The organism is Intrasporangium oryzae NRRL B-24470 (assembly GCF_000576595.1).
Lineage (GTDB): Bacteria > Actinomycetota > Actinomycetes > Actinomycetales > Dermatophilaceae > Intrasporangium_C > Intrasporangium_C oryzae.
The window spans coordinates 113,189-165,123 of the sequence record NZ_AWSA01000002.1 but is presented as its reverse complement, the minus strand read 5'-3'; the positions used below and the strand labels follow the sequence as shown (position 1 = coordinate 165,123).

Below are 51,935 nucleotides of genomic sequence, written 5' to 3'. Positions count from 1 at the left end.
AGGTGTTGCGAGGACCGCTAGAACCTGCCCCGAGGAACCCGGCCCAGCGGCATACCGCTCGGTCGTTCGTCGACCGCTGATGGATGGTCCCGTCAGGCGGAGGGGGTCAGCTCGTGCGGGCCGACGTCGATCTTCGCGACCCGGGGGTCGCCCGCGTCGGCGAAGTAGTCCGCGGGGATCGTCTCGTCGGGCCCGTCGCCGACCTTGGCGGCCCGGAGGATCACCGTGAGCACGACGGTGACGAGCAGGTTGATCACGAACGCCGTCAGCGCGATGTAGCCCATCTCGCCGATGCCCGGGATCTCGGCGACCGACCCGCCGAAGTGCGCCTTCGTGACCGGGTTGATCACGTTGTACGCGGCGACGCTGCCGTAGATCATGCCCACGGCCCAGCCGACGAGCAGGGCGCGCCGGTGGAACCACTTCGTGTAGAGGTAGAACACGACCGACGGGAACGTCTGCATGATCCAGATGCCGCCGAGCAGCTGGAAGTTGAGAGCGTTCGTCTTGTCGAGGGTGAGGACGAAGATGAGGGCGAACGCCTTGACGACGAGCGAGGTGATCTTCGAGACCTGGGCCTCCTGCTTGACCGTCGCGTCCGGACGCAGCCACGCCTTGTAGATGTTGCGGGTGAACGTGTTGGCAGCCGCGATCGACATGATCGCCGCCGGGACCAGCGCGCCGATGGCGATGGCCGCGAAGCCGACACCGGCGAACCACGACGGGAAGTAGTCCTCGAAGAGCTGCGGGACGACGAGCTGCGGGTTGGGCTTGCCGTCGAGGCCGATCGGCTTCGTCCCCGCTGCGATCGCGACCCACCCGAGAAGGGCGAGCAGGCCCAGCAGGAAGGAGTAGGCCGGCAGGATCGAGGCGTTCTTGCGGATCGTGTTGCGCTTCTGCGCCGAGAGGGTCGCCGTGACCGAGTGCGGGTACATGAACAGCGCCATGGCCGAACCGAGTGCGAGCGTCGCGTAGGCCCAGTACTGGTTGCTCGCGGGGATGAAGACGCCGACGTGCTTGCCGGTGGCCGGGTTGGTCGACTCCATCTTGTGCTGGGCGGCGTCGAAGATGTGGGCCCAGCCGCCGACCTTCGAGGGCAGGTAGATCACCGCGACGATGATGACGAGGTAGATGAGGATGTCCTTGACGAACGCGATGATCGCCGGCGCGCGCAGACCCGAGGTGTAGGTGTAGAGCGCGAGGACGAGGAACGCGATGAAGATCGGCAGGTCCTTGGCGATCCAGCTCCCGCCGCTGCCGACGCCCGCGACCTCGAGGACCGCCTGGATGCCGACGAGTTGGAGGGCGATGTAGGGCATCGTCGCGAGGAAGCCGGTCACCGCGACGGCGAGGGAGAGGGCGCGCGAGCCGGAGCGGCCCTGGACGAAGTCGGCCGGGGTGACGTAGCCGTGGCGGTGCGAGACCGACCACAGGCGCGACATGAAGATGAAGATGATCGGGTAGAGGATGATCGTGTACGGGACGGCGAAGAAGCCGCTCACGGCCCCGGCGGAGAACATCGCCGCGGGCACGGCGACGAAGGTGTATGCCGTGTAGAGGTCGCCGCCGAGCAGGAACCACGTGATCCACGTGCCGAAGGACCGGCCGCCGAGACCCCACTCCTCGAGGCTCTCCATGCTGGCCGGGCGACGCCAACGGGCGGCCCAGAAGCCGGCTCCCGCGACGACGACGAAGAAGAAGATGAGGACGGCGAGGGCGACGCCGTTGACACCGGTCTGCTGACCGGTCGCTGCCTGCAGGGTGCTCATGACTGACCCCTCCAGTCGGTCGTGCCGTCAGCGTCGCCGGCCTCGTTTCCGGCCTCGTCGAGGAACTCGGTCCCCTCGGGGTTCATGGGCACGTGCGGCCTGGCCCGGAGGACCACGCGGTAGGCGGTGTACGTGAGCGCCGAGCAGATGACGACCCAGAGGAACTGGTACCAGATGAAGAAGGGGAAGCCACCGATGCGCGGCCCGTCCTTGGCGTAGGTGCCGACGAGCATCAGCGCGACGATGGGGATGAGCAGGAGGACACCGGCGAGGGCCAGCAGGCCCTTGTTCGCGGGCGGTGCCTCGTGGCGGTGCGGAGTGGTACTCACGCGTTGACCTCCGTTGGTCAGGGCCGGAGGGGGTCCGGCCATGCGTCGCGGAACTTACTCCGCGCCGGCCCCCAGATGTGGTCTGGGACACAGGCAATCCGCGACCGGTCGGACCTGTTCGCCGACCGGCGTCTGCCGGACGGGAGGGCGTGGTCCGAGGGGGCGCGCGTGCACCGATAGGCTGTCGGCCATGGCTGATTTCGATGTCGTTGTGCTCGGTGCTGGTCCTGGTGGTTACGTCGCGGCGATCCGCGCGGCCCAGCTCGGCAAGAAGGTCGCAGTCGTCGAGAAGCAGTACTGGGGCGGGGTCTGCCTCAACGTCGGCTGCATCCCGAGCAAGGCGCTCCTGCGCAATGCGGAGATCGCCCACATCATCACGCACGAGAAGAAGACCTTCGGCATCGAGGGCGACGCCACGATGTCGTTCGGGCCGACGCACGCGCGCAGCCGCGCGGTGGCCGATGCCAGCGCCAAGGGCGTCCATTACCTGATGAAGAAGAACAAGATCGAAGAGGTCGACGGCTGGGGGACGATCACCAGCGCCACCACGATGGACGTCGCCCTCAACGACGGATCCTCGCGCACGCTGTCCTTCGACAACCTCATCATCGCCACCGGCGCGACGACCCGCCTCATCCCCGGGACGTCCCTGTCCGACCGTGTCGTCACCTACGAGGAGCAGATCCTCAGCGACGAGCTGCCAGGGTCCATCATCATCGCCGGCTCGGGCGCCATCGGCGTCGAGTTCGCCTATGTCATGAAGAACTTCGGCGTCGACGTGACGATCGTCGAGTTCCTCGACCGGATGGTCCCGACCGAGGACGCCGATGTGTCCAAGGAGCTGCTCAAGCAGTACAAGAAGCTCGGGGTCAAGGTCATGCTCTCGACCAAGGTCGAGGCGATCGAGGACACCGGCAGCAACGTCAAGGTCACCGTCAGCCCCGCGGCCGGTGGTGAGCGGCAGGTCCTCGAGGCCGACAAGGTGCTCCAGGCCATCGGCTTCGCGCCCCGCACGCAGGGTTACGGCCTCGAGTCGCTCGGTCTGGCGATGACCGAACGGGGCGCCATCGCGGTCGACGGGCGGGGCCGCACGAGCATCCCCACCGTCTTCGCCATCGGCGACGTCACCGGCAAGCTCATGCTCGCCCACACCGCCGAGGCGATGGGCGTCGTCGCCGCCGAGACGATCGGCGACGCCGAGACGATGGAGATCAACTTCGACATGATCCCGCGGGCGACCTTCTGCCAGCCGCAGATCGCCTCGTTCGGCTACTCGGAGGCCCAGGCCAGGGAGAAGGGCTACGACGTCAAGACGTCGAGCTTCCCGTTCTCGGCCAACGGCAAGGCTCGCGGCATGGCCGAGGGCGTCGGGTTCGTCAAGATCGTCGCCGATGCCGAGCACAACGAGCTGCTCGGCGCGCATCTGATCGGACCCGAGGTCACCGAGCTCCTTCCCGCCCTCACGCTGGCCCAGCAGTGGGACCTCACCGCCGACGAGGTCGCACGCAACATCTTCGCCCACCCCACGCTCAGCGAGGCGATGAAGGAAGCCATCGAGGGCATCGCGGGCCACATGATCAACCTCTGATCACAGGCGTTCCGCTCGCTGCGCCGGTTTCCTGGGCCGTTCCGGGCAGGGAAGAACCCGCCATGCTGCACCCCGGCCGTCCTACGTCACTGCTCCGCCTGTGGGAGCAGTGGGTCCCACTGCTCCCACAGGCGGAGCAGTGACGTAGGGCTCTGGGGCCCATGGCGATCCGCTGGGCGCCGCGCCCTCGAGGGGCACGCCGGAGTGTCGGTGGGCGCCTGCACACTTCCCTCAACGGTCATGGGAGGTGGTCATGGGAGGTGGTCATGGGAGGTGGTCATGGACGACGCGTTCGATGCCAGCCGCTACGTCGTGCGGGCTCGCAGACTGGCAGATCTCAGCCAGCGGGAGCTGGCCGAGCGGCTCGGCCTGTCGCGCGCTGCGGTGGGTCGGCTCGAGTCCGCCCGTGGGCGGATCGCGGTCGACACTCTGGTGAGGGTTCTCGCCATGGCCGGCCTGCGGTTGGCGGTCATCGACTCGGCTGGGCGACAGGTGGATCCGGTTCCCCGGGACGTCCTTCGCGACAACGCCCACCGGCGCTTCCCTGCGCACCTCGACGTCGCTCCTCCCGACGAGGTGCCGCCGCTGCGCGCGCTGATGCCCCGCTACGACCGGGCGCCGGCCAAGGGGTGGTATCGCCTCCGTCCCGAGCGTGACCGACTTCGGGTCGAGGCCGCTGCCATGACCGACCACCCGACACTCCGTGACCTCGACGAGCGCGCCCAGCGAAGCGCTCGGGAGCGTCGCCGGATCGTCCGGCTCCTCCGCGCTGCAGCTCCTCCGGTTCCGTCGTGCACCTGCCCGACCCGGTGCTGGGTCGGCGGGGGCTGCGTCGCCACGTGCTCGTGCCAGTGCGAACCGGGCCCACATCGGAGGCGCGCCTGAGCGGGCGGGCGTTCGGACGTATGCCGCCCATGCCATCCATGGCGAAGGCCCCCACACCGGGGTGCGGGGGCCTTCGTCAGCTGCTGCTCGGAGCGGGGCCGGTCAATACCAGACCTTGCGTCCGGCAACAGGGCGTCCGACGGCGCCGAGCAGGAAGAGCACGGCTCCGACGACCACCAGCACGATGCCGATGGTGGTGAGGATGGAGAGGCTGGTCAGCCAACCAACCAGCAGCAGGATGAGTCCGAGAACGATCATGGTGTCGCTTCGCTCCTTGTTGTCGTGGCTCGAGCCGCTCTGGCTCCGAGTCGACTGTCCCCATACCCAGTCCGCCCCGCGGCCAATCGGGAGCTGCCGGTCCGACCGCTCGGGATGAGAGGAGCGGGGTCAGATCCGACGCGCCGCGCGCCACCCGGTCGAGAAGAAGCGCCCGTCATCGAGAACCGACGCGCCCCCGACGTCGCCCATGGTCGGCCCGTTCACGGTCTCCCGGCTGGAGATGAACCGGTGCTGGCCAGCATCATCGACCCCCATGTAGATGCCGACGTGGTCGAGCTGAGAGACGCTGCCCTCGGTCTGGAAGAACACCAGATCTCCCGGTTGCAGAGCCTCGTAGTCGGTGGCTGTCCTGCCCTTGTCGCGCACGATGGTGACGCCGGGGCCGAAAGCTTCGATCGCGTACGCACGGCGCGGGAGGCCAGGACCGGCGTTGTTGGTGCCGAGGAGCGGGTAGCCCATCCGGTAGCCGTAGACCATGCGGACGAAGCCCGAGCAGTCGAGCGACCCGTAGCGGACCCGCTCGGGGAGGTCGACACCTCGGTCGGGGAAGGTCCACCTGATCCCGAGGTAGTCGTTGAAATCGTTGGACTCGCGCCGCCCCTCGCCGCTGCGGTTGACAGGGCCGAAGGAGGCATCGCCGCGGTAACGACGACCCTTGCTGTCCAAGGCCGTCGGCGCGCCGTCGACGTACTGCATCGCTATCTCGAACATGTCGGGACCTCGGTCCGCCCGAGCGGTCTTGAACCACTCCTGGAACCACCCCGACTTCTCGGCGCCGTTCGACCACGGACGCGGCGCGAGCCGGACCCAGGCGGTGGTCGTCAGAGTCACGTCCGTCGAGGACGGCTCGTCGAAGGTCCGCTCGGGACCGGTCAGCACCACGGTGCGGGCGCCGTCCGTCAGGGTGGCGAGGATCGCCCCGGATGCGTCACGCACGATGGTCCGACCCGGGTCGTCGAGCCGGTCGAACGTCACCACGCCCGATGTGGCGGCAGGCGTCGCGCCCTCGCCCTCGGAGGAGCCTGCACCAGCCTCGGTCATGCGCAGCGTCTCGCCGACCGCGGTGTCCGACCGCTGTGAAAGCCACCAGCCACCCCCTCCGGCAAGGAGCGCGGTCACCAGGACGGCGGGGCCGAGTCGCCGCAGGGAGCCGCCGGGCTGGGTCGGCACAATCATCACCTCTGGTCGTCCGTGGCAAAGGGTGGCAAGGGGGCTGGCTGTGGGTTCGGGAGCGAAAGCACGGCCAGCCACGTCCTGTCTGGGCCCAGCTGCCCCCGTCAGCGTGCCCAGTGTAGGCGACGCCGGGAGAGCGCCTCCCAATTCGCCATCTGCCGACCTCGTGGGTACAGTTCGGGCGTCTCCGCCTTGAGGGGGGCGAAGCCGGCAGCGCCGGATGTCCATACAGCCGTCGCGAGATCGAGGTAGCTGAGTCGTGGTGCCCGCCTTCGACCACCCCAGCCACGACCCCACGGTCGCCGCCCGCTCCGAGGAGCTCGACGACCGGCTTGCGGCGATGGCCCGGCTGGCCGCCGCGGCCACCGGGGCGCCGCTCGGCGTGGTCTGCATCTCCGAACCCCAGGCGGCCCACATCAGCGGACCGGCGGGGCCCGTGCCGGTGGGACCTTCGTCCGGGTCTTTCGCGTGGAGCCTGCTCGCCTCGCGCCTGGTCGAGCACTCCGCCGCCGAGACCGTCATCCCCGACCTGCTCGACCACGCTGTCGCGGCGGGCTTGAGCGAGGGGGACCTCGGTGGGGTGACCTCGTTCGAGGGGGCTCCCGTGCGCGATGACCGGGGTGGGGTCGTGGGCGTCGTCGGTGTCCTCGAGACGACCGTCCGAGGATGGTCGCCGGCCAACCGTACGGTCCTCGACGACCTTGCCAACCTCGTCGCGGCCAGCCTGCGCACCCAGCATTCCGCACCCTCCTGGTCGCCGCCCGGGCGGCTCGGCCAGACCATCGCCGACAGCCTCACGGCCGCCGCCTCGGGGCTCGAGGGGCTCGTCGAACATGCGGGCGCCCTCGACGATCCGGGGCTGCAGCGCCGTGCAGGCGTTGCAGAGCGCCACCTGCGCGCCCTCCGTAGCCAGGGTGCCCGTATCCGATCCGAGCTCTCCGCCGAGGGACCGCCCACGGCAGTCCTGTTCGACCTGTGCGCCGTCGTGCGAGACGTGCTCCGGACCCTGTCCGCCGACACCTACGCCTACGGCCTGCGCAGCCAGCTCCCAGAGGCCGCACTCTCCGTCTTGGGTGACCCGGTCGCGGTGGGGGAGGCCCTCGAGCAGCTGCTCACAACAGCGCTCGCCGTCGCCCCCGCCGAGGCGATCACCGTCCAGCTCGTGAGCCGGGCCGTGTCGACGGACTCCCTCTCCGGGTCCCTCACCGCGGACCTGCACATCGCGATCTCCGGCGTCGCACTCGGTGCCGCCGACCTGTCCCGCGCAGTCTCGGGCATCCTACGCACCGACCAGGACGCGCCGGGTCAGGTGCCGCCGGTCACGATCCGTGTCTCCGGCGCCGACGTGAAGATCTCCGGTCGGGGACTGCGCGCCCGGAGCGGCGACCAGGGGACCCAGATCGCGGTGCGCTGGCCCGTCGACCTGGGCTGAGCGCGAGAACGAAGGGAATGAACAGGGGTGGACCACGGATGGCTCTCCGAGCTCGCCTGGGGTACGGGGGCATCGATCGTCTTCGCCCTCGGCTACGTGCTGGCACGACACCGGTGGAAGGAGGACCATGATGCTCGATCGTTCGGCAGCGGTATGGACTGAGTTCCGCGCCCGCTTCGGCCTGGCCGCCTTCCTCCTCGTGTCGTCCGGGGTGCTCGTCGGCATGGAGCGGGGACGCACCCGGGTTGCCCTCCTCGTCCTCGTGCTCGTGGCAGCCGCGGTCGCGCTCCACGTCGACGGCTTCGTGGGCATCGTCGTCGGTCTCGTCGGCGCAGCCCTCCTCATCGCCGTGAAGCGCACCTCGGGCGACTGGGGCAGCGACGAGCTCCCGGTCATCGCCGCGGAGGTGTCGGTCCTGCTCGTCCTGCCCTGGGTCATCGGCGTCCTCGGTGACCACCTGCGCGCGTCGCTCGCCACGCTCGCCAAGCCCGTGCCCGGATCGCTCGTCCCGGCCCGCAACTCGCTCGGGCTCCTCGACGAGGCTCCGGCGCTGTTCCGGCTCGAGGAGGAGCTGCAACGGCGCCGCCGCACCGGGCAGCCGCTCGGCCTGATGCTCGTCGAGGTCGAGGTGTGGGACCCCGACCTCGACGAGGAGAGCGAGGCGGCGGCGCGTCGTTCGGTGGCCCGGCACGTGGAGACGCTCCTGCGCGACATCGACGTGCCGTTCGCCCTCTCGGGCGAGGTCATCGGCGCGATCCTGCCCGCCACCGACCCGGGCGACGCCTGGTCCCTCCTCGGCCCGCTCCTCGACTCCGCGACGACGGCGACTTTCGCGGACCGCGAGGCCGGGTTCCGCCGCGCGATCTTCGACTGCGCGACGCTCCACGGCTGCCTCGCCTTCGCCGACGATGACACGGAGGACGCCGAAGCCCTGCTCCAGCAGGCGCTCGTGGCGCTCGCGACGTCAAGCGAGCCCCAGGCGACGGCGTCGTGAGGATCGCCCTTGTCTGCCTCGGCATCCTCGGCTTCGTGTCGGTCGGCATCTTCGGCTACTGGCGTGAGGTCGTTCGCGCCCACAACGACCGGCTGCAGCAGCTCGATGTGAGGCTGCACGTCAACGGCATCCGCGGGAAGTCGTCCGTGACCCGGTTGCTCGCTGGCGTCCTCCGAGACGGGGGCTACCTGACCGTCGCGAAGACGACAGGTTCGGCGGCCAGAGTCATCGGCCCGACGGGTGAGGAGTCGCCGATCAGCCGCCGCGGCGCTGCGACGATCAACGAGCAGATCGACATTGTTGCCGAGCACGTGTCCGGCGGGATCGAGGCTCTCGTCATCGAGTGCATGGCCGTCCGGCCGCTCTACCAGCAGTACTCCCAGGACTTCATGGTCAAGTCCGACATCACGGTCATCACCAACGTCCGCGAGGACCACCAGGAGGAGATGGGTGAGACCCTCGAGGAGATCGCCGACTCCATGTCCGTGACGATCCCCTACGGCGGTGTCCTGATCACAGCCGAGGACCGGCCGCACCTGCGTGACCGCCTTCAGGCCAACGCCGAGGCCCGCGGGGCGACGCTCGTCTACGCAGACCCCGCCGCCGTCGCCGACGAGGACATGCAAGGCTTCGACTACCTCCAGTTCAAGGAGAACGTCGCCATCGGCCTGGCCGTCGCCCGGATCCTCGGCATCCCGCGGCAGGCGGCGATCGAGGGGATGTGGAAGTCCGTCCCGGACATCGGCGTCGTGCGCCTGCGCACCTACGACATCCGGGGCCGTCGCGTGCTCTGGGTCCCGCTCTTCGCGGCCAACGACCGCGAGAGCGTCATCGCGACCTTCGAGAACCTTCGGGCCCAGTTCCCGCCGGGAGCGAAGGTCATCGGGATGCTCAACAACCGCCACGACCGCGGGCGCCGGGCGGAGCTCTTCTCCCACATGGTCCCCGACGACCTCTCCACGATCCTCGACGAGGTCATCACGCTCGGCGCGTACGAGGAGACCGTGACGGCCACCATGGTCGAGCGGGGCTTCCCCGCCGAGCGCATCCACGCGCTCGGGGAGACGGTCCGCCCGGATCTCGACCAGATGCTCGACACGATCGCGCAGCTCGTCGACGGCCCTGAGGGCGTGCTCGTCGGCATGGTCAACATCCACACCGAGCAGGCCGAGATGCTCATGGAGCACTTCGCCCACCTGCAGGGCGAGGATCACCGTGAGGAGCTCGACGAGGCGCGCGAGCCGGCGCGCATGCCGGCCGGCGTGGCCCGGATGCAGCGAGCGGCCACGCGGCCGGCGATCCCGCAGGTCGGGCGGCGGAGAGCACTGTGAGCACGTACACCATGACGCCCGAGGTGGTCCGCGTGACCATCGTCGTCGGGGTCATCCTCAGCATCGTCTTCTACGAACGGGTCCAGCTGACGACGGGCGGAGCCATCGTCCCGGCGTACCTCGCCATCGCCGTCGTCAGGCCGATCGCCGTCCTCGTGACAGTGGGAGCCGGATACCTCACCCATGTGCTCGTCACCCGGGTGATCACGAAGCGGCGCATCCTCTACGGGCGGCGCAAGTTCGAGGTGGAGGTGCTGGTCGGCCTCGCGATCATCACCTCGTGCACCCTCTCGGCGCACTTCCTCGGCCGACTCGACCCGGCCCTGCTCGCCTTCGCCGGCATCGGCTTTCTCATCCCCGGCATCATCGCCCACGACATGGGACGCCAGACGCCGAAGCGGACCATCGCCGCGATCGCGATCACGACGTCGATCCTCGCGGTGTTCGCGTACGTCGTGTCCAGCCTGGTCTCGATCGTCCCCGGGGCGAGCACGGCGAGCGCTGCGCTGCTCTCCTCGCGCCTCGGCTACCCGCGTGAGCTGCTCCTCGTCGCGGTCGGTGTGAGCGTGCTCGTCGGCATGTTCGTCTACGACCGGATCGGGTTGCGCTCGGGAGGCTTCATCACAGGCGCCTACCTCGCGCTCGTCAGCCCGCGATGGGCCGACCTCGTCTTCACCCTCGTCATCGCGGTCGCGACCTGGTTCGTCGTCGTGAAGGTCCTCATGCCCCGGCTCCTGCTCTTCGGCCGCCGCAAGGTCTCGACGATGATGCTCGTCGGGGCGGTGATCGGCTGGTCGGGGGAGCTCGTGCTCGCCATCGTCACCCATCGCGAGTACACCCCGTGGCTCGGGCTCACCGTGGCGACGCTCATGGTGCCGGCCCTCATCGCCAACGACGCGCAGCGGCAGGGCTGGCAGCGAACCATCTGGGGAACCACCCTCGTCGGGGTCGGCGTCTTCGCGGCCACCAACCTCATCGCCGTTCCCCTCGAGCTGGGAGGCCTGCTGTGAGGCGCCCCGACCGTTCTCCCATCAACCTCGCCCTGCCGACGGTGGTCACCGCCGTCCTCGTCGGCTCCGTCCTGGGGGTGGCCTTCCAGGCGGACCCCGAGCCGGTGACCGTCGCCGCGCCGGTCCCGACGGCCCAGGGCCTCGTCGTCGACGAGACCGGCCGACCCGTCCCGAAGGCCGTCGTCACCGTCGGCGGGGCGAAGGTCCTGGCCGACACCCGGGGCCACTACTCCGTGGCCCTCAGGGCGCCCGCGCTGGCCTCGGCCTCGGCGACCGGGCACCTCTCGCGCGCGTTCGCGGTCGAGCCGGGCAAGGCGCGCAACGTCGTGCTCACCTCGAACGCGAAGCAGACGCTGTCGCTGCGTTTCGGCGGGGACACGATGATGGGCCGACGCTTCTACGAGGGGTATCGCGGTCAAGCCCCGGCTCTTCCCGAGAACGCCACGCCCGAGGACCACGCTGCGGTCCTGCGCGACATCGGCCCGTTCCTGCAGGACTCGGACCTCACCGTGGTCAACCTCGAGACCGCGCTCCTCGCCGACACGGCGATCGAGGTCGAAGGCAAGCGACGCCCGGGCCTGCACCCGACGAAGGACCTCATCGTCACGAGCGCGACGGCACTGGCCAAGGGCCTCGCCCTGGCAGGCGTTGATGTCGTCTCGCTCGGGAACAACCACACCATCGACGGCCTCAAGCCGGGTCTGCAGTCGACGAACGAGGCGCTCGATGCGGCCGGCATCGCCCACTTCGGGGCGGGGGTCGACGCCGATGCCGCCTGGAAGCCGGCCCTGGTGAAGCGGCGCGGGCAGACGGTCGCCTTCCTCGGGTGCACGACGGTCACGGGTCGCCAGACGAGCATCCCGTACGTCGCGAGCGCGTCCAGCCCTGGTGCTGCCGAGTGCGAGGCCACCCGCCTCGCCGACGAGGTGAAGAAGGCGGCCAAAAGGGCGGACTCGGTCGTCGTCATGATCCACGGGGGAGTGGAGTACCGCCGCAGCCAGACCGTCCAGGTCCGTTCGCTCGCGACCGTCGCGCAGCAGGCCGGTGCTCGCGTTGTCATCGGCTCCCACCCCCATGTCATCGGTGGGCTCGTCAGCACGCAGTCGAACGTCTTCGCCGAGTCGCTCGGGAACCTCGTCTTCGACCAGGAGCTCTGGCCCACGTTCCCGTCGATGCTCGTCCGCGTCGACCTGCGTCGCGGTGTCCCCGTGTCGACGACCGTGGACCCCATCGTCATCGACGCCTACCGTCCCCGACCCGCGATCGGGGAGATGGCCGATGCGATCGCGCGAATCGCGGCCGGCCATGCCGCCGGGGTCTCAACCGGTGCGAGCGACGGCGCCGGCCGCCTCGGCGGGACGTCCGCTGCGCTCGCGCTCGGGCCGGCACCGGCGGCGAAGGTCGTGAAGGTGCCGCTCAAGCTCGGACAGGTACGTCGCCTCGCTTCCGGGTGGTGGTACGCACCACCGGCCACGCCGGGCCAGCCGCTTGTTCGGATGGGGAGCGACCTGCTCTTCGGCACCGGGACCTTCGAGCCGATGGAGATCGGCCGCCGGGCGGCGAACGTGCCGCTCTGGTCGCTCGGAAAGTACGGGTCCGTCACCACCGACGCCGCGTGCGGCCCGGCTTCCGCCGACGGTTCGGCCGGCTCGGGGCTCATGCTCGCGCGAACCCCGCTCAGCACCCGGACCGCATTCGCCTCACCCCAGCACCGCACCCCGGTGACGCCTCGGCAGAAGCTGTCGGTCCTCGCCAGCCTGCGGCAGGCGTCCGAGGGAAGCCAGCTTCAGGTCCACTGGTTCAAGGCCTTCGCGGGCCCGAGCTCGTCCATCTCCTCCATCGAGCTGCCCGAGGGCTCGTGGGACCGGGACTCCTGCCGACGGGTGCGCTTCGACGTGACCGTGCCGAAGGGTGCCGTGGCCGCCCAGGTCTTCGTCCTGCTCAAGCCGCCGGCTGGAGGACAGCGCGTCCGCCGGCTCGCCGTCGACGACGTCTCCCTCGTCGACTGGGCCCCCTCCGGCCGGACCGGCCGACGGTACGGGGTGCTCGAGGTCCTCAAGGACGCGTCCGTCCCGTTCTCCGCCGACGACGGCGGCCTGGCCTCGGCGAGCCCGATCGTGCCGGTGTCGCAGCCCTGAATGATCGCGCGACGAGGGCGCGCGATTAGGGCGCGCGAACGCCCGCTGTTAGTCTTGGGGGGCCGTTCGATCGGCCGCGGATCGATAGCGCCCAGGTGGACATGCCCTGGTGCACCGCGCAACGAGATGAGAAGGAGTCGGTTCATCCATGCCTTTGGACGCTGACGTGAAGAAGCAGATCATGGCCGAGTACGCCACCAAGGACGGCGACACCGGCTCCCCCGAGGTGCAGATCGCGATGCTGACGCAGCGCATCAAGGACCTCACCGAGCACGCCCGTGCCCACAAGCACGACCACCACAGCCGTCGCGGCCTCCTGCTGCTCGTCGGTCGCCGCAAGCGCATGCTGCGCTACCTCGAGGCCACCGACATCGAGCGCTACCGTTCGCTGATCAAGCGACTCGGCCTGCGTCGATGAGCTCCTGACGGGAGGCGGTCACCGCGTTGCGCGGAGGCCGCCTCTCGTCGTAGGTGCCGCCAACTCCACAGCGCCTCACCGGAGAGCCCCCGAGGCTCCCTCCCCACGAACTTCTGTCCGCGCCGCGGGCAGAGCCGGAATCGCTTCCGGCACGGAAGAAAACCCTGCACACAACGACGATGTGCACGGGCACTTGAGAAAAAGAAAGCGAGGGCCCACATGGAGGGTCCAGACATCACCTTCGCCGAGGCTGTCATCGACAACGGCAGCCACGGCACCCGCACGGTCCGGTTCGAGACCGGGCGCCTGGCCAAGCAGGCCGGCGGCGCCGTCACGGCATACCTCGACGACGACACGATGCTGCTGTCCACCACGTCCGCCGGCAAGCAGCCGAAGGACCAGTTCGACTTCTTCCCGCTGACGGTCGACGTCGAAGAGCGCATGTACGCGATCGGCAAGATCCCCGGCTCGTTCTTCCGCCGCGAGGGCCGTCCGTCCACCGAGGCCATCCTCACCTGCCGCCTCATCGACCGTCCGCTGCGTCCGACCTTCAAGAAGGGCCTGCGCAACGAGGTCCAGGTCATCATCTCGGTGTTCTCCCTGAACCCCGACCACCAGTACGACGTGCTCGCGATCAACGCGGCCTCGGCGTCGACCCAGATCTCGGGTCTGCCGTTCTCCGGCCCCGTCGGCGGTGTGCGCGTCGCGCTCATCGACGGCCAGTGGGTCGCCTTCCCGAACTTCTCCGACGCCGAGCGCTCCGTCTTCGACATGGTCGTCGCCGGCCGCGTCGTCACGCACGCCGACGGCTCCGAGGACGTCGCGATCATGATGGTCGAGGCGGAGTCCACCGAGTCGACGTGGAACCTCGTCAAGAACGAGGGCAAGCAGGCGCCGACCGAAGAGGTCGTCGCCGAGGGCCTCGAGGCCTCGAAGAAGTTCATCAAGGTCCTCTGCGAGGCCCAGGCCCAGCTCGCCGCCGCGGCGGCGAAGCCGGTCCAGGAGTTCCCCGTCTTCCTCGACTACGAGGACGACGCGTATGCCGCTGTCGAGGCCGCCGTGTCCGCCGACACCGCTGCTGCCCTGACGATCGCCGGCAAGCAGGAGCGCGAGGACCGTCTCGACGAGATCAAGGACGCCATGAAGGCGCAGCTCGCCGAGCAGTTCGAGGGCCGCGAGAAGGAGTTGTCCGCAGCGTTCCGCTCGGTCCAGAAGAAGCTCGTGCGCCAGCGCATCCTGCGTGACAAGGTCCGCATCGACGGCCGCGGCCTGGCCGACATCCGCGCCCTGGGCGCCGAGGTCGAGGTCCTGCCGCGCGTTCACGGCTCGGCGATCTTCGAGCGCGGCGAGACGCAGATCATGGGTGTCACGACGCTCAACATGCTGAAGATGGAGCAGCAGCTCGACACGCTGAGCCCCGTCACGCGCAAGCGCTACATGCACAACTACAACTTCCCGCCGTACAGCACCGGTGAGACCGGCCGGGTCGGTTCGCCGAAGCGCCGCGAGATCGGCCACGGCGCGCTCGCCGAGCGGGCCCTCATGCCGGTCCTGCCGACGCGCGAGGAGTTCCCGTACGCGATCCGCCAGGTGTCCGAGGCCCTCGGCTCCAACGGCTCGACGTCGATGGGCTCGGTCTGCGCGTCGACGCTGTCGCTGCTCAACGCCGGTGTGCCGCTGCGCGCCCCGGTCGCGGGCATCGCGATGGGCCTCGTGTCCGACGTCGTCGACGGCGAGACGCAGTACGCTGCCCTCACCGACATCCTCGGTGCGGAGGACGCCTTCGGTGACATGGACTTCAAGGTCGCCGGCACCAAGGAGTTCGTGACGGCCATCCAGCTCGACACGAAGCTCGACGGCATCCCCGCGTCGGTCCTCGCCGGCGCGCTGACGCAGGCCCGCGACGCGCGCCTGCACATCCTCGACGTCATGGCCGAGGCGATCGACCAGCCCGACGAGATGAGCCCGTTCGCTCCGCGGATCATCACGGTGAAGGTCCCCGTCGACAAGATCGGTGAGGTCATCGGCCCGAAGGGCAAGATGATCAACCAGATCCAGGACGACACGGGCGCCGACATCTCGATCGAGGACGACGGCACGGTGTTCATCGGTGCGGTCGACGGCCCGTCGGCCGAGGCGGCTCGGGCGGCGATCAACGCGATCGCCAACCCGCAGATGCCCGAGGTCGGCGAGCGCTTCCTCGGCACGGTCGTCAAGACGACGACGTTCGGCGCCTTCATCTCCCTGCTGCCCGGCAAGGACGGCCTGCTGCACATCTCCGAGGTGCGCAAGCTCGTCGGCGGCAAGCGGATCGACAGCGTCGACGACGTCCTCAAGGTCGGCCAGAAGGTCCAGGTCGAGCTCAAGGAGATCGACCCGCGCGGCAAGCTCTCGCTCGCTGCGGTCCTCGCCGAGGGCGAGGGCGAGGCCGCGGAGGCTCCTGCCGAGGCGACCGTCGAGGCCTGACCGGCCGGGTCCGTCCCGGACCGTCCTGGTGTTCGCGTGGCCCGTCACCCCTTCGGGGGTGGCGGGCCACGCGTCGTTCTCCGGGCGTATGCCGCCCGGCTCAGTCGCGCCGCCCGTACCGTCCCGCGAAGCGCGGGTCGGACTCCCACCAGAGCCCGGAGGTCGCCGCCGGGGCGACGCCGTCGGCGGTGCCGTGTTCGGTGCGTGCTTCGGGACTCGACGTCGCGGCCTCCTCGGCGAGCGCGAGCTCCGCGTCGACGGCCCGCGCCTCGCGCTCGTCGCTGCGGACCCACTCGAGGAAGACGGCGGCGATGACGGGCAGGCCGACGACCTCGGCCACGGCAAGGAGCGCTCCGCCGCCGAGCTTCTGGTCCATGGCCGGGGTCAGGCCGCTCGCGCCCGACGCATAGCCCGGGAAGCCGGGCGTCAGCAGCGTGGAGGCGGTCATGATGACGATGCCCGGGACCGCGTCGAGCAGCCCGTCGAAGAACGCGAGGAACGTCCGGACCGGCGGCGTCGCCCATGACGGGAGCAGCTCGTCGGTGAGCAGGGGCAGGACGAAGAGCAGGCCGGTGACGATGAGCACGAAGTAGAGCAGGGCCTCGCTCGCGACCGACCGGGTCGTCGCCTCGAACCACGGCGTGAAGAAGACCACCATGACCGTCATGACGGCGAGGAGCGTGCTCACGGCCGGGAACATCAGGGCCCGGGCGAGTCGCCCCTCGAGGAGGCGAAGGGCCCGGCGCGGGCCGCGCCCTCGCTCGGCGAGCCCGCGAAGAAGCCCGACCGGGTCACCGAGGGCGAGCCCGACGGGGGTGAGCGAGGCGAGGACGCCGACCTGGAGCGCCGCGACCCAGAAGATCTCGGTGCGGTGGACGGCGAGGGGCCCGCACACGGCATAGGCGAGGGTGCCGACGCCGGCGCCGAGGTAGAGGGCGGTGCGCCACCACGGCCACGCGACACCGAGCCGATGGGCGCGGAGCAACCACCCGGCATACGGCAGGACGGCGAGGGCGACGAGCGCGAGGCCGAGGGGCCGCGCGGTCCAGTCGGTGATCAGCGACGTCGGGGTGAACGGGGGCACGCCGGGCATCGTCGTCCCTGCTCCTGACAGCAGGATGGGAACGTCCTGCCCGGAGCCCGGGTCAACGGGTGTTGCCCGTGTGCCCGAGCGAGAAGCGCCCAGGCTGCGGCCAGACGAGCAGGCCGTGTGGCCCCGAGTCGGTCCGGATCCGCGCGAGCAGGCGCCCGTCGGACGTGTCGAGGACGTAGACCTCGGCGCTGTAGCGCCCGGAGAGCCACAGCTCGGTGCCGTCCGCGGTGACGCCGCCCATGTCGGGCGTGGCGTGACCCGGGATCCGCCACGTCGTCTCGGGGGCGTCGGTCGCGGCGTTGAAGACGGTGATGGTTCCGGCGTCCCGGTTGGAGACGAAGACCCGCTTGGCGTCGCGCGACGGGTAGATGCCGTGGGCGCCATGCCCCGTCGGGACGAAGTGGTCGTATCGGAAGGTGGCAGAGTCGATGAACCACACGCCGTTGCGCAGCATGTCGGCGACCATGAACCAGCGGCCGTCCGGGGTGAGGCGCACGTCCTGCGGCATCGAGGACGCGCCGCGGGCCAGTCCCTTGCGGGGTCCCTGCATACCGCCCGCCATCATCGGGTCGGTCGCGTCGGGCGTCGTGATGGAGTTGAGGTCGATGACCTTGCGGACCCGGGTCGCGTCGCTGTCGACCACGAGGAGCCGCCCGTTGAACTCGCAGCTCGCGACGAACGTCGTGAGGTCCGCCGTGAAGTCGGCGTGGTTGACCCCGGCGCACTCCGGCACAGGCAGGGAGCGGATCTGCCGGAGGCTGTGCGCGTCGAGGACGTCGATGGCCCGGAACCGCGACGCCATGACGAGGGCGTAGCGCCCGTTCGGCGTGAAGTAGAGGTTGTACGGGTCACGGACGGTCACCGGTCGGCCGACGAGACCGGTCAGGGGGTCGATCGGCGTCAGGGCGTTGCCACGGTCGGAGTTGATCCACAACCGGGTGAAGTCCCAGGACGGGACGACGTGTTCGGGGGAGCTCGGCACCCGGACCCGCCGGATGACCCGGCGCGTGGCCGGGTCGATGACCTCGAGGGTCCCGGCGATCTGGTTCGGCACGTACACCAGGGGCTTGGCCCGGAGGGCGGCCCCGGTCAGCTCGCCGGCCCCGGTGTGCGCGTACGGGCCCGGGCCCTTGGGCTGCGTTGTCGCCATGGCGTCGGCCGGGCTCGGAGCGGGTGGCGCCGTCGTCACCGCCGAGGATGAGGTGGCCTGGACCGGGGCCGCGGCACCGGCCGAGGGTCCGGTGCAGGCGGCGGTGCCGAGCGCCGCTCCGAGCAGCAGCCCGAGGACGACGAGACGTGGCGACCTCATGCGAGCAGGCTCGTCACGGTGACGGGGGCGAGGGACCGGGCGGCGAGGCCCCCGAGGATCCGGGGGAGAGCGGCGACCGTCCCGGCGTGGCCGAGGTGGAGGCTGACGATCGAGCCGGCCTGAACGCCCGCGAGGGTTCGGTTCACGACGGCCGTCGTGCCGGGGTCCTGGTAGTCGGCCGGGTCGACATCGTAGGAGATGCAGCGGGCGTAGCCGGACGCGGCGGCAGCGGCCCGGATCGTCGGGGTCGACTCGGGTGTCCCGGACGGCCGGAAGAGCAGGGGCGAGGATCCCGCGATGGCGGCGACGGCGCGTGCCCCGTCGGCGATCTCCGTGCGGGCGGCGTCGGCCGACAGCCGGGGAAGGGTGCGGTGCGACCACGTGTGGTTGCCGAGGTCATGGCCTCCAGCGACGATGGCCCGCCCCAGCTCGGGGTTGGCCGCCAGCCAGCGCCCGACGGCGAAGACGGTGACGTGAGCGTGGTGGGCGGCCAGCACGTCGAGGGCGCGGAGCGTCAGCGCCGCCTCGCCGGCGCCGTGGAAGGTGAGCGCGACCGCGGGCGGAGCCGAATCGGCGCGCCGGATGTCCGGCCCGGGGGTGCGGAGCACGGCCGGGACCGTGGCTGCCCCGCCGGCGGAAGCGCCGGGGGCGGACGCCGAGGACGCGGAGGGCGCCGGCGATGCCGTCGGCCCGGTGGGCGCCGAGGACGTCGACAGCGGGGAGCCCGAGGACGACGGGGTGGAGGCGGTCTCGTCGCCCGGGGAACACGCGGCGGCTCCGAGCCCGATGGCGGAGGCGATCCCGCCACGGAGCAGGGCGCGTCGCCCGAGGGTGGGGGTCTCATCCGGCACGACGGTCATCCTCGGCCCCGGACCTGTCCTGTTGCTGGGAGGAGCCAGCACGTGCCCTGAGCACCCGGCGGCATCGTGGCAACCCGCGTCAGGAGCCTGCGTCAGAAGATCGCGTTGACGACGTTCCAGCCGCCGCCGAGCAGCCGGCGGGCCAGCCAGCCGCTCGCCGTGCGCGGGTACAGCCAGAGGTTGCCGGCGCTGTCGCGGGCGACGACGTCGGGGATCCGGTTGCCGTCGAGGTCTCCGGCGCTCATGATCGCCGTCATGGACCCCCAGCCCGTCCCGATGCGGACGCGGGAGAGGAACCCGCCCGCGCCGTTGCCCGGGTAGAGCCACAGGTATCCGGTCGAGCGCTCACGGGCGATCAGGTCGGCGCGGCCGTCGCCGTTGACGTCCCCGGGGCCGATGATCGTGCTCATGCCGTTCCAGCCGGTGCCGATGAGCGTCACCGTGCTCTGGAAGCCACCGGTGCCGTTGCCGCGGTAGAGATAGAGGTCGCCCGTCGAGCTCCGCCGGGCGATGACGTCGACGCGCTGGTCGCCGTTGAAGTCGCCGACGCCGACGATCGGGGTGAAGGCGGCCCATCCACGGCCGACGACGACGGGGGAGCCGGTGAAACCGCCTCGGCCGTTGCCGCGGTAGAGCCAGAGGTCCCCGGTCGACGTGGTGCGGGCGAGGACGTCGAGCGCGCCGTCGCCGGTGAAGTCGCCGACGGTCTCGAGGGCGTTGTAGATCCCCCATCCCGTCGCGATCCGCACCCCGGCCGCGAGGGCACCGCGCCCGTTGCCGGCGTAGAGGCGCAGCGAACCGTCGCTCCACCGGGCCAGCACGTCGTTGTTCCAGTCGCCCGTGAACTCGGCGGTGCTGAACGACAGCGACGACGGCGGGACCGGGAGTGCCGTGAAGGCGTACGGCTCACAGGTCCGGTCGTAGTCGCGGGTGTCGTCCCACCACTGCGAGAGGAAGACGTGCCCGCCGGAGAAGCTCGCCTGGGTGCACCGGTCGAGCGCCTCGTTGGGGTAGTCGAGCCGGCCTGCCGTGGCCCACACGGGCACACCCGGCAGCCGCCAGGACCCGGTGATCTCCTGCCAGCCGGAGGCGTTGGAGTAGAGGCCGTAGGCGTAGCCGGAGTCTCGGAGCCCCCGCATCAGCCCCTCGACGACGAACCGGTTCTCCTGCTCGCGCGCGCTCGTGCCGACCGGCCAGGGCTGAGCGGGGCGCGGCTCGACGTCGATCCAGACGACGGGGGGCCGCCATCCGATCCGCGAGAGGCTGGCAGCCGCATACTTCGCCTCCGAGTACCCGACGTTGGACAGCGTCCCGGCGCGAGTGCTCGAGGACCATGGCCCCTGCGTGCCGTAGGTGCTCAGCTGCGCGGACGTGGGGAAGCCGGCCATCGTGTACGCGTGGGCGGGCTTGGAGTGGTCCTTGACCCACTGGAACTGGGTGGCGAGGCACGGGTTCTCGGTGAACGGCAGGCCCCTGGTCAGCCCGACGATGACGAACTGCGCCGTCGTCGGCGGCATCGGCAGGCCGGAGCCGCCCTGGGCGGTCGGGCACTGCGGCCAGGAGATGTCGTTGCCGAACATGACGGCCGCGTTGGCAGTCGGCGCCGTCAACACCCCCAGGACCAGCGCGAGGGCGGCGAGGGGGACGATCACGAGCCCCCGAAGGCCCTTCCGGACGACATCGACACGGATCGGTGCTGACATGCGAACCACTTCCCTCTGACACGTCCAGTCTGCGCCGCGACCCGAGGGGCGGGGGCGCGATTGCCCGAAGCGGTCCGTATGCCGCCGGGCTCGGTCCGGCGGCCGCGTGACCTGACTACGCTGGCCGCGTGAGCGAGACGGGCGACAGGGCAGGACAGGACCGGGAGATCCGGGTGGCGGTCATCGGCGCCGGCGGGCGGATGGGCTCGGAGGTGGTCCGTGCCGTCGAGGCCGCGCCCGGGCTCTCGCTCGTCGGGGCCTACGGCTCGGGGGATGAGCTCGGCGACCTCGGCGGGGCGGATGTCGCGGTCGAGCTGACGGTCCCGGGTGCATCGCCCGGCAACGTGGCGCACTGCGTCGAGCGCGGCGTCCACGTCGTCGTCGGGACGACGGGCTGGGACGAGGCGCGGCTCGAGGCGCTGCGCGCGCAGCTCGACGACGCCCCGCCGGCCCGGTCGGGCGCGGGCGTGGGGGTGCTCGTCGCGCCGAACTTCGCGGTCGGAGCGATCCTCATGATGTCCTTCGCCGCGCAGGCCGCCCGCTTCTTCGAGTCCGTCGAGATCGTCGAGCTGCACCACCCGGCCAAGGTCGACGCCCCCTCGGGCACGGCCGCCCGGACCGCGGTGATGATCGGTGCGGCCCGCGACGCCGCCGGGCTCGGGGCCGTGCCCGACGCGACCACCCATGACCCCGACGGTGCCCGCGGGGCCCGGGTGGACGGCATACCCGTGCACTCCGTGCGGCTGCGTGGGCTCGTCGCCCACCAGGAGGTGCTCCTCGGCAACGTCGGGGAGACGCTGACGATCCGGCACGACTCGTTCGACCGCGCGTCCTTCATGCCGGGAGTCATCGCCGCCGTGCGCGCGGTCGGGGACCACCCGGGCCTCACCGTCGGTCTCGAGCACTACCTCGGACTCGCCTGAGGCTGCCTGTGGCCATCCCGAAGATCGTCCTCTTCTACTCCTTCCGACCGATCCCCGACCCCGACGCGATCCGCCTCTGGCAGCGCGACCTCTGCGAGGGCCTCGGCCTGCGCGGCAGGGTCATCGTGTCGCCCCACGGGGTCAACGCCACCGTCGGTGGTGACGTGACAGTGCTCAAGACCTTCGTCCGCAAGACGCGCGAGCACGCCGCCCTGCGGGACATCGACGTCAAGTGGAGCGACGGACGCGGGCTCGACCCGCACGGGCGCAGCCTCGACTTCCCGCGGCTCTCGGTCAAGGTCCGTGACGAGATCGTCTCGTTCGGCGTGCCCGACGAGGTGGTCGTCGACGAGCACGGCGTCGTCGGGGGCGGACGGCACCTCACCCCGGCAGAGGTCCACGCCCTCGTCGCCGAGCGGGGCGACGACGTCGTCTTCTTCGACGGTCGCAACGGTTTCGAGGCCGAGGTCGGACGGTTCAAGGGGGCCGTCGTCCCGGACGTGCGGCACACGAGCGACTTCGTGGCTGAGCTCGACTCGGGGCGCTACGACGAGCTCAAGGGCCGCCCGGTCGTCACGTACTGCACGGGCGGAATCCGCTGCGAGGTGCTCACGACCCTCATGCGCAACCGCGGCTTCGAGGCGGTCTACCAGCTGGACGGCGGCATCATCCGCTACGGCGAGACCTTCGGTGACCGCGGCCTGTGGGAAGGGCAGCTCTACGTGTTCGACGAGCGGATGACCGTGGCCTTCAGCGACGAGGCGGTCGACATCGCCGCGTGCCACGAGTGCGGGACCCCGACGAGCCGGATGCACAACCGGGAGGACCTGCCTGGACGCCCTCTCCAGCCCGTCTGCGACGCGCACGCGACGCCCTGAGGAGGGAGTCGGGCCTCGACCGATTCGCGATTGTCGCAGAGGTGCGCGGTTGTCGCAGAGGTGCGGGCTGCAGCACTCACCCTTCCGACAAACCGCACTCCTGGATCGCCGGCAGACAGGCCGAGTCAGATGCTCAGGCGGCCCAGCCGAGGGCGCGGAGGACGGCCGCGGTCGCCGCGCCGAGGACGACGACCACGATGAACGGCGCCCGGAGCAGGAGGGCGACCACGGCGACCGCCACCGCCGCCGCACGCGCGTCGAGGGCCAACGTACCGCCGGGACTGACGAACGCCTGGGTCGCGACGAGCGCGGCGAGGAGGGCGATCGGCAGAGCGGCCGTGACCCGCTTGACGTGAGGCTCGGCGAGGAGCCGCTCGGGCACGAGGTGACCCGCGAGCTTGAGGCCGAAGGCCACGGCGGCCGCGACGAGGATGGCGGTCCACAGCGTCATGGGGCCGATCCCTCCGCCGCCCCCTCCCGCGCTTCCCGTGGTCCCGGTGCCCGCCACGCCAGCAGGGCGGCGCCCGCCGCGACGAGCACCGGCACCCCCGGAGGCTGGGACGGGGCAAGGACCACGGCGACGACCGCTGCGACCGCGGCGATCGCGCCCGCCTGCCGGTTCCGCAGGCGCGGCCAGAGCAGGGCCGTGAACGCCGCACACGCCGCGGCGTCGAGGCCCCAGCGCCTCGGGTCGCCCAGGGCGTTGCCGAGAATCGCGCCCGCGAGCGTCGTGAGGTTCCACAGGCCGAAGATCACCGCTCCGGTGACCCAGAAGCCGAGGCGCGAGGCCCGGACGTCCTGCTGGGAGACCGCCACGGCGGTCGACTCGTCGATCGTCAGGTGAGCGGCAGCCAGCTTGCGCGGACCGCGCAGCCCGAGCAGCTGCGTCAGCTCCAGGGCGTAGAGCATGTTGCGGACGCCGAGCAGCGAGGACGCCGCGATCGCCGCGGGCGCGGCGGAGACGCCCCCGGCCACGATCCCGACAAAGGCGAACTGCGAGCCGCCCGTGAACATGAGCAGGGACAGGGCCATGGCCTGCCAGACGTCGAGCCCGGCGGCCACGGCGAGCGCACCGAAGCTCACGCCGTAGAGACCCGTCGCGATGCCGACCGAGAGGCTCTCCCGGATGACGAGCCGGCGCGCCTGCGGGTCGGGCTCGCAGTCGGTCACTCGGTGGTCATTCCGTGATCACCGACGCGGCGAGCCGCACCTCCCGGAGGGTGTCGTCGTCGTCCGAGACGATCCGCTCGCGACGCGCACCGTCCGCCTCGAGACCCGCCGCCTCGAGGAAGGCCCGCGTGTCGTCGGCGCCGGCGAGGACCCACGCGGTGAGCGACTCCCGGCCCCGACCGCGCGCCGTGTCGACGGCCGCGTTGAGCAGCCGCGAGCCGTGGCCCTGGCGCCTGGCGTCGGGGTGGACCCCGAGGACGAGCAGCTCGGCCGCGTGCTCGTGGACATCGGGGTCGGGGGAGGGCCCCACGGCCGCGAAGCCGACGACCTGCTCCCCGGCGCAGGCGACGAGGAGGACGTGGTCCCCGGAGGGGGCGTCACCGAGCGAGGCGCGCCAGGCGTTCGTGAACGCCTGGGGCTCGAACTGTTCGACGAGCTCCGGAGCGAGGTGGGCGGCATACGCCTCGCGCCACACGACCGCCTGGACGAGCCCGACCGCGGGGGCGTCAGAGATCCGCGCGACGCGCACGCTCGCGTCGGCGACGGGGCCGTGCTCGTGCTGGTGGTCGTGCTGGTGGTCGTGCCCGTGCGGTGCTCCGGAGGTCTCCACCCGAGCATCCTCTCAGGCGGGGGTGACGGCTCGACGACCCCCTCCTTTGGCGGCTCACAGGGTGATCTCGCATACTGGACACATGTATGGCAATGACGTCATCGACCCGGACGAGCGCCCGTCTGTCGACCCCACGGTGCCGCTCAACGCGGCCGAGACGGAGGCCTACGACACGGCGCTCGCACACGACGACCAGCGGGAGCAGGTCGGCAGCGACTTCGATGCCCTCATCGCCGCGGACCAGCGGATCGAGCCGCGCGACGCGATGCCCGACACCTACCGCGAGACGCTCATCCGCCAGATCGCGCAGCACGCCCACTCCGAGATCATCGGCATGCAGCCCGAGGGCAACTGGATCACCCGGGCCCCCTCCCTGCGCCGCAAGGCGATCCTCATCGCGAAGGTCCAGGACGAGGCCGGCCACGGGCTCTACCTCTACAGCGCCGCCGAGACCCTCGGCATCGACCGCGCGGAGCTGCTCGACCGGCTCCACAGCGGCAAGCAGAAGTACTCCTCGATCTTCAACTACCCGACCCTGACGTGGGCCGACTGCGGCGCGATCGGATGGCTCGTCGACGGCGCTGCGATCATGAACCAGGTGCCGCTCTGCCGGTGCTCCTACGGCCCCTACGCCCGTGCGATGATCCGGGTCTGCAAGGAGGAGTCCTTCCACCAGCGGCAGGGCTTCGAGATCCTCTGGAACCTCATGCACGGCACCGAGTCCCAGCGGGCGATGGCGCAGGACGCTGCGAACCGCTGGTGGTGGCCAGCCCTCGCGATGTTCGGGCCGCCTGACACCGGCGAGGCCGCCAAGGGCGGCCACACCGAGCAGTCGATGGCCTGGGGCATCAAGCGCTTCAGCAACGACGACCTGCGCCAGAAGTTCGTCGACATGACCGTCCCGCAGGCCCAGAAGCTCGGCCTCACCCTGCCCGACCCCGACCTGCGCTGGAACGACGAGCGCGGCCACTGGGACTTCGGCGAGGTCGACTGGGACGAGTTCTGGCGGGTGCTGCGCGGCGACGGCCCGTGCAACGCCGAGCGCATCGAGCACCGCCGCCGCGCGCACGAGGACGGCGCCTGGGTGCGTGAGGCCGCCACCGCGTATGCCGCAAAGCAGGCTTCCAAGCACAAGGAGAGTGCCGCGTGAGCGGAGACACCACGACGACCGGTGCGGGCGCGCCGGCCGCGAGCCCTGACACGCCCGAGCGGAGCTGGCCGCTCTGGGAGGTCTTCGTCCGGGGCAAGCGGGGGCTCTCACACGTCCACGTGGGCTCGCTCCACGCCCCCGACGCCGAGATGGCCCTGCGCAACGGCCGCGACCTCTACACCCGCCGACAGGAGGGCGTCTCGATCTGGGTCGTGCGGGCCGACGACATCACGGCGAGCAGCCCCGACGAGAAGGACTCCTTCTTCGACCCGGCCGCCGACAAGATCTACCGCCACCCGACGTTCTACGACGTCCCCGAGGATGTCGAGTACCTGTGACCACTCCGACGGACCCCGTGACCGACCCTGCCACCGACGATGCCGGCGTGGCCCGCGAGGCCGGCTCGGCGGCATACGTCCTCGCCCTCGCCGACGACGCGCTCGTCTACGCGCAGCGACTCGGGGAGTGGATGACGAATGCCCCGCAGATCGAGGAGGACATGGCGCTCGGCAACATCGCGCTCGACCTCCTCGGCCAGGCCCGAGCGCTCTACCCGCACGTCGGGGTGCTCGACGGCACCGGCCGGGGCGAGGACGACTACGCGATGCTCCGCGACGAGCGGGCCTTCCGCAACGTCCATCTCGTCGAGCAGGAGCGCGGCGACTTCGGCCAGGAGATGGCCCGGCTGCTGTGGTTCTCCGCGTGGCAGTGCGAGCTCCACGGCCGGCTGGCCGCCGGTTCCGACGAGGTCCTCGCCGGCGTCGCCGGCAAGTCCCTCAAGGAGGTCCGCTACCACCTCGACCACGCGCGCCAGTGGGTCGTGCGCCTCGGCGACGGGACCGCCGAGTCGCACCGCCGCATGCAGGCCGCGCTCGAGTGGGCCGCCCCCTACGTCGACGAGCTCTTCGACGACGAGCCGGCGGCGGCTGCCGTGGCCGCCGGCGTGCTGACGGCGCCTCCGTCGAGTGTCCGCCCCTCCGTCGAGCGCGCCGTGGAGGAGGTCGTCGCCACGGCGACCCTGACCATGCCCGAGACCCCGCGATGGCGGTCCCGGGGCGGGCGCGACGGCATCCACTCCCGACCGATGGGCTCCCTGCTCGCCGAGATGCAGCACATCGCGCGGTCGCACCCCGGGGCGACGTGGTGAGCGTCGCGGCCCCCGCGCCGACCCTTGCCGAGCGGATCGCGGCCATCCCCGACCCGGAGGTCCCGGTCATCTCGATCGCCGACCTCGGCATCCTCCGGTCGGTCGAGGTCGACGAAGGGGCCCGTGCCGTCGTCGTGACGATCACCCCGACGTACTCCGGGTGCCCGGCCATCGAGGCCATCTCCGACCGCATCCGCTTCGAGGCGCACGCCCAGGGGTATGCCGCAGACGTGCGCACGGTGCTCTCGCCCGCCTGGACCACCGACTGGATGACGGACGAGGGTCGCGCGGCGCTGGAGCGCTTCGGCATCGCGCCGCCCGGGCCCGCCACCGCCCCGCGCGCCGGCGGGCCGGTGCCCGTGACGCTCTCGCGCCACGTCGTGGCGTGCCCGCGGTGCGGCTCCACCGACACGACCGAGATCGCCCACTTCGGCTCGACGGCCTGCAAGGCGCTCCGGCGCTGCGAGGTGTGCCGCGAGCCCTTCGACGAGTTCAAGGCCCTGTGAACCCATGACCGACCTGAGCACGACCGACTCCGTCGCCGCGGCAGGAGCGGAGGGCCTGCCCGGCACGCCCTCGGCGCGCCACCGTGCCCGCTTCCACCCGCTGACGGTCGCCGCCGTCGAGCGGCTCACCGACGACGCCGTGGCGGTGACCTTCGAGGTCCCCGACGAGCTCGTCGACGAGTACGCCTTCGAGCCCGGCCAGCACCTCACCGTCCGGGCCACGATCGGGGGCGAGGAGGTGCGCCAGTCCTACTCCATCTGCCAGTCGCGCGGCGCCGCAGGGATGCGGACGCGCCGGCGTGTTGCGGTCGCCCGCGTGCCCGACGGCCGGATGTCGGGCTGGTTCAACGACGTCGTCACCGCGGGCGACGTCGTGGACGTCATGACCCCGCTCGGGTCGTTCACGTGCGCGACCGAGCCGAGCGGCATACGTCATCACGTCGCCATCGCGGCGGGCTCGGGCATCACGCCCGTCATCTCCCTGCTCACGACGGCGCTCGAGGAGGAGCCCGAGTCGCGGGCGACCCTGCTCTTCGGCAACCGGCGGACGAGCTCGATCATGTTCCTCGAGGAGCTCGAAGACCTCAAGAACCGCTTCCCCGGCCGCTTCCACCTCGTCAACGTCCTCTCCCGCGAGGCCCAGGACGTCGAGCTCTTCCACGGGCGCCTCGACCGCGACCGGCTCGAGCGGCTCTTCGCCACCCTCGTGCCGGTCGACCAGGTCGACGAGTGGTACCTGTGCGGGCCGTTCGCGATGGTGACCGGTGCGCAGGAGCTGCTCGAGGAGCGCGGGGTCGACCCGCGCCACATCCACCACGAGATCTTCCACGTCGACGACGGGACGGCACCGGTTCGCAAGGTCGTCGTCGACGAGTCGGCGCCGCCCGAGGCCGTCGTCACCGTCAACCTCGACGGGCGAACGACGGTCATCCCGATGCCGTCGCGCGAGGAGACGATCCTCGACGCGACGCTGCGGGCGCGGCCGGACGCCCCCTACTCCTGCACCGGCGGCGTCTGCGGGACCTGCCGCGCCCGGCTCGTCGCGGGAGAGGTCCGGATGGACCGCAACTACGCGCTCGAGCCGGAGGAGGTCGCGGCCGGCATCGTGCTGGCGTGCCAGAGCCACCCGGTGACCGACGAGGTCAGCCTCGACTACGACGCCTGACGATGGCCGGCGGACGGGACGACTCGAGACCGGTCCTCGCCCGTGTCCCCGTCGCCATCGTCGTTGCGCTCACCCTCGTCGTCGGGGCGACGTGTCTGGCGGTGGGTGTGGGGCTCGCGCCGCACCTGGCCAAGGAGGGGCTCACGTCGACGTCGGCCGTGGCTGTGCTCGCAGCCCTCGCGGGTCTGGTCCTCCTCGTCCTCGGATTCCGCTCGATGTGGCGCACCGGCCACCCCGTGGCCCGGCTGGTCGCCGCGCCCCTCGTCATCGTCCTCGTGGCGACCGCGGCGCTGACCCTGGGCCAGGCGGTGGCCGCGACGGTCGTGCCGCGCGCCGCGCTCGGCGACCGGACCCCCGCGAGCCTCGGCCTGCGCTACGAGGACGTCACGGCCCGGACAGCCGACGGTGTGCGCCTCGCGGGTTGGTACGTGCCCTCGGCGAACGGCGCGGCTGTCGTGCTCTGCCCTGGCGCAGGGTCAACGCGGTCGAGCGTGCTCGACCGCGCGGCCGTGCTCGCGAAGTGGGGCTACGGCGTGCTCATGGTCGACGCGCGAGGCCATGACGGCAGTGAGGGCCGGGCCATGGACTTCGGCTGGTACGGCGACCAGGACATCCGCGCGGCGGTGGATCTGCTCACTCGGCGGTCGGACGTCAAGGGTGCGCGCGTTGCGGTCGTCGGCCTTTCGATGGGCGGTGAGGAGGCCATCGGCGCCTTCGCGTCCGACGCTCGGATCAAGGCCGTGGTGGCCGAAGGGGCGACGAACCGGGTCGCCGGGGACAAGGCATGGCTCTCCGACGAGCTCGGACTGCGCGGGCTGCTCCAGGAGCAGCTCGACCGCCTCACCTATGGCGCCACCGACCTGCTGACTCCGGCTTCACCTCCGCCCACGCTGCGTGCGTCGGCGGCCACGGCGGCACCCCGCCCGCTGCTGCTCGTCGCTGCGGCCGACTCGTTCGAGGAGGTGGGCGCCGCCCGGTTCATCGCGGCCGGATCGCCCGGGTCCGTGACAGTGTGGCTCGCCCCGGGCGGCCACACCGGGGCCCTCGCCGCCGCACCCGTCGAGTGGCAACGTCGAGTCGTCCGGTTCCTGGACGCGGCACTCGGCGTGGCGCACTGATCTCGTCGGGTTCCGGCTCCGGCTGGCACGCGCGCGAAACGCGGGGCGAAAGTCCCTCCTCGCGCCGTCGGGACACCGCCACACTGAGGGTCTAGGCAAGGGGAAGCGGATGAGCAACAGCGGCAGCAACGCGGGCGCCGCCGGTGGTGGCGCGATCTACGGTCTCGGCATCTTCGGTGCGCTGGTGTACTTCTGGCAGCAGGCGGACGTCTTCTGGGAGTACGTCCTGGCGGTCTTCAAGGGGCTCTTCTGGCCCGCGTTCATGGTCTACGAGGTCTTCGCGGCGCTCGGCCACCACTGATCGTTGGGCACCACTGATCGCTCGGCCGAGCGCCGGTTCTCGACTCCCGCACGCCCGGTCGCACGCCGTCACACGGGTGAGGTCTCGGTCGCGGTCCCGGTGACCGTGCCCGAGGCAGTGGTGGGCAGGGTGTGCGTATGGGCCGCTGCCGCGGCGGCGGCATCGCCCAGGGTGCCCTGTGCCTCGCGGTAGCGCCGCCCCATGAGGAAGGCGGCGAGGAAGCCCGCGAAGCTGATGCCCGCCATGACCCACGACGCAGCCCCGAGGCCCGACGCCATCGCGTCGGAGGCGGGCAGGCCCTGGGCAGTCCGGTCGGCGATGACCGTGCCGTAGATCGTGGCCGCCAGCGCGGTGGCCACGGAGGCCCCGACATAGCGCGCCATGTTGGAGACGCCGGAGGCTGACCCGACCTGGTTCTCCGGGACGCAGGCCGTGGACGCGGACGAGGCCGGACCGTTGGACAGGCCCATCCCGACCGCCACGGCGACGAGCGGAAGGAGGAACCGGCCGTAGCGCCAGTCCGGGTCGACGAGACCGACGAGGGCGAAGCCCGCGCCGCTCAGCAGGAAGCCGACGGCGACGAGCTGGCGGCCGCCGATGCGCGCCGCCAGCTTCGGCACGAACGGCGCGATGGCGACGAGGCCGGCGGTGGCGGGGAGCGTGGCGAGCCCCGCCTGCAGCGGGCTGAAGCCGAGCGCGTCCGGGTTCTGGAAGTAGAGGCTCACGAGGTACATCAGCGCGTTGATGGTGCCCGCGCCGATGAGGATCGCGATCGTGGAGCCCACGAGGACCCGGTTGCGCAGCAGCGCCAGGTCGAGGAGCGGCACCGACACGCGCCGCTCCACCGCCACGAACGCGAACGCCGAGGCGACGGAGAGTGCCAGGCACCCGAGGGTGGCCACCGAGGCCCAGCCCCACGCGCTGCCCCTGCTCATCGCCAGGATGAGGGGGGCGAGGGTGAGGGCGATGAGCACGGTTCCCGCGTAGTCGATCGAGTGGGAGCGGTTGGGGTCACGCGACTCGGCCACCGTTGCGTACGTCATGACCATGCACACGACGGCGACGCCGGCATCGATCCAGAAGAGCCCCTGCCACCCGGTCAGCTCGACGAGCACGCCACCGAGCAGGGGGCCTGCCGCCGCGCCCACGGCCGCCGCCGCACCCCACAGGGACACGGCCCGCAGCTGCGCCTCGCCCTCGTTGGCGACCGAGAGCAGGCTGAGGCCACAGGCGAGGATGGTCGACCCGGCGGCGCCCTGGATCAGGCGGCCGACGATCACGCCGGCACCGGAGGTCGACAGGGCGATGAGGATGCAGGACGCCACGAAGAGCAGCAGGCCGAGCTGGAACACGCGCTTGCGCCCGAAGACGTCGCCCAGGGAGCCCGAGGTGATGATGCACGCGGCGCCGACGAGCGAGTAGCCCGTCACCGCCCACTGGAGCGTGGTCACATCGGTGCCGGTGTCGGCGCTGATCGCCGGGAGCAGGATGGTCACCGCCGACGTGTTGGCGTTGACCACCAGGGTGGACAGGCACGTTGCCGCGAGCACCCCGCCCGCGCGGGACGCGGTCGGGGCGCCACCCCCGGGCACGCCTCGTGGACCAGGGGTCGAGTCGGTCCGAGTCATCGTTGCCTCTCCTTCGCCAGGGATGGTTCGTGCAGCCGACGTCCTCATGCAAGCAGCGCCACTCGGCCCGCCGCCTCACCCCGGACGGACGAGCCGTCGGGCCGTCGGGCCGTCGGGCCGTCGGGCCGTCGGTCGCCGGTGTTAGGTTGCCGGGGTGCGGCAGTATCTCGACCTCCTCGACCACGTCCTGACCCACGGGCAGGAGAAGTCCGACCGGACCGGGACCGGCACGCTGAGCGTCTTCGGCCACCAGATGCGCTTCGACCTCGCCGACGGCTTCCCCGTCGTCACGACGAAGCGGCTGCACCTGCGCTCGATCATCGGCGAGCTGCTGTGGTTCCTCCGCGGCGACACCAACGTGCGCTGGCTCAACGAGCGCGGCATCACGATCTGGGACGAGTGGGCCGACGCCGACGGCGATCTTGGCCCGATCTACGGCTACCAGTGGCGGTCGTGGCCGACGCCCGACGGGCGACGGGTCGACCAGATCGCCAAGGTCATCGACCAGATCCGGACCAACCCCGACTCGCGGCGCCTCGTCGTCTCGGCCTGGAACGTCGCCGACGTCGACACGATGGCCCTGCCGCCGTGCCACACCATGTTCCAGTTCTACGTCTCGCCGCCCGGTGCGGACGGTCGCCGCAGGCTCTCGTGCCAGCTCTACCAGCGCAGTGCCGACATCTTCCTCGGCGTGCCGTTCAACATCGCCTCGTACGCCCTGCTCACCCAGATGATCGCCCAGCTGACCGACCTCGAGCCGGGGGAGTTCGTCCACACGCTCGGCGACGCGCACCTCTACCTCAACCATCTCGACCAGGCGAGGCTGCAGCTCTCGCGGGAGCCGCACCCGCTCCCGACGATGCGGATCACGCCGGGCAAGCGCTCGATCGACGACTTCGACCTCGACGACTTCGAGCTCGTCGGCTACGTCGCGCACCCGTCGATCAAGGCCCCGATCTCCGTCTGAGCACCACGCGCCCACGCATCTGGGAGGCTGGGTCCATGACGAACGTGACGATGATCGTCGCGATGGGCCGCAACGGCGTGATCGGTGACGGCGAGCGGATGCCCTGGCACCTGCCGGAGGACCTCGCCTACTTCAAGGCCCGGACGATGGGGCACGCCATGATCATGGGCCGGCGCACGTTCGACTCGATCGGGCGGGCCCTGCCGGGCCGCCGCTCGATCGTCATCACGCGCCAGCACGACTGGTCGCACGCCGGGGTCGAGACCGCGCACTCGCTGCCCGACGCACTCTTCCTCGCCGGCCCCGACGAGGTGTTCGTCGTGGGCGGGGGTGAGGTCTACCGCGAGGCCATGCCGTATGCCGCTCGCCTCCTCGTCACGGAGGTCGACCAGTCCCCGGAGGGCTCGGTCACCTTCCCGCCGATCGATCCGTCGGCGTGGGTCGAGGTCGATCGCGTCCCGGGCGAGGGCTTCGCCTGGGTGACCTACGAACGCCGCTCCTGAGGCGGTCGCCCGGCGGTACCGCAAAGTTTCTCCGCCGGGTCTGTAACGGCGGCCGAGGTGGCCCGATGGAGTAGGTGCGAGGCACTACTCGGACCCCCGAGCGAGTAGTGCCTCGCATGGTGCTCCGGCCCGCTCACGCCGGTGCCGGTCCGGTGTCCTCCCGCTCGTCACGGCATCGCGGTGCTCGCGCAGGTCTGCGTGGATGGCCGCGTCGCGGCCGCCGTCCCGGGCGCTAACCTTGGCCCCATGGCTGCCGCTCCCGCGCTCGGACGTGTTCTCTCCGCGATGGTCACGCCCATGCGGGCCGACGGTTCGCTCGACCTCGACGAGGCCCAGCGCCTCGCCACCCATCTCGTCGACCAGGGACACGACGGACTCGTCGTGTCCGGGACGACGGGGGAGTCGCCGACGACCTCGGCCGCCGAGAAGGACGAGCTGCTCCGGGCCGTCATCGACGCCGTCGGTGACCGTGCCGTCATCATCGCGGGCGCGGGGAGCAACGACACGGCCAAGAGCATCGAGTCCGTCCGCCTCGCCCAGAAGGCCGGGGCCGACGCGGTCCTCGCCGTCACGCCCTACTACAACAAGCCGCCGCAGGCCGGGCTCGTGGCCCACTTCACGGCCCTGGCCGACGCGAGCGACCTGCCCGTCATGGTCTACGACATCCCCGGCCGCACCGGCACGGCCATCGCCCGCGAGACCTATCTCCGGATCGCCGACAACGAGCGCATCGCGGCCGTCAAGGACGCCCGCGGCGACCTGTGGTTCGCGAGCGAGATCATGCAGGCGACCGGTCTCGACTGGTACTCCGGCGACGACGCGCTCAACCTCGCCCATTTCGTCAACGGCGCGGTCGGCTTCGTCGGCGTGACCTCGCAGGTGGCCCCAGCGGCATACCGCGAGATGGCCGACGCGGTGCTCGAGGGCCGCTGGGACGACGCACGGGCCGTCCACCGTCGCCTGACACCGCTGGTCAACGCCGTCATGAACGTCACGCAGGGCGCGATCATGGCCAAGGCCGGCCTCGCCCTCCAGGGCGTCATCTCCACGCCGACGGTGCGACTGCCCCTCGTCGAGGCCGACTCCGAGCAGACCGCGCTGCTCCGGGGCGTGCTCGCCCCCACCTCCACCGACAGCATCCCCGAATGACAGGACACCCGTGAGCCACCCTCACCCCGAGCTGACCGCACCGCCCGCACTCCCCGACAACGGCCTGCGGGTCGTCGCGCTCGGGGGGCTCGGCGAGGTCGGCCGCAACATGGCCGTCCTCGAGACGAAGGGCCGCCTGCTCGTCATCGACTGCGGCGTGCTCTTCCCCGAGGACCACCATCCCGGCGTCGACCTCATCCTCCCGGACTTCTCCTACATCGAGGACCGGCTCGACGACATCGAGGCGATCGTCCTCACGCATGGCCACGAGGACCACATCGGTGCCGTGCCCTACCTGCTCCGGCTCAAGGGCGACATCCCGCTCATCGGCTCGACGCTCACCCTCGCGCTCGTCGAGGCCAAGCTCAAGGAGCACCGGATCCGGCCGTTCAGCATGGCCGTGCGGGAGGGCCAGCGCGAGCGCCTCGGGGTCTTCGACCTCGAGTTCGTCGCGGTCAACCACTCCATCCCCGACGCCCTTGCCGTGTTCGTCCGCACCGAGGCCGGCACGCTGCTCCACACCGGCGACTTCAAGATGGACCAGCTGCCGCTCGATGGCCGCCTGACCGACCTGCGGGCCTTCGCGCGGCTCGGTGAGGAGGGGGTCGACCTCTTCCTCACCGACTCGACCAACGCCGACGTGCCCGGCTTCACGACGCCCGAGCTCGAGATCGCGCCGGCCATCGACAAGGTCTTCCGGCATGCCGAGCGGCGCATCATCGTCGCCTGCTTCAGCAGCCACGTCCACCGCGTCCAGCAGGTTCTCGACGCCGCCGAGAAGGCCGGTCGCAAGGTCGCCATGGTCGGGCGCTCGATGGTCCGCAACATGGGGATCGCGGCCGAGCTCGGCTACCTCCACGTGCCCGACGGCATCCTCGTCGACATCAAGCGGATCGACTCGTTGCGCGACGACGAGGTCGTCCTCATCTGCACCGGCTCCCAGGGTGAGCCGATGGCGGCCCTGTCGCGGATGGCCAACCGCGACCACCGCATCGACGTCGGCCCCGGTGACACGGTCCTGCTCGCGAGCAGCCTCATCCCCGGCAACGAGAACGCCGTCTACCGCGTCATCAACGGGCTCATGCGCCTCGGCGCGACCGTCGTGCACAAGGGCAACGCGAAGGTGCACGTCTCCGGCCACGCGAGCGCCGGTGAGCTGCTCTACTGCTACAACATCGTCAAGCCCCGCAACGTCCTTCCGGTCCACGGGGAGTGGCGGCACATGTACGCCAACGCCCAGCTCGCGATCCAGACGGGCGTGCCCGAGGCCAACGTGGTCCTCGCCGAGGACGGCGTCGTCGTCGACCTCGTCGCGGGCAAGGCGGCGATCGCCGGCTACGTCGAGTGCGGCTACACCTACGTCGACGGCAGCAACATCGGCGGCACCGACGAGGCACTGCTCAAGGACCGCCGGATCCTGCGCGACGAGGGCTTCATCACGTGCATCGTCGTGCTCGACGCCGCCACCGGCAAGATCGCGTCCGGCCCCGAGATCACGGCCAGGGGGTTCGTGGAGGACGAGGAGGTCTTCCAGCAGGTGATCCCCAAGGTCGAGCGGGCCGTCGAGGAGGCCGTGGCCAACGGGGTGCGCGACGACCACCAGCTCCAGCAGGTCATCCGCCGGGCCGTCGGGTCGTGGGTCGGCGGCAAGATCCGCCGGCGGCCGATGATCATCCCGGTCGTCCTCCAGGCCTGACGCGTGCGCCGTCGGATCGACGTCGGGCTCGCCGTCGTCCTCGTCGCGCTGGCCGCGGTCGGGGGGCTGCGCTACCTCGACGTCACCGTCCAGCCGGTCGTCGTTCTCCAGACGGCCGGTCCGTTCGTCGCGATCGGGCTGCTCCTGCTGCTGGTGCTCACGCTGGTGCTGAGGCGGTGGTGGATGGCCGTCCCGGTGGTGGTCGCGCTGGGGGTGGCGGCGAGTCTCGCTGTGCCGCAGTTCTTCTCGCACACCTCGCCGAAGGTGGAGCGCGACCTCACCGTCATGTCGGCCAACCTGCTCTACGGCGGGGCGGATGCACAGCAGCTCATGGATGCCGTGCGCTACCACGGAGTCGACGTGCTGGTCCTGACCGAGGTGACCCCGGAGTTCGTCGACCGCTTCGTCGAGGTCGGCGGCGAGAAGTACTTCACGTCCGAGGCCGGTGAGCCGCGCGCGAAGAGCTTCACCGGGACGATCGTCTACTCGCGCTACCCCATGACGGCCGTGGCGGGCGCGGGCGAGCAGCCGGTCACGGGTTCGACGAGCCTCGAGCCGGAGGTGACGGTCCGGGTGGCTGGTTCGGAGGTCCGCGTCAAGGCCGCCCATCCCCTGGCGCCCCTTCCCGGTGACACCGACGAGTGGCGGTCCGGCCTCCGGGACCTCGAGGCGTGGAAGGACCGGCAGACCGGGTCCGAGCCCATCGTCCTCGCCGGTGACTTCAACGCCGGTTTCGGACACCCCGGCTTCCGGTCGGTGGCCGACGGGATGGTCGACGCGCAGCGGGCGGCGGGGCAGGGCTGGGTCCGTACGTGGCCGTTCGTCGGGCGCCGGATCGGCCCCTACGTCCAGCTCGACCACGTCCTCAGCCGGGGCCTCACGCTCGTCGACGCGGGACAGGTGGCGATCCACGGGGCCGACCACGCCGTCGTGTGGGCGGCCTACGCCGTCCCGAAGGGCTGACGCCGTATGCCGCTGGGCCGCGTCACCAGGGGCGCGTGACCTCGACGTCGCGCGGGTCCGCCCCCTCGACCGCCCAGCCGCGGGCGCTCTTGGTCCAGGTGGCCGTGGTGCCCTCCTCGACGAGACGGCGGACACCCCGGACAAGGCGGTCCACGGCCTCCGCCGTCGTGCCGAGGCCGATGCTGGCCCGGACTGCGGTGGCAGCCCGCTCGCCCCACGGGTCGGCGAGCAGCTCGTCGACGAGGACGTGGGCGCAGAACTTGCCGTCGCGCACCCCGATCCCGTGCTCGACCGAGAGGACCTGCGAGACGAGCGAGGACTCCCATCCGTCGACGGTGAACGCGACGACACCGACGCGGTCGTGGTCGTCGCCGAAGATCGAGAGGGTCTCGACGCCGGGGATCTCCTCGAGCCCCTCGCGCAGGGCCCGGAGCAGCGCTGCCTCGTGCGTCTCGATGGCCTCGCGGTGGGTGCGGATCGCGCATGCCGCGGCGGCGATGGCGATGGCGCCGATGACGTTGGGGCTGCCTCCCTCGTGGCGGGCCGCGCCGGTCGCCCACGTCGTCGCGTCGTCGGTGACGGACGTGGTCGCCCCGCCACCGAAGAGGTAGGGGGTCCCGGCGTCGAGCCAGTCGCTGCGGCCGGCGAGCACGCCGGCGCCGAACGGTGCGTAGGTCTTGTGCCCGGAGAACGCGACGTAGTCGGCGCCCCACCCGGCGAGGTCGATCGGGCGGTGGGCGGAGAGCTGGGCGGCGTCGACGGCGAGCCGGGCGCCGTGCTCGTGGGCGACACGGGCGAAGCGCTCGACCGGCCAGATCTCGCCCGTGACGTTCGAGGCGGCGGCGACGACGACGAGGCGGTGGCGGGTGGGGCTCTCGGCGAGCGTCTCGTCGAGGAGGGAGAGCGCGTCCTCGATCGTCTGGGGGACGGGCAGCCTCACGGTGCGCCCGCGCCCCCACGGCAGGAGCGTGGAGTGGTGCTCGGTCCCGAAGACGAAGACCGCCGTGCGGCTCGGGAGCGCCTTGGAGAGCAGGTTCCACGAGTCGGTCGTGCTGCGGGTGAAGATGACGGTGTCGTCCTCGCGGGCCCCGACGAAGTCGGCGACCTCGGCGCGGGCCTGCTCGTACCACCCGCTCGTGAGGCGCGACGCGTGGCCGGCGCCGCGGTGCACCGAGGCGTAGGTCTCGAGGGCCCGGTCGACGGCGGCCTTGACCGACTCGAGCGCCGGGGTGGAGGCGGCGTGGTCGAGGTTCGCGTAGGGGACCGGTCCGCTCACGGTAGGCGCGAGCAGCCCGGCGCCGACGACCGGCGGCAGGCTCTCGCGGTGGGGGACGACGTGGAAGGCACGGGTGCGAAGGACCGGCGCGGCGGCCCCGCCACAGGCGGTCGTGCGCGGGGTGCTGGCAAGGACCGACATGGTCTGCTCCTGGGGTCGGGGGACCCACCGGGTGCAGGTCCGCGCTTGCCGGGCCTCGACGTCACGAACGCGTCGGGGATCGGCCAGGTCGTCACCCGGAGCACCCCACCGCGGAGGAGGGTTGCTGACCAGCGAGCCGGGGCTTGTCACTGGCACTCATGACCTGCCAGAGAAGATAGGGGGCAGGCGCCGCGGGTGTCCACCCCTCGGCCGCCCGGGACCGCCATCTGAGACGACGGCGGCGGCCCGGCCGGCCCTCGGACGGGGCGTGGATGGGGCTCCGGGTGGGGCTCGGTGGGACGCGCGTGGGGGTCCTTCGCACACGGGGTTTCCCCTGTTGCGCGTGTGACACGTGAGTTCAGCGTGGCGTTGACGTACGGTGCGAACATGGCGACACGTCCGTCCAGCAGCACGCGCTCGAGCTCCGGCACCACGGCCCGCGCCAAGGGGTCCGCGGGCGGCTCGTCGTCGCGCCGCCCGGCCGCCCGGTCGACCCGTCCCGCGACCCGCAAGCCGGCCGCTCGCCGCTCCTCCTCCCGCACGCGCGAAGGGGGGCTCCCGTTCCCGTTCCGCGCCGTGCAGTCGACGTGGATGGGCGTCTCGCACCTGGCGGGGAGCGCCGTGCGTCGCGTCGGGACGAGCGCCAGGGAGCTCGAGCCGGAGCACCGGCGCGACGGCCTCGGCTTCACGTTCATCGCGCTCGCGGTCGTCGTCGCGTCGCGCGAGTGGTGGGGGGTGTCGGGCGTCTTCGGCCAGGCGGTCCACGCCGTGTTCGCGGGCACCTTCGGTCGCATCGCGTATGCCGTCCCGCTGGTGCTGCTCGTTCTCGGCCTGCGCCTCCTGCGGGCGCCGCAGGATGATGCGGCGACCAACCGCATCATCGTCGGCACGATCGCGCTCACCTTCGCCGCGTGCGGGCTGGCCCACATCAGCGACGGCATCCCCAACCCGCCCGACGGTGCCGACGGGATGCGCGCGGCGGGAGGCATCCTCGGCTTCCTCGCCTCGAGCCCGCTCGCCGCTGCGGTGTCCGTCTACGGCGCGACCTTCCTGCTCTGCCTCCTCGGACTCTTCGGACTCCTCGTCATCACCGCGACGCCGGTCAACCTCATCCCGACACGGCTGCGCCAGCTGCGCGCGCTCGTCCTCCACCGCGAGCTCGAGCCTGCGGACGCGGACGACAGCGCAGACGGGTCGGCTCCCGAGGCCGCCCTCAAGCGGGCCCGGCGGCGCGCCGTCGACCTCTCTGACCGGGACGGTGACGAGGCCTTCCGCAAGGCGGCCCAGGTGCTCGCCGACGAGGAGCCGACGACCCGCCTGCGCCCGGGCGAGAAGCGGCCCACGGCTCCGGGCGTCCTCGCGCCGCGGCCCGCCGGGACGGCCTCGGGCGTCGACGCGACCGACCCCACGACCCACGGGGCTCCGGTGACGCAGGCGGCCAGTCCCAAGGCCGAGCTCGTGCCCCCGCCGGTCTCCGAGCTCCCCGCCCGCGCAGAGCAGCTGTCGCTGGGTGGCGACATCACCTACCGGCTGCCCGACCCGACGATGCTCACGCCTGGCCCGCCGCACAAGACCCGGAGCGAGACCAACGACCGCGTCGTCGAGTCGCTGACCGGCGTCTTCGACCAGTTCGACATCGACGCGGCGGTCACGGGGTTCACCCGCGGTCCGACCGTCACCCGCTACGAGGTCGAGCTCGGGTCCGGCACCAAGGTCGAGCGCGTCACCGCGCTGTCCAAGAACATCGCGTATGCCGTCGCGTCGGCCGACGTCCGCATCCTCAGCCCGATCCCCGGCAAGTCCGCCATCGGCATCGAGATCCCCAACCTCGACCGCGAGAACGTCGCGCTCGGCGATGTCCTGCGCAGCCAGACGGCACGGAGCAACGCGCACCCGATGGTCATGGGTGTCGGCAAGGACGTCGAGGGGGCCTTCGTCATCGCCAACCTCGCGAAGATGCCGCACCTGCTCGTCGCTGGTGCGACAGGCTCCGGCAAGTCGAGCTTCGTCAACTCGATGATCACCTCGATCCTCATGCGCTCGACGCCGGAGGAGGTCCGGCTCATCCTCGTCGACCCCAAGCGCGTCGAGCTGACCGCCTACGAAGGCATCCCGCACCTCATCACCCCGATCATCACGAGCCCGAAGAAGGCCGCCGAGGCGCTGCAGTGGGTCGTCAAGGAGATGGACCAGCGCTACGACGACCTCGCGGCGTTCGGGTTCAAGCACGTCGACGACTTCAACAAGGCCGTCCGCGCCGGCAAGGTCAAGCCGCTCCCGGGCTCCGAGCGCCAGATCACGACCTACCCCTACCTGCTCGTCGTCGTCGACGAGCTGGCCGACCTCATGATGGTGGCCCCGCGCGACGTCGAGGAGTCGGTCGTGCGCATCACCCAGCTCGCTCGGGCCGCTGGGATCCACCTCGTCCTCGCCACCCAGCGCCCTTCGGTCGACGTCGTCACCGGCCTCATCAAGGCCAACGTCCCCTCGCGGATGGCGTTCGCGACAAGCTCGCTCGCCGACTCCCGCGTCGTCCTCGACCAGCCCGGCGCCGAGAAGCTCATCGGCCAGGGCGACGCGCTCTTCCTGCCCATGGGTGCGAGCAAGCCGATGCGCGTCCAGGGCGCCTGGGTCAACGAGTCCGAGATCCACGAGGTCGTCAAGTTCGTCACGACCCAGCTCAAGCCCAACTACGTCGAGGACGTCACCGTCGCGGCCCCGAAGAAGCAGATCGACGACGACATCGGCGACGACCTCGACGTCCTGCTCCAGGCGACCGAGCTCGTCGTGACGACCCAGTTCGGCTCGACCTCGATGCTCCAGCGCAAGCTGCGCGTCGGCTTCGCCAAGGCCGGCCGGCTCATGGACCTGCTCGAGTCGCGGGGCATCGTCGGCCCGAGCGAGGGGAGCAAGGCCCGTGACGTCCTCGTGCGGCCTGACGACCTGCCCCAGACGCTCGCGCTGCTCCGGGGCGAGGACGTGCCCCACCCCAACGAGCCCGCCGACGAGGTCGAGCCGTCCGAGCCGTACGCCCCGCCACCCGTCGAGGTCGAGCCCTCGACGGAAGCCGACCCGGCGGCATACGACGGCGAGGGGAACGCGCACCAGCGGACGGCGTCCCTCGTCGCCGAGCGCGGCGAGCGGCGTGACACGCCCGCAGCCGGCGCCGGCTGGACGCCCGGCGACCTGACCCCGGTCGTCGACGAGGACGACGAGGAGTCCGAGGATGCCTGGTCGCTGACGGACCGTCGCGACGAGCGTTACTGAGGCCTTCTCGTCGACCGGCCCACTCGCGGGGTCAGAGGACGAAGCGGTAGCCCAGGCCCGGCTCGGTGACGAGGTGGCGCGGCGCGGCCGGGTCCGGCTCGAGCTTGCGGCGGAGCTGGTTGGCGTAGACCCGGAGGTAGTTCGACTCGCGACCGTACGACGGTCCCCAGACCTCGCGCAGGAGGTCCTGCTGGAGCACGAGGTGCCCGGGCTCGCGGCAGAGCGCCTCGAGCAGGCGCCACTCCGTCGGCGTGAGCCGGACCTCCTCGCCCCCGACGCTCGCCCGTCGCTCGGCGAAGTCGAGCCGGATCCCGTCGGTGCTAACGACGCCGATCCGGCGACCGGCGTCGCCTCCGCGTCGGATCGCCGCCCTGACCCGTGCCAGGAGCTCCTCGACCCCGAAGGGCTTCGTGACGTAGTCGTCGGCCCCGAGGTCGAGGGCCTCGACCTTGTCATCCGACTCGTGACGGGCCGAGAGCACGATGACCGGGACGGCCGAGGTTGCGCGGATCCGGCGCAGGACCTCGGTGCCGTCGAGGTCGGGCAGGCCCAGGTCGAGGATGACGATGTCGGGTGGACCGTCCTCGCCCATGACCTGGAGGGCGGTGCGCCCGTCCGCAGCGCTCAGCACCTCATGGGAGTGCGCCCGCAGGGCGATGGACAGCGTCCGGCGCAGGCGGGCGTCGTCGTCGACGACGAGGACGCGCGTCATCGGACGGGCTCCTGCTCGTTGTCGGTCGACGTCCTCTCGTGCGACTTCGTCTCATGCGACCCCGTTTCCGGCGATCCGGCCACGGGCAGCTCGATGACCATCGTCAGTCCCCCTCCCGGGGTGTCCTCCGCCGTCAGGGACCCGTCCATGACCGCCATGAGACCACGGGCCACGGCGAGCCCGAGGCCGATCCCCTCCCCTTGGGGCGTGTCGCCGACCCGCTGGAACGCGGCGAAGATCCGCTCCCGGTCGCCCTCGGCAACCCCCGGGCCGCGGTCGATGACCCGGATCTGGACGGTGGCCCCGATCCGTCCCGCGGTGATGCGCACCTCGGAGTCGCCGCCGTGGCGCAGGGCGTTCTCGATGACATTGGCGAGCACGCGGTCGAGCAGCCCGAGATCGGCGCGGACGAGCGGCACCCCGGCCCCGGTCGCGATCTCCACCCGGCCGGGCTCCGACGTCGTCCTCACCGTCGACACCAGGGCGTCGAGCACGTCGATGTCGTGCGCGTGGGCCCGCACCGTCCCGGTCTCGAGCCGGGAGAGGTCGAGCAGGTTGCCGATCAGCGAGTCGAGCCGGTCGCTCGAGTCCTCGATCGACTCCAGCAGCTCCGCCTCGTCCTCGGGCGGCAGCACGACCCCAGGTTGGCGCAGGATCGACACGCCTGCCTTGATGCTCGCGAGTGGGGTGCGCAGGTCGTGCGAGACGGCCGCCAGCAGCGTGGTCCGGGCCGCGTTGTCGCGGGCGAGCCCGGCTGCCTCCCTCGCAGCAGCCGCGAGGCGTTCGCGTCCGAGCACGATCGTCGCGTGGGCGGCGTAGGCGCTCACGAGGCGCTGGTCCTGCGCCGCGACCGGCGGGCCGGCGAGGAGCAGGTGCGCCCCCTCGTCGACGGGTTCGTCGATCGACCACGTGACTCCGTCGGGGACGGGCGCGCCCGGCCGCAGCGCCGGGTCGGTTGACGCGAGCACCACAAGGTGGTCCGGGCCCTCGCGAGGACCCGCGATGATGGCCGTCTTCATCGACAGGGCACTCCGGGCCTTCTCCAGCAGGGCCGGGAGGGGTTGGGGCTCGGCGAGCAGGTCGCTGCTGAGGGCCGCGAGCGCCGCCGACTCCCGTTGCGCGGCCACGGCCTGCTCGGTGCGCCTCGCGGCGACGTGGACGAGCGAGGACACGGCCATCGCCACGAGGACGAAGACGGCGAGGGCGAGGGCGTTCGGCGGGTCGCTGATCGTGAAGGTGCCGACCGGTTCTGTGAAGAACCAGTTGACGACGACGGAGCCCGCTACCGCGCAGAAGAGCGCCGGCCAGATCCCACCGACGAGGGCGCACGCGACAGTGAGCGCGAGGTAGAGGAGCAGGTCCAGGGAGAGCGAGTGGCGTTCGCGGGTGGCCACGAGCACGGCGGTCAGCACTCCCAGACCCACCGTGGCGAGCAGCCACCCCGCGATGCGGCGTCTGCCGGACAGGGCGCCGAGACGCCGGCCGCCTCCGCGGCGGGCGGCTCGGCGTCCGGCGTGGCCATCCTCGTGCGAGACGAGGTGGACGTCGATGTCGCCGGACCCGTCGGCGACCTCGGACGCGATGCTCGGTCGGAGCAGGGACTGCCATCGGCTGCGCCGGCTCACCCCGACGACGATCTGGGTCGCGTTGACTCCGCGCGCGTGGTCCAGGATCGCGTTGGCCACGTCGGAGCCGGTCACGTCGTGGAAGTCGGCGCCAAGGTCCTCGGCCAAGCGGTGCAGTCGGGTGAGTGACGTGGGATCGGCGGAGGCAAGGCCTTCAGCCGGTCGGACGTGGCAGGCGATGAGGTCACCACCGGCCGCGCGGGTCGCGATCCGGGCTGCACGACGGAGCAGAGTCTCGCTCTCGGGGCCCCCGGTCAGGGCCACGACCACGCGCTCGCGGGCCGGCCACGGCTCGTGGATCCCATGGTCGGCGCGGTAGCGCTCGAGGGCCTCGTCGACCCGGTCGGCGAGCCAGAGGAGGGCGATCTCGCGCAGCGCAGCGAGGTTGCCGACGCGGAAGTAGTTGGCCAGGGCCGCGTCCACCTTGTCGGGGCCGTACACGTTCCCGTGGGCCATCCGCCGCCGAAGCGCCTCGGGAGTCATGTCGACGAGCTCGACCTGGTCGGCCCGGCGGACCACCTCGTCGGGGACAGTCTCGCCCTGGCGCACCCCGGTGATGGCCTCGACGACGTCGTTGAGCGACTCGAGGTGCTGGATGTTGACCGTCGTCAGGACGTCGATGCCCGCGTCAAGCAGGTCGTCGACGTCCTGCCAGCGCTTCTCGTGACCTGATCCGGGGACGTTCGTGTGCGCGAGCTCGTCGACGAGCACGACCTGCGGGCGCCGGGCGAGGACGGCCTCCGTGTCGAGCTCGGCGAGCTGGGCCCCCCGGTACTCCACCGCGCGTCGTGGGAGGACCTCGAGCCCCTCGAGCATCGCCGACGTGTGGGCTCGTCCGTGCGTCTCGACCAGCCCGACGACCACGTCGGTGCCGCGCTCGGCCCGACGGTGGGCCTCGTCGAGCATCGCGACCGTCTTGCCGACGCCGGGCGCCGCCCCGAGATAGATGCGCAGCTGTCCACGCCTCATACGGCGATCCTTTCAGGTGAACCTGCCCGTCGAGCCCTTCCGGTCAACCTGGAGCCCTCAGCCGGGGCGAGAGGCGACGAGGCGGTCGAGGGCAAGGTTGAGCTCGAGGACGTTGACCCGCGGCTCGCCGAGGAAGCCGGCCACTCGCCCCTTGGTGTGCGCGGCAACCAGGTCGGCGACCTGCTGCACGGGTAGGCCACGCGCCCCGGCGACCCGGGCGACCTGCGACTCGGCATACGCAGGGGAGATGTCGGGGTCGAGGCCGCTGCCGGATGCGGTCAGGGCATCCGCGGGGGCGCTGGTCGGGTCGAGGCCCACCGCCGACGCCCGCTTGGCCACCTCCTCGGACAGCGCGCTCCCGGAGAGGTTGGAACCGCCGCTGGTGTCGCCTGAGTAGGCACTCGCCGAGGGGCGGCCCCAGAACCACTGGGCCCCCGTCCACTGCTGCCCGACGAGGGACGACCCGACGACCGTGCCGTCGACGCTGACGAGTGATCCGGTGGACTGGTCACGGGCGACGACCTGCCCCACGCCCCAGACGATTGCTGGGTAGAGCAGACCGAACAGGACGGTGAAGACGAGCATGGCGCGCAGGCCGGCCCAGGACTGCTTGACGAAGGCGTTCAGGGTGCTGTTCACGACGGATCACATCATTCCGGGAAGGTGGCTCACGACCAGGTCGATCAGCTTGATCCCGATGAACGGGGCCATGATGCCGCCCAGGCCGTAGATGAGGATGTTGCGGCGAAGGAGCGCGGTGCTGCCGACTGCGCGATAGCGAACTCCCCTCAGCGACAGAGGGATCAGCGCGATGATGATGAGCGCGTTGAAGATGACTGCCGAGACGATTGCTGATCTCGGCGAGGCGAGGCCCATGATGTTCAGCGCGTCGAGCCCGGGAAAGAGGACGACGAACATCGCCGGGATGATCGCGAAGTACTTCGCGATGTCGTTGGCGATCGAGAACGTCGTCAGGGCTCCGCGGGTGATGAGCAGCTGCTTGCCGATGGAGACGATGTCGATGAGCTTCGTCGGGTCCGAGTCGAGGTCGACCATGTTGGCGGCCTCCTTGGCCGCCGACGTGCCGGTGTTCATCGCGACGCCCACGTCGCTCTGGGCCAGCGCCGGCGCGTCGTTCGTGCCGTCCCCGGTCATGGCGATGAGGCGGCCGCCGTGCTGCTCGAGCTTGATGAGGGCCATCTTGTCTTCCGGGGTCGCCTCCGCGAGGAAGTCGTCGACCCCCGCCTCGGCCGCGATCGACTTGGCGGTCAACGGGTTGTCGCCCGTGACCATCACGGTCTTGATGCCCATGGAGCGCAGCTGCGCGAAGCGCTCCTTCATGCCGGGCTTGACGACGTCCTTGAGGTGGATGACGCCCAGCACGCGTGGCGGTTGGCCCGCCTCCTGCACCGCGACGGCGAGCGGGGTGCCGCCCGAGGTCGCGATGCCGTCGACCTCGGTGAGCACACCGCTCGGCATCTCGCCGCCGAGGCCTTTGACCCAGCGGGCGACCGAGTCGGCGGCGCCCTTGCGGTAGGCCGTGCCGTCGGGCAGGTCGGCGCCCGACATCCGGGTCGCGGCACTGAACTCGACGAAGGTCGCTCCGGCCTGGGGCAGCCGATCGAGCGCCTCGCGTGAAGGCGTGTCGAGCGCCGAGGCCGCCAGCTCGACGATGGAGCGCCCCTCGGGGGTCTCGTCCGCGAGTGAGGAGACGTATGCCGCTCGGGTGACCCCGTCGTTGCCGAGGCCAGGGGTGGCCAGCAGCTCGGTCGCGCGTCGGTTGCCGTACGTGATGGTGCCCGTCTTGTCGAGCAGCAGCGTCGACACGTCACCGGCGGCCTCGACGGCGCGGCCGGACATGGCGAGCACGTTGTGCTGCACGAGGCGGTCCATGCCGGCGATGCCGATCGCCGACAGCAGCGCGCCGATGGTGGTCGGGATCAGGCAGACGAGCAGGGCGACGAGCACGACGGGTGACTGCGGCTGGCCTGAGTAGATCGCCATCGGCTGCATCGCCATGACGGCCAACAGGAAGATGATCGTGAGCACGGTGAGCAGGATCGTGAGCGCGATCTCGTTCGGGGTCTTCTGACGCGAGGCCCCTTCGACGAGGGCGATCATCCGGTCGATGAAGGTCTCGCCGGGCTTGGTCGTGATGCGCACGGTGATCCTGTCCGACAGCACGGTCGTGCCCCCGGTGACGGCGCTCCGGTCCCCGCCCGACTCTCGGATCACCGGGGCGGACTCACCGGTGATGGCCGACTCATCGACGGTGGCCATGCCCTCGACGACGTCGCCGTCGCCGGGGATGATCTCGTTCGGTCGGACGACGACGAGGTCGCCGATCGCCAGGTCCGAGGCCGCGACGGTCTCCAAGGAACCGTCAGCGAGACGACGCTCGGCGGTGGTCGTCTTCCGCGTGGCCCGCAACGTGGCCGCCTGGGCCTTGCCACGGCCCTCGGCGACGGCTTCGGCCATGTTGGCGAAGAGGACCGTGGCCCAGAGCCAGACGGCGACGGCCCAGGCGAACCACGAGGGATCGACGACGGCCTGCACGGTCGTGACCACCGAGCCGACCCACACGACGAACATGACGGGGCTGCGCCAGACGTGGCGCGGGTCGAGCTTGGCGACGGCTTGGGGGAAGGTGGTGACCAGCTGCCGCGCGAGCTGCGCGTACGTCGTGCTCGTGCGGCCGGGCCGGATGAGCGCCTCGCCGCGGGCGTGCCGGGACCGGGCTGCCGGTCCGCTGCCGGGCGTGGTGCGTGACGACTGCGTCGTCGACGAGGGGTTCATGAGAGTGCCTCCGCGAGGGGACCGAGGGCCAGGGCAGGGAAGAAGGTGAGACCGCCGACGATGACGGCCACCCCGACGAACAGGCCGATGAAGGTGGGGGTGTGGGTGGGGAGCGTGCCGGCGGTGACCGGCCGGCGACGTTGCGTCACGAGGGAACCGGCGAGTGCCAGCACGAGGACGATGGGGGCGAACCGGCCCAGGAACATGCACAGCGCAAGCGTGAGGTTGGTGTAGGGAGTGTCGGCGGAGAAGCCCGCGAAGGCGCTGCCGTTGTTGTTCGCCGCGGAGGTGTACGCATACATGACCTCGGTGAGCCCGTGCGGACCCGTGGCGAGCATCTGCGACGAGACGAGCGGCGCCACCATCCCGATGCCGGTGAAGGCGAGGACCAGGGTCGGCATGACAAGGACGGCCAGGGCGGTCAGGGTGATCTCACGACGCCCGATCTGCTTGCCGAGCAGCTCGGGCGTGCGCCCGACCATGAGACCTGCGAGGAACACCGTGAGGATCGCGACGAGCAGCGCGCTGTAGAGGCCCGTGCCGACGCCACCGGGCGACAGCTCGCCGAGCATCATGTTGAACAGGGCGCCCCCGCCCCCGAGCGCTGAGAAGCTCTCGTGCATCGAGTTGACCGCGCCGGTCGACGTGGCCGTCGTGCTCGTCGCGAAGAGCGCCGAGGGCCACACGCCGAAGCGGAGCTCCTTGCCCTCCATCCCGCCCAGAGGGCCCGACGCCGCGTGCACCTCCGACCAGGTGACGACCGTGAGCATGAGGACCCACAGGGTCGTCATGAAGCCGAGCACGGTCCAGCCCTGGCGACGGTCGCCGGCCATGACGCCGTAGGTGCGGGGCAGCGAGAACGGGATGACGAGGAGCAGGAAGATCTCGACAAGGTTGGTGAGGGGGTTCGGGTTCTCGAAGGGGTGAGCTGAGTTGGCGTTGAAGTAGCCACCGCCGTTCGTGCCGAGCTCCTTGATCGCCTCCTGCGAGGCGACCAGGCCGCCCTGGACAACCTGGTGCCCGCCCGAGAGGGTCGTGACGGTCGTCGGCGCGGTGAGGTTCTGGATGACGCCGCCGAGCAGCAGCACGACCGCGCCGATCAGGGCGATCGGCACGATGACCCGGAACAGGCCGCGCACGAGGTCGACCCAGAAGTTGCCGAGCTCCGAGCCGCTCGAGCGCACGAGGCCGCGCACGAGGGCGACCGCCACGGCAAGGCCGACAGCAGGGGAGACGAAGTTCTGGACCGTGAGTCCCACGGTCTGCACGAGGGGTGAGACACCCGACTCACCGGCATACGACTGCCAGTTCGTGTTCGTCACGAAGGAGACGGCCGTGTTGAGGGCGGTGTCGACGTTCATCGCCGCACCCCGCGCGAAGGGGAGCACGCCCTGCAGGAGGATCATCGCGAGGAGCAGGACGATCCCGACGACGGAGAACCCGATGACCGCGACGGCGTAGGTGACCCACCGCTGCTCGGACCCGGGGTCGACCCGCACGAGACGGTAGACGATGCGCTCGATGCGCCAGTGCTTCGTGTCGGTGAAGACTCTCGCCATCCAGGTGCCCAGGGGTACGTGGACCACGGCGAGGGCGGCAACCAGGACGGCGATGGTGAGCAGGCCGCTGACGGTGTCGCTCATCAGAAGCGATCCGCGTGCAGGAGGACGTGGACGAGATAGCCGAGCACGGCCAGTGCCACGAGGCCCAGGAGGATGTTGGTGACCATGACCCGTTCCTACGGGGTCGGGGCCGGCGCACGCCGTGCCGTTGACGCCCGACTGACGCCTCTTGACGCGTTCTTGACGACGCTCGCACTAGGCTCCGGCAGGTGAGTGCCTCGCTCGAGCTCTGGCCGTCCACTCCCCGCCGGGCGGGCCCGCCGACCCGCCTGGACCGTCTCCGGCGCAAGCTCGTCGAGCTGCCGTGCGCGCTGCTCCTCTTCGTCCAGCTGACCGCGCTCCTCGTCTACCCGTACCTCGAGACGGCGACCATCGGCAACTGGCGTGACGCGGGCCGGGCGCTCTTCGGGATCGTGGGGATCCTCGTGCTCTTCCTCGCCGTCCGCGCGGTCCGGGCGACGCCGGCCCTCACCTGGGTCGCTGCACTGCTCGGCGTGCCGGTCGTCCTGCTCACGGTTGCCGAGGCAGTCTGGCCCGACAGCGCGTCGATCGAGTTCTGGAGCGCGCTGCTCCACGCCCTCTTCTACTTCTACACGGGCTACGGCCTGCTCCGGTACATGTTCGCCGACAACTGGGTGACCCGCGACGAGCTCTACGCCACCGGCGCGACGTTCACGGTCGTCGCCTGGGGCTTCGCCTACCTCTATCTCGCGGTCCAGTTCATCTGGCCCAACTCGTTCACGATCTACGGCGAGGCCGACCCCGGGATCCGATCGTGGTACGAGCTGCTCTACCTGTCGATCACGACGATGACCTCGACGGGCCTGTCGGACATCTACGCCGTGACCCCGCACGCCCGGTCGTTCGTCCTGCTCCAGCAGATCGCGGGGATGCTCTACGTCGCGCTCGTCGTCGCCCGCCTCGTCGGCCTGACCATCGCCCGCTTCCGCCAGTAGGTCGACCCGCCCCGCTCTCGGTCTTCTCCGAGTGAACGCGGTGTTCGTTCACGAACACCGCGGTACACCACTGCGTTCGTGAACGAACGCCGCGTTCGGTGAGCGAGGGGGAGCCCGTATGCCGCCGGGCCGGGTCGCGTCGAGCGCTCGGCGCGACCAGGCGGGCCGGCGCTCAGCCGTCGAGCTCGGTGATCGTCCGGAGGCTCGGCGCCCGGGTCGTCTGGAGGTCACGGGCGACGGCCTCGACGTCGCGCATGACGCGGAGGGTGTTGTCGCGGACGAGCTGGGCGAGGTCGGCGTCCGACCACCCCCGGTCCATCAGCTCGGCGACCAGGCGCGGGTAGCCGCTCACGTCCTCGAGGCCGATGGGGTAGGTGTCGGTCCCGTCGTAGTCGCCGCCGAGCCCGACATGGTCGATGCCGGCGACCTCACGCACGTGGTCGACGTGGTCGGCGACCTCGGCGATCGTCGCGTCGGGCTTGGGGTGCGTCTTCGCCCAGGTCGTCGAGAACGTCCCGAACGCGACCCAGTCGCTCGCGTCGACGCCGACCTCCGCGGCGGCAGCCGCTGCCTCGACGCGCCACGCAGCGGTGGCTCGGGACACGAACTCCGGCACGAAGGTCACCATGCAGACGCCGCCGTTGGCGGGCAGCGCGGCGAGGACGTCGTCGGGCACGTTGCGGGGGGTGTCGCAGAGGGCCAGGGCGGAGGAGTGGCTGAAGATGACCGGCGCGTCCGTGGTCTCGAGCGCCACCCGCATCGTCGTCGCGGCGACGTGGCTGAGGTCGACCATCATGCCGAGGCGGTTCATCTCACGGACCACCTCGCGGCCGAAGTCGGTGAGACCGCCGACCCGCGGGACGTCCGTCGCGGAGTCGGCCCACGCGGTGTTGTCGTTGTGCGTCAGGGTGAGATAGCGCACACCGAGGACGTGGAGCAGGCGCAGCGTCGCGAGGGAGGAGCCGATCGAGTGACCGCCCTCCGCGCCGAGGAGCGAGGCGATCCGGCCCTCCTCCCGAGCCCGCTCGACGTCGTCCGCGCTCCGCGCGAGGGCGAGGTCGGCGGCATACGTCCCGATCATGCGGTGGACGCCGTCGATCTGCTCGAGCGTGGCGATCACGGCGTCGCCCTCGGGAAGCGTGCTGGGCACGAAGACCGACCAGAACTGGCCCCCGACCCCACCGTCGCGCAGACGCGGCAGGTCGGTGTTCGTCGTTGCGACGGGATGGGCGATGTCGAGCCGGTCCCAGTCGTAGCGGGTCTGCTCCCGGGCCTCCCACGGGAGGTCGTTGTGGCCGTCGATGAGGGGCTGGTCGGCAAGCAGGGCCCGCGCCCGGCGGACGAGGTCGGTCGGGGGCGTCGTGTCGTCGGGGGCGGTCTCGAGCATGTCGGTCATTGAACACCCGTCCCTCTAGAGTGGACGCATGACCCCGCCGGACAAGAGCGTCGCCCTCGTCACCCTCGGGTGCACCCGTAACGAGGTCGACTCGGAGGAGCTCGCCGGTCGGCTCCTCGCCGAGGGGTGGCGTCTCGTCGACGACGCGTCCGAGGCAGACGTCGCGGTGGTCAACACGTGCGGGTTCGTCGAACAGGCCAAGAAGGACTCGATCGACGCGCTGCTCGAGGCGTCCGACCTCAAGCACGACGGCGGCCGCACGCAGAAGGTCGTCGCCGTCGGCTGCCTCGCGGAGCGCTACGGCGAGCAGCTCGCCGAGCAGCTGCCCGAGGCGGACGCCGTGCTCGGGTTCGACTCCTACCGCGACATGCCGGCCCACCTCCAGACGATCCTCGCCGGCGGGCACGTCCCGAGCCACACACCCGGTGACCGGCGGCGCCTGCTGCCGCTGACGCCTGCAGCGCGCCAGGGCGAGGCGGCCCGGGTCGCCCTCCCCGGTCACGGTGACGGCTCGGGTGGTGGCC

At 71.3% G+C, this 51,935-nt stretch carries 46 protein-coding genes and 1 riboswitch (1 of these 47 cut by a window edge); of the genes, 26 read left to right on the top strand and 20 right to left on the bottom strand.

Annotated elements, in window-relative coordinates; all coding sequences use genetic code 11:
• Positions 1-92 precede the first annotated feature (92 nt).
• Together mctP and N865_RS21470 are read right to left on the bottom strand one after the other, a co-directional pair.
• Positions 93-1,769, bottom strand: coding sequence for a monocarboxylate uptake permease MctP (gene mctP, locus N865_RS01625; RefSeq protein WP_051509826.1), 1,677 nt, complete (start codon positions 1,767-1,769; stop codon positions 93-95).
• Entirely contained in the window at positions 1,766-2,098 is a 333-nt protein-coding gene (locus tag N865_RS21470) for a DUF3311 domain-containing protein (protein WP_051509824.1), read from the bottom strand. Before N865_RS21470 ends, mctP begins: the two co-directional genes overlap by 4 nt.
• A gap of 190 nt (positions 2,099-2,288) precedes the next feature.
• Here N865_RS21470 and lpdA point away from each other — a divergent pair, with 190 nt between their 5' ends.
• Entirely contained in the window at positions 2,289-3,686 is a 1,398-nt protein-coding gene (gene lpdA, locus N865_RS01615) for a dihydrolipoyl dehydrogenase (RefSeq protein WP_034800719.1), read from the top strand.
• A gap of 279 nt (positions 3,687-3,965) precedes the next feature.
• Positions 3,966-4,571 carry a helix-turn-helix domain-containing protein gene (locus N865_RS21465; protein ID WP_051509821.1) on the top strand — a complete coding sequence of 202 codons (606 nt, stop codon included), beginning with the start codon at positions 3,966-3,968 and terminating at the stop codon, positions 4,569-4,571.
• Between the two features lie 102 nt (positions 4,572-4,673).
• Here the strand turns inward: N865_RS21465 and N865_RS22940 are convergent, their stop codons facing one another.
• Complete coding sequence (locus tag N865_RS22940) at positions 4,674-4,829, bottom strand: hypothetical protein (protein ID WP_169735679.1); 156 nt, start codon at positions 4,827-4,829, stop codon at positions 4,674-4,676.
• A gap of 129 nt (positions 4,830-4,958) precedes the next feature.
• The gene (locus N865_RS01605; RefSeq protein WP_211244826.1) at positions 4,959-6,020 is read right to left on the bottom strand and encodes a C40 family peptidase; all 1,062 of its coding nucleotides are present in this window, start codon (positions 6,018-6,020) and stop codon (positions 4,959-4,961) included.
• A gap of 262 nt (positions 6,021-6,282) precedes the next feature.
• Between N865_RS01605 and N865_RS01600 the strand changes: the two genes are divergently transcribed.
• From N865_RS01600 to N865_RS01570, 7 genes are all read left to right on the top strand, one after another.
• A complete protein-coding gene (locus tag N865_RS01600) occupies positions 6,283-7,455 on the top strand; it encodes an ATP-binding protein (RefSeq protein ID WP_034800716.1) in 1,173 nt (390 codons plus the stop codon).
• Between the two features lie 127 nt (positions 7,456-7,582).
• Positions 7,583-8,449 carry a nucleotidyl cyclase domain-containing protein gene (locus N865_RS01595; RefSeq protein WP_034800715.1) on the top strand — a complete coding sequence of 289 codons (867 nt, stop codon included), beginning with the start codon at positions 7,583-7,585 and terminating at the stop codon, positions 8,447-8,449.
• The gene (pgsB, locus tag N865_RS01590; protein WP_051509819.1) at positions 8,446-9,780 is read left to right on the top strand and encodes a poly-gamma-glutamate synthase PgsB; all 1,335 of its coding nucleotides are present in this window, start codon (positions 8,446-8,448) and stop codon (positions 9,778-9,780) included. The genes N865_RS01595 and pgsB overlap by 4 nt, the downstream gene beginning before the upstream one ends.
• Positions 9,777-10,790, top strand: coding sequence for a poly-gamma-glutamate biosynthesis protein PgsC/CapC (locus N865_RS01585; protein WP_034800713.1), 1,014 nt, complete (start codon positions 9,777-9,779; stop codon positions 10,788-10,790). The genes pgsB and N865_RS01585 overlap by 4 nt, the downstream gene beginning before the upstream one ends.
• The gene (locus N865_RS01580; protein WP_034800711.1) at positions 10,787-12,928 is read left to right on the top strand and encodes a CapA family protein; all 2,142 of its coding nucleotides are present in this window, start codon (positions 10,787-10,789) and stop codon (positions 12,926-12,928) included. The genes N865_RS01585 and N865_RS01580 overlap by 4 nt, the downstream gene beginning before the upstream one ends.
• Positions 12,929-13,076: 148 nt before the next feature.
• Positions 13,077-13,346: a 30S ribosomal protein S15 gene (gene rpsO, locus N865_RS01575; protein ID WP_034800709.1), complete on the top strand. Its 270-nt coding sequence runs from the start codon at positions 13,077-13,079 to the stop codon at positions 13,344-13,346.
• A gap of 219 nt (positions 13,347-13,565) precedes the next feature.
• Positions 13,566-15,812, top strand: coding sequence for a polyribonucleotide nucleotidyltransferase (locus N865_RS01570; RefSeq protein ID WP_034800707.1), 2,247 nt, complete (start codon positions 13,566-13,568; stop codon positions 15,810-15,812).
• Positions 15,813-15,912: 100 nt separating this feature from the next.
• On the opposite strand, the gene N865_RS01565 is transcribed toward N865_RS01570, so the two are convergent.
• From N865_RS01565 to N865_RS01550, 4 genes are all read right to left on the bottom strand, one after another.
• Positions 15,913-16,896 (bottom strand): cytochrome c oxidase assembly protein, encoded by a 984-nt coding sequence (locus N865_RS01565; protein ID WP_169735678.1) that lies wholly within the window; start codon positions 16,894-16,896, stop codon positions 15,913-15,915.
• A 61-nt stretch (positions 16,897-16,957) separates the two neighbouring features.
• A complete protein-coding gene (locus N865_RS01560) occupies positions 16,958-18,214 on the bottom strand; it encodes a YncE family protein (protein WP_034800705.1) in 1,257 nt (418 codons plus the stop codon).
• Positions 18,211-19,065, bottom strand: coding sequence for a polysaccharide deacetylase family protein (locus N865_RS22115; RefSeq protein WP_245603624.1), 855 nt, complete (start codon positions 19,063-19,065; stop codon positions 18,211-18,213). The genes N865_RS01560 and N865_RS22115 overlap by 4 nt, the downstream gene beginning before the upstream one ends.
• 101 nt (positions 19,066-19,166) lie before the next feature.
• The gene (locus N865_RS01550) at positions 19,167-20,777 is read right to left on the bottom strand and encodes an FG-GAP-like repeat-containing protein (RefSeq protein ID WP_084327848.1); all 1,611 of its coding nucleotides are present in this window, start codon (positions 20,775-20,777) and stop codon (positions 19,167-19,169) included.
• Between the two features lie 128 nt (positions 20,778-20,905).
• Here N865_RS01550 and dapB point away from each other — a divergent pair, with 128 nt between their 5' ends.
• Together dapB and trhO are read left to right on the top strand one after the other, a co-directional pair.
• Positions 20,906-21,700, top strand: coding sequence for a 4-hydroxy-tetrahydrodipicolinate reductase (gene dapB, locus N865_RS01545; protein ID WP_281173463.1), 795 nt, complete (start codon positions 20,906-20,908; stop codon positions 21,698-21,700).
• An 8-nt stretch (positions 21,701-21,708) separates the two neighbouring features.
• Positions 21,709-22,578 carry an oxygen-dependent tRNA uridine(34) hydroxylase TrhO gene (gene trhO / locus N865_RS01540; protein ID WP_034800701.1) on the top strand — a complete coding sequence of 290 codons (870 nt, stop codon included), beginning with the start codon at positions 21,709-21,711 and terminating at the stop codon, positions 22,576-22,578.
• A gap of 133 nt (positions 22,579-22,711) precedes the next feature.
• Here the strand turns inward: trhO and N865_RS01535 are convergent, their stop codons facing one another.
• From N865_RS01535 to N865_RS01525, 3 genes are read right to left on the bottom strand one after another with little or no spacing between them, the layout of a single operon-like run.
• Entirely contained in the window at positions 22,712-23,029 is a 318-nt protein-coding gene (locus tag N865_RS01535; protein ID WP_034800699.1) for an AzlD domain-containing protein, read from the bottom strand.
• Positions 23,026-23,748 (bottom strand): AzlC family ABC transporter permease, encoded by a 723-nt coding sequence (locus N865_RS01530; RefSeq protein ID WP_034800697.1) that lies wholly within the window; start codon positions 23,746-23,748, stop codon positions 23,026-23,028. Before N865_RS01530 ends, N865_RS01535 begins: the two co-directional genes overlap by 4 nt.
• 7 nt (positions 23,749-23,755) lie before the next feature.
• A complete protein-coding gene (locus N865_RS01525; RefSeq protein WP_034800687.1) occupies positions 23,756-24,358 on the bottom strand; it encodes a GNAT family N-acetyltransferase in 603 nt (200 codons plus the stop codon).
• Between the two features lie 82 nt (positions 24,359-24,440).
• On the opposite strand from N865_RS01525, the gene paaA reads away from it, so the two are divergent.
• The 7 genes from paaA to N865_RS01490 all read left to right on the top strand — a co-directional run bounded on the left by paaA (position 24,441) and on the right by N865_RS01490 (position 29,745).
• Positions 24,441-25,508 (top strand): 1,2-phenylacetyl-CoA epoxidase subunit PaaA, encoded by a 1,068-nt coding sequence (paaA, locus tag N865_RS01520; protein WP_034800684.1) that lies wholly within the window; start codon positions 24,441-24,443, stop codon positions 25,506-25,508.
• Entirely contained in the window at positions 25,505-25,846 is a 342-nt protein-coding gene (gene paaB, locus N865_RS01515) for a 1,2-phenylacetyl-CoA epoxidase subunit PaaB (RefSeq protein WP_034800682.1), read from the top strand. The genes paaA and paaB overlap by 4 nt, the downstream gene beginning before the upstream one ends.
• Entirely contained in the window at positions 25,843-26,655 is an 813-nt protein-coding gene (gene paaC / locus N865_RS23210; RefSeq protein ID WP_211244825.1) for a 1,2-phenylacetyl-CoA epoxidase subunit PaaC, read from the top strand. Before paaB ends, paaC begins: the two co-directional genes overlap by 4 nt.
• Positions 26,652-27,161 carry a 1,2-phenylacetyl-CoA epoxidase subunit PaaD gene (paaD, locus tag N865_RS23205; protein ID WP_034800681.1) on the top strand — a complete coding sequence of 170 codons (510 nt, stop codon included), beginning with the start codon at positions 26,652-26,654 and terminating at the stop codon, positions 27,159-27,161. Before paaC ends, paaD begins: the two co-directional genes overlap by 4 nt.
• A gap of 4 nt (positions 27,162-27,165) precedes the next feature.
• Positions 27,166-28,326, top strand: coding sequence for a 1,2-phenylacetyl-CoA epoxidase subunit PaaE (gene paaE / locus N865_RS01500; RefSeq protein ID WP_084327847.1), 1,161 nt, complete (start codon positions 27,166-27,168; stop codon positions 28,324-28,326).
• Positions 28,327-28,328: 2 nt separating this feature from the next.
• A complete protein-coding gene (locus tag N865_RS21455; protein ID WP_051509815.1) occupies positions 28,329-29,444 on the top strand; it encodes an alpha/beta hydrolase in 1,116 nt (371 codons plus the stop codon).
• Positions 29,445-29,553: 109 nt separating this feature from the next.
• Positions 29,554-29,745: a hypothetical protein gene (locus N865_RS01490; RefSeq protein ID WP_034800679.1), complete on the top strand. Its 192-nt coding sequence runs from the start codon at positions 29,554-29,556 to the stop codon at positions 29,743-29,745.
• A gap of 68 nt (positions 29,746-29,813) precedes the next feature.
• On the opposite strand, the gene N865_RS01485 is transcribed toward N865_RS01490, so the two are convergent.
• Positions 29,814-31,373, bottom strand: coding sequence for an MFS transporter (locus tag N865_RS01485; RefSeq protein ID WP_084327846.1), 1,560 nt, complete (start codon positions 31,371-31,373; stop codon positions 29,814-29,816).
• Between the two features lie 154 nt (positions 31,374-31,527).
• Here N865_RS01485 and N865_RS01480 point away from each other — a divergent pair, with 154 nt between their 5' ends.
• The 5 genes from N865_RS01480 to N865_RS01460 all read left to right on the top strand — a co-directional run bounded on the left by N865_RS01480 (position 31,528) and on the right by N865_RS01460 (position 36,651).
• The gene (locus tag N865_RS01480; RefSeq protein ID WP_034800678.1) at positions 31,528-32,340 is read left to right on the top strand and encodes a thymidylate synthase; all 813 of its coding nucleotides are present in this window, start codon (positions 31,528-31,530) and stop codon (positions 32,338-32,340) included.
• 35 nt (positions 32,341-32,375) lie between these two features.
• Positions 32,376-32,843, top strand: coding sequence for a dihydrofolate reductase (locus N865_RS01475; RefSeq protein WP_034800677.1), 468 nt, complete (start codon positions 32,376-32,378; stop codon positions 32,841-32,843).
• 246 nt (positions 32,844-33,089) lie between these two features.
• Positions 33,090-33,992, top strand: a complete 903-nt coding sequence (gene dapA / locus N865_RS01470) for a 4-hydroxy-tetrahydrodipicolinate synthase (RefSeq protein ID WP_034800676.1) — start codon at positions 33,090-33,092, stop codon at positions 33,990-33,992.
• Positions 33,993-34,002: 10 nt separating this feature from the next.
• The gene (locus N865_RS01465; RefSeq protein ID WP_034800675.1) at positions 34,003-35,688 is read left to right on the top strand and encodes a ribonuclease J; all 1,686 of its coding nucleotides are present in this window, start codon (positions 34,003-34,005) and stop codon (positions 35,686-35,688) included.
• 3 nt (positions 35,689-35,691) lie between these two features.
• Entirely contained in the window at positions 35,692-36,651 is a 960-nt protein-coding gene (locus N865_RS01460; RefSeq protein ID WP_051509813.1) for an endonuclease/exonuclease/phosphatase family protein, read from the top strand.
• A gap of 22 nt (positions 36,652-36,673) precedes the next feature.
• Here the strand turns inward: N865_RS01460 and N865_RS01455 are convergent, their stop codons facing one another.
• A complete protein-coding gene (locus N865_RS01455) occupies positions 36,674-38,068 on the bottom strand; it encodes an aminotransferase class V-fold PLP-dependent enzyme (protein WP_034800674.1) in 1,395 nt (464 codons plus the stop codon).
• A gap of 36 nt (positions 38,069-38,104) precedes the next feature.
• Positions 38,105-38,232: riboswitch (SAM riboswitch) on the bottom strand.
• Positions 38,233-38,455: 223 nt separating this feature from the next.
• Between N865_RS01455 and N865_RS01450 the strand changes: the two genes are divergently transcribed.
• Positions 38,456-41,335, top strand: coding sequence for a DNA translocase FtsK (locus N865_RS01450; protein ID WP_051509811.1), 2,880 nt, complete (start codon positions 38,456-38,458; stop codon positions 41,333-41,335).
• A gap of 31 nt (positions 41,336-41,366) precedes the next feature.
• Here N865_RS01450 and N865_RS01445 read toward each other — a convergent pair whose 3' ends face one another.
• Genes N865_RS01445 through N865_RS23870 form a run of 6 tightly spaced genes read right to left on the bottom strand, consistent with a single transcriptional unit; the run spans position 41,367 to position 49,166 of the window.
• Positions 41,367-42,047 (bottom strand): response regulator, encoded by a 681-nt coding sequence (locus N865_RS01445; protein ID WP_034800673.1) that lies wholly within the window; start codon positions 42,045-42,047, stop codon positions 41,367-41,369.
• The gene (locus N865_RS01440; RefSeq protein WP_034800672.1) at positions 42,044-44,641 is read right to left on the bottom strand and encodes a DUF4118 domain-containing protein; all 2,598 of its coding nucleotides are present in this window, start codon (positions 44,639-44,641) and stop codon (positions 42,044-42,046) included. The genes N865_RS01445 and N865_RS01440 overlap by 4 nt, the downstream gene beginning before the upstream one ends.
• A 57-nt stretch (positions 44,642-44,698) precedes the next feature.
• Entirely contained in the window at positions 44,699-45,280 is a 582-nt protein-coding gene (kdpC, locus tag N865_RS01435; RefSeq protein WP_281173462.1) for a potassium-transporting ATPase subunit KdpC, read from the bottom strand.
• Positions 45,281-45,286: 6 nt separating this feature from the next.
• Complete coding sequence (kdpB, locus tag N865_RS01430) at positions 45,287-47,437, bottom strand: potassium-transporting ATPase subunit KdpB (RefSeq protein WP_084327845.1); 2,151 nt, start codon at positions 47,435-47,437, stop codon at positions 45,287-45,289.
• Positions 47,434-49,080 (bottom strand): potassium-transporting ATPase subunit KdpA, encoded by a 1,647-nt coding sequence (gene kdpA, locus N865_RS01425; RefSeq protein WP_034800671.1) that lies wholly within the window; start codon positions 49,078-49,080, stop codon positions 47,434-47,436. Before kdpA ends, kdpB begins: the two co-directional genes overlap by 4 nt.
• The gene (locus tag N865_RS23870; protein ID WP_084327844.1) at positions 49,080-49,166 is read right to left on the bottom strand and encodes a potassium-transporting ATPase subunit F; all 87 of its coding nucleotides are present in this window, start codon (positions 49,164-49,166) and stop codon (positions 49,080-49,082) included. Before N865_RS23870 ends, kdpA begins: the two co-directional genes overlap by 1 nt.
• Before the next feature lie 102 nt (positions 49,167-49,268).
• Between N865_RS23870 and N865_RS01420 the strand changes: the two genes are divergently transcribed.
• Positions 49,269-50,015: an ion channel gene (locus tag N865_RS01420; protein ID WP_034800670.1), complete on the top strand. Its 747-nt coding sequence runs from the start codon at positions 49,269-49,271 to the stop codon at positions 50,013-50,015.
• 172 nt (positions 50,016-50,187) lie between these two features.
• Here the strand turns inward: N865_RS01420 and N865_RS01415 are convergent, their stop codons facing one another.
• Positions 50,188-51,402: a dipeptidase gene (locus N865_RS01415; protein WP_051509838.1), complete on the bottom strand. Its 1,215-nt coding sequence runs from the start codon at positions 51,400-51,402 to the stop codon at positions 50,188-50,190.
• Between the two features lie 37 nt (positions 51,403-51,439).
• Here N865_RS01415 and rimO point away from each other — a divergent pair, with 37 nt between their 5' ends.
• Positions 51,440-51,935, top strand: partial view of a 30S ribosomal protein S12 methylthiotransferase RimO gene (gene rimO, locus N865_RS01410; RefSeq protein WP_034800669.1) — the start only. It continues 977 nt past the right edge of the window; the window shows 496 of its 1,473 coding nt (coding positions 1-496); it begins with the start codon at positions 51,440-51,442; its stop codon lies beyond the right edge, outside the window.

Bases quoted from the DNA above. Each gene is read 5' to 3' on its own strand.
- mctP (WP_051509826.1), bottom strand. From the start codon at position 1,769: ATGAGCACCCTGCAGGCAGCGACCGGTCAGCAGACCGGTGTCAACGGC.
- lpdA (WP_034800719.1), top strand. From the start codon at position 2,289: ATGGCTGATTTCGATGTCGTTGTGCTCGGTGCTGGTCCTGGTGGTTAC.
- N865_RS21465 (WP_051509821.1), top strand. From the start codon at position 3,966: ATGGACGACGCGTTCGATGCCAGCCGCTACGTCGTGCGGGCTCGCAGA.
- N865_RS22940 (WP_169735679.1), bottom strand. From the start codon at position 4,829: ATGATCGTTCTCGGACTCATCCTGCTGCTGGTTGGTTGGCTGACCAGC.
- N865_RS01595 (WP_034800715.1), top strand. From the start codon at position 7,583: ATGATGCTCGATCGTTCGGCAGCGGTATGGACTGAGTTCCGCGCCCGC.
- rpsO (WP_034800709.1), top strand. From the start codon at position 13,077: ATGCCTTTGGACGCTGACGTGAAGAAGCAGATCATGGCCGAGTACGCC.
- N865_RS01570 (WP_034800707.1), top strand. From the start codon at position 13,566: ATGGAGGGTCCAGACATCACCTTCGCCGAGGCTGTCATCGACAACGGC.
- N865_RS01560 (WP_034800705.1), bottom strand. From the start codon at position 18,214: ATGAGGTCGCCACGTCTCGTCGTCCTCGGGCTGCTGCTCGGAGCGGCG.
- N865_RS01550 (WP_084327848.1), bottom strand. From the start codon at position 20,777: ATGTCAGCACCGATCCGTGTCGATGTCGTCCGGAAGGGCCTTCGGGGG.
- N865_RS01535 (WP_034800699.1), bottom strand. From the start codon at position 23,029: ATGACGCTGTGGACCGCCATCCTCGTCGCGGCCGCCGTGGCCTTCGGC.
- paaA (WP_034800684.1), top strand. From the start codon at position 24,441: ATGTATGGCAATGACGTCATCGACCCGGACGAGCGCCCGTCTGTCGAC.
- paaE (WP_084327847.1), top strand. From the start codon at position 27,166: ATGACCGACCTGAGCACGACCGACTCCGTCGCCGCGGCAGGAGCGGAG.
- N865_RS21455 (WP_051509815.1), top strand. From the start codon at position 28,329: ATGGCCGGCGGACGGGACGACTCGAGACCGGTCCTCGCCCGTGTCCCC.
- N865_RS01490 (WP_034800679.1), top strand. From the start codon at position 29,554: ATGAGCAACAGCGGCAGCAACGCGGGCGCCGCCGGTGGTGGCGCGATC.
- N865_RS01485 (WP_084327846.1), bottom strand. From the start codon at position 31,373: ATGACTCGGACCGACTCGACCCCTGGTCCACGAGGCGTGCCCGGGGGT.
- N865_RS01475 (WP_034800677.1), top strand. From the start codon at position 32,376: ATGACGAACGTGACGATGATCGTCGCGATGGGCCGCAACGGCGTGATC.
- dapA (WP_034800676.1), top strand. From the start codon at position 33,090: ATGGCTGCCGCTCCCGCGCTCGGACGTGTTCTCTCCGCGATGGTCACG.
- N865_RS01455 (WP_034800674.1), bottom strand. From the start codon at position 38,068: ATGTCGGTCCTTGCCAGCACCCCGCGCACGACCGCCTGTGGCGGGGCC.
- N865_RS01450 (WP_051509811.1), top strand. From the start codon at position 38,456: ATGGCGACACGTCCGTCCAGCAGCACGCGCTCGAGCTCCGGCACCACG.
- N865_RS01445 (WP_034800673.1), bottom strand. From the start codon at position 42,047: ATGACGCGCGTCCTCGTCGTCGACGACGACGCCCGCCTGCGCCGGACG.
- N865_RS01440 (WP_034800672.1), bottom strand. From the start codon at position 44,641: ATGAGGCGTGGACAGCTGCGCATCTATCTCGGGGCGGCGCCCGGCGTC.
- kdpB (WP_084327845.1), bottom strand. From the start codon at position 47,437: ATGAACCCCTCGTCGACGACGCAGTCGTCACGCACCACGCCCGGCAGC.
- kdpA (WP_034800671.1), bottom strand. From the start codon at position 49,080: ATGAGCGACACCGTCAGCGGCCTGCTCACCATCGCCGTCCTGGTTGCC.
- N865_RS23870 (WP_084327844.1), bottom strand. From the start codon at position 49,166: ATGGTCACCAACATCCTCCTGGGCCTCGTGGCACTGGCCGTGCTCGGC.
- N865_RS01415 (WP_051509838.1), bottom strand. From the start codon at position 51,402: ATGCTCGAGACCGCCCCCGACGACACGACGCCCCCGACCGACCTCGTC.